This window comes from Polaromonas vacuolata (assembly GCF_012584515.1).
In the GTDB taxonomy this organism is placed as follows: Bacteria; Pseudomonadota; Gammaproteobacteria; order Burkholderiales; family Burkholderiaceae_C; genus Polaromonas; species Polaromonas vacuolata.
On the sequence record NZ_CP051461.1, the window covers coordinates 1 to 57,108 of the forward strand.

A 57,108-nucleotide genomic window follows, 5' to 3' on the forward strand; every position below is an offset into this window, starting at 1 on the left:
GGCATGGAGGCGAAAGGTCAGAACAAAAGCGTTTGTGGATAACTTGCTACCGGACTACAATTGCGGGTGTCAAAAATTCATAATATCCACAAGCATTCAACAACTTTTAAAGGCTTAGTCAGCACGACTTCAAGCCAAATCAAGCTCTTTTTCAAGCGTCGCCCGTCATGAGCGAGGTAAATAGCAATCTCGGTCAAAGCCTCTGGCAAACCTGCATCGAGCAGTTAGCCCAAGAGTTACCTGAACAGCAATTTAACACTTGGATTCGGCCATTGGCGGCTGAAGTCACCAGCGATTTGTCAAAAGTCACTATCCAAGTTGGCAACCGTTTCAAGCTGGACTGGATACGCGCGCAATACGCAGCCCGTATATCCGTTTTGTTGGAGAAAATTTCTGGTCAACATATTGTTCTTGAGTTAGCGCTTGCTCCGCGGGAGTCTGTTGTTAGACCTACAACTGTGTTGCGAAATTTTGAAGGCTCAGCTAATCCAGAACCAGTCGCAACAGGAATAGTTGAAGATCCTGCCAATATGCCGTTCAAAAGTCGCCTAAATACAGCGCTGACTTTCGACACACTCATTGAAGGAACGGCAAACCGCATGGGCAGAGCTGCGGCTCTACACGTATCAAGCAGTTTGGGTCAACTCTACAACCCATTATTTATCTATGGCGGCGTAGGTTTAGGGAAAACCCACTTAATGCACGCCATAGGCAACAAGTTACAGGGCGATAACCCAAACGCAAAAGTCCTTTACATACATGCAGAGCAATTTGTCTCTGATGTAGTCAAAGCCTATCAACGTAAAACCTTCGATGAATTCAAAGAGCGTTATCACTCTCTAGATCTGCTGCTGATAGATGACGTTCAGTTTTTTGCGAATAAAGATCGAACACAAGAAGAGTTTTTTAACGCTTTTGAAGCCTTACTCACTAAAAAATCGCACATTGTGATGACTAGCGATACCTATCCAAAGGGGCTGACGGATATACATGAGCGCTTGGTATCACGATTTGACTCAGGCCTAACAGTCGCGATAGAGCCGCCGGAATTAGAGATGCGCGTAGCCATACTGATTCGCAAAGCCGAAGTTGAAGGAACGCTGATGCCAGAAGAGGTCGCGTTCTTTGTAGCTAAGAACGTACGCTCTAACGTGCGTGAACTTGAAGGTGCGTTGCGCAAAATTCTGGCCTATTCACGTTTTAACCAAAAAGAAATCACTATCCAGCTGGCAAGAGACGCACTTCGAGACTTGTTATCTATCCAAAATAGACAAATTTCCGTCGAAAATATTCAGAAAACCGTCGCAGACTACTACAAGATCAAAGTAGCTGACATGTATTCAAAAAAACGTCCTGCGAGCATCGCAAGACCGAGACAAATTGCTATGTACCTAGCAAAAGAGCTAACGCAAAAGAGTTTGCCCGAGATTGGTGAACTTTTCGGCGGTCGAGATCACACAACGGTGCTGCACGCAGTGAGAAAAATGTCCGCTGAACGCCAGCTAATGACGGAATTAAATCAACAGTTGCATGTACTCGAGCAAACCTTAAAAGGTTGATCGCCACTAAAAATTACTGAAAAAACGATTTATTAATAAAAAAAGAAAAAAAATTTTGCCGTATAAGTCTGGGTATAAGTTTTTAATAACTAGGTACTTATCCACAGGCAAAGGCGGAAGTTAAAAGTTATTCATTTTGACGAGATTGGTTAAGAGTAGGCGCAGCACATAGTTAAACATCAGCTAAGCAACTGATTTAAAAGGGGAAAATGGCAATATCCACAGTTTGGTGCGACCCTTACTACTACTACTAATTTGAATTAAAGATATTAAAGAGAAATAAGAGGAAGACATGATCGTTCTGAAAGCCCCCCAAGATAAAGTTTTAGCAGTTCTCCAATCCGTCGCTGGTATAGTCGAACGCAGACACACACTGCCGATTCTTGCCAATGTATTGATCCGGAAAACCGGCTCACTTTTGCAATTAACTACCAGTGATCTTGAAATTCAAATTCGTAAAAGCGCCGAACTGGAAGGCGATATTGGAAATTTCACGACGACTGTTGGCGCACGAAAATTAATCGATATCTTGCGATCTATGCCCAGCGATCAAACGGTAACTTTGGAATCTGCACAGAATAAATTAATACTAAAAGGCGGAAAAAGCCGGTTTACTTTGCAAACAATGCCAGCAGAGGATTTTCCACTGGTGCAGGAAGCGGCCAGTTTTGGACCGGTTTTTTCGGTTCCACAAAAAACTTTAAAAGAGCTTTTAAATCAAGTCTCTTTTGCCATGGCAGTGCACGACATTCGTTACTACCTGAACGGTATTTTGTTTGTCGCAGAAGGAAAGCAACTGAGTTTGGTCGCCACTGACGGACATCGATTAGCTTATTCATCGGCTATTTTGGACGTTGAAGTACCAAAGCAAGAAGTCATATTGCCGCGTAAAACAGTGTTGGAAATGCAGCGCTTATTGAGCGATAAAGAGGGTGCAATCGAGATGCAATTTGCTGGAAATCAAGCTAAATTTAGCTTCGATGGCATGGAATTTGTAACTAAATTGGTTGAAGGTAAATTTCCTGATTACAACCGTGTGATTCCTAAAAATCACAAAAACATCATCACTTTAGGCCGCGTGCCTTTGCTCGCTAGCTTGCAGCGCACGGCTATTTTGACCAGTGAAAAATTTAAAGGCGTCAGACTCAATATCGATCCAGGTACTTTGCGTGTTGCCAGTAACAATGCGGAACAAGAAGAAGCGATCGATGAACTTGATATTGACTACGGTGGTGACTCCATCGAAATCGGCTTTAACGTCACTTATTTAATCGATGCTTTGTCAAATATGAATCAAGACATGGTCAAAATTGAATTGTCTGATTCCAACAGTTCAGCTTTGTTGACGATTCCTGATAACTCAACATTTAAGTACGTTGTTATGCCGATGCGGATTTAAAACATCCTGCTTTTGCCGCAATTGATTAGGCTCGCTATCCGCGTGGATTTAGCGGGTTTTTTCATTCTAGAGATTGAAAAAATCGAAGAAATTCGAAAGAAAAACCCCTTATGACCGATGTAAACAAAGATCAAGATCCCCCAGTGGGAGACCTATCACAGGTTCGCGACGGTGCTGCGCTTGAAGGGAGCTCTAATTTCCAGCCAACTATTGATGCGAATCAGGCTGGTGCGTCCGCTGCATATGGGGAGGAGTCGATTCAAATTTTAGAGGGCCTAGAAGCCGTGCGTAAGCGCCCTGGTATGTATATTGGCGATACATCAGACGGCTCTGGTTTGCACCACATGGTGTTTGAAGTCGTTGACAACTCTATTGATGAATCACTCGCTGGGCATTGCGATGAAATCACAGTCACGATTCACACGGATAACTCCGTCAGCGTGACAGACAATGGCCGCGGTATTCCGACCGGCATCAAAATGGATGACAAGCATGAACCCAAGCGTTCAGCTGCTGAAATCGCCTTGACCGAGTTGCATGCGGGTGGAAAATTTAATCAAAATAGCTATAAAGTTTCTGGCGGCTTGCATGGCGTCGGCGTGAGTTGCGTTAATGCGCTGAGCAAAATGCTGCGTTTGACGATTCGACGTGACGGCAAAGTGCACGTCATGGAGTTCTCCAAAGGTTTTGTACAAAACCGAATTATTCAGCAACTCGATGGTGCTGAAATCTCACCCATGAAGGTGTTGGGCGATACCGATAAGCGCGGCACTGAAGTGCACTTCTTGCCGGATACAGATATTTTTAAAGAAAATAACGATTTCCATTATGAAATCTTAAGTAAACGTCTGCGTGAACTGAGTTTTCTCAACAAAGGCGTAAAAATTCATCTTAAAGATGAGCGCAATGGTAAGGAAGATAATTTCGCTGGTGCTGGTGGTGTCAAAGGTTTTGTTGACTTCATTAACAAAGGTAAAACGGTTTTAAACCCGAACGTCTTCGCCGCAATGGGTGACAGGCAGAGCGACCAGGGAACCAATATCGGCGTTGAAGTAGCTATGCAGTGGAATAGTGGCTACAGCGAGCAAGTGCTTTGTTTTACCAACAATATTCCGCAACGAGATGGTGGTACGCACTTAACGGGTTTACGTGCGGCTATGACCAGAGTAATTAATAAGTATATTGATGATTCTGAAATAGCCAAAAAAGCCAAGGTTGAAGTCACTGGCGACGATATGCGAGAAGGCTTGTGCTGTGTTCTGAGTGTCAAAGTTCCTGAACCAAAATTTTCAAGTCAAACCAAAGACAAACTCGTCTCTAGCGAAGTGCGCGGCCCGGTCGAAGATATTGTTAGCAAACTTTTGCACGACTATCTACAAGAACGCCCTGCAGACGCCAAAATAATTGTGGGAAAGATTATTGAAGCTGCGCGCGCACGTGAGGCCGCGCGAAAAGCCAGAGACATGACTCGCCGCAAGGGTGTGCTTGACGGTATGGGCTTGCCAGGAAAGCTGGCAGATTGCCAAGAAAAAGATCCCGCCATGTGCGAGATTTACCTGGTCGAGGGAGATTCCGCTGGCGGTTCTGCGAAACAAGGACGCGACCGAAAATTTCAGGCAATTTTGCCTTTGCGCGGCAAGATACTGAATGTTGAAAAAGCCCGCTATGAAAAATTACTCACCAGTAACGAAATATTGACCTTGATCACCGCGCTGGGTACAGGTATCGGTAAAGCTGGCGGCAGCACTGGTAATGATGACTTTAATGTCGCGAAATTACGTTATCACCGCATCATCATCATGACCGATGCTGACGTTGACGGCGCCCACATTCGAACTTTGCTGTTGACATTCTTCTATCGTCAGATGCCTGAGTTAGTTGAGCGTGGTCATATCTATATTGCACAGCCACCGCTTTATAAAGTGAAAGCCGGCAAAGAAGAGCAATACCTAAAAGATTCTGGCGCCCTAGATAGTTTCTTGCTTCGTATCGCGCTGCGTGATGCGGCGGTTCACACAGGTGGTTCGGATAACACTCTGCTCAATGGAGAGGCCTTAGGCGAATTGGCGCGCAAGCATCAACTGGCTGAATCCGTTATCAACCGTTTGCGCGGCTTTATGGACGCAGAAGCCTTGAAAACCATTGCAGATGGCGTGAGTCTGAATTTGGAAACATTGGCTGAAGCGAAAGAATCAGCCGCCTTGTTGCAGCAATATTTACCGACCGCTGAAGTAGCAGGCGAGTTTGATGAGCGCACCGATAAGCCCATATTGCGTATCAGTCGTCGTCATCACGGCAACGTTAAAAGCAGTATTTTGACGCAGGATTTTGTGCGTGGTTTGGATTACGCGTCCTTAGCTGATGCTGCGGAAACCTTTCGCGGTTTGATTGGTGTGGGCGCTAAGGTGACACGCGGTGAGGGCGAGCGCCAGAAGGAAGAAAAAGTCACTGATTTCCGCCAAGCTATGCGTTGGTTAATTGCCCAAGCTGAAAACGTGACTTCTCGTCAACGCTACAAAGGTCTGGGTGAAATGAATCCAGAGCAACTTTGGGAAACGACTATGGATCCTCAAGTTAGGCGCTTGCTACGCGTGCAAATCGATGATGCGATAGAAGCCGATCACGTGTTCACTATGCTGATGGGTGACGACGTTGAACCGCGCCGTGAGTTCATTGAAAAAAATGCGCTCAGAGCTGGAAATATTGATATTTAATATTTGAAGTGACCTAGTTGATTGATAGTGATTTTGACAATCACTTTGCCTGCAAAAAATCCGTTGAAATAAACGGATTTTTTGTTGCTTTCAAAATTTAAATTTTATTTATCTAAGATAAATCAGACAGTTTTTCAATTTTTTTTGTTTTGTTAAAACGTTTTTATATTCAAGATTTTTAGGAGTCTGTTACTTGATAGCCGTCATTGATTTTGAAACTACTGGCTTATCGCCCGCTATGGGAGACAGAGCAACCGAAATTGCGATTGTGTTGCTTCAATCAGGTCAAGTGGTGGATAGGTTTCAAAGTCTTATGAATACGGGTAAACATATTCCTAGTTTTATTGAAACTTTTACTGGCATCAGCAACGCAATGTTGGCTTCTGCGCCTTCTGCACAAAGTGTTATGTGTGAGGCTAGTCGTTTTGTTGGTTCAATACCGATGGCGGCGCATAACGCGGCGTTTGACAGGCGTTTTTGGCAGGCTGAGATGAATCAAGCAGATCAGCCATCTACGCAAGACTTTATCTGTACTCTGCTGCTTTCTAGGCGCTTGTATCCGCAATCTCCCAGTCATCAATTGGGCCGTTTGGTGGAATTCCTCAATTTACCTAAAGCGGTTCGTGCGCACAGGGCTATGGCTGATGCTGAAATGGCTACGGCTTTACTGGTTCAAATGCAACATGACCTGCGTTTGACTCACGGTGTTAATCAGCCTGACCATGCATTTTTAAGGTCGGTTCAACGCTGCGCCAAATATGGTTTACCGGCTTTGTTTGCCAAGCAATTGGCACACAGTTGCTGATCTTATTTTACAAATTTAAACACGCCACATGTCATATCGACTTGTGAGAAACGCAAAATGATTTATTTCGAAAGGGGTAAGTCATGATTCAAAAAATTTTCTGGCATAGACGTTATCTGCGTGCGATTCCATCACTGGTGGTGTTAACAACCGCTATGGCTTGGGGTGTTTCTCCTGATGCAGAAATCATAGGCAGCGCACAAAAAAATATCAGTTGGCAACAGAGCAGAGTTTCTGATTCGCATCAAAACTTATTGGCTAATCAAAAATTAGACACGTAATTTGCATTTGTACAAATGCTTAAAACCAAAAACGCTGAATTTTTATTTCGCTATATTTTCCATCGGTATTTCTTAGCGAGAAATTTTTTTCCGATGTCGAATTTTATGAAATGTGATCGATTCAGCTTATTTTTATTTTGGCTAATTTACTTTTTGTCCGGTAGTTCTATCTTCACTTCAAGAACGTCAAGATTGTCCTGTCTGTCCACACTAACTTTGATATCGTCAAGGTTGATCGGGATATATTTAGCGATGACAGCCAACAGGTCTCTTTGTAGGTCGGCCATATATTCTGGTTTTGGGTGACGACCACTGCGCTCGTGTGCAAGAATTATCTGCAGTCGCTCTTTTGCGACGTTGGCAGTTTTCTTCTTCTCACCGAGCAAGAAAGATAAGAATGAGGCCATGGTGTTTTATTTCCCTCCAAACAAACGCTTGAAAAAGCTGTTTTTTTGTATATCGATAAATCGCATGGGTTTGTCGCTGTCGCCTAAAAAACGATCTATTACGTCCCTATAAGCTTCTGATACGTCGCTGCCTTCCATGTGTACGACAGGTACGCCTTGGTTGGAGGCTTGCAGTACGGATTCAGATTCAGGTATAACACCGATTAGCTTGATACGTAATATGTCTTGTATGTCTTCTATTGACAGCATCTGGCCTTGGTCAACACGATTTGGGTTGTAGCGTGTGATGAGCAGGTGCTCTTTAATAGGATCACCACCGTCTATTGCACGTTTGGTTTTGCTGGCAAGCATGCCTAATATACGGTCCGAATCGCGCACTGAAGAGACTTCTGGATTGGTCACTATCAACGCTTCGTCAGCAAAGTGCATGGCCATCATTGCGCCTGTTTCTATGCCAGCGGGTGAATCGCAAACGATGTATTCAAAGTCCATTGCCGCTAAGTCGGAAAGCACTTTTTCTACACCCTCTCGGGTCAACGCATCTTTGTCGCGAGTTTGTGAAGCGGCTAATACAAATAAATTATTGCACTGCTTGTCTTTGATGAGCGCTTGATTGAGAGTGGCTTCGCCTTGAATCACATTGATTAAATCGTAAACAACTCTGCGCTCGCAGCCCATGATTAAATCAAGATTGCGCAGACCCACATCAAAGTCAATCACTGCTGTTTTGTGACCTCTTAGTGCAAGGCCGGATGCAAAGCTGGCGCTGGTGGTAGTTTTACCGACGCCGCCTTTGCCTGATGTGACGACTATTATTTTTGCCATGAATTCTTTATTCCTTTAAACAAGGTGATCTGGGTTTTAACTACTCAGCGGGTCAAGGATTAGTTTGTCACCGTTAGCGCTGGTCATAAGGCGAATCTGTGTGGGTTTGCCAAAAACATTGGTGGGTAGCTTATGTTCACTGGTTCTGTAGACACCAGCGATGCTGAGAAGCTCGGCTTCCATGGAAAGCGCAAAGATGCGCGCATCTGTATTGCCGCGTGCACCTGCCATGGCTTTTCCACGCAGCGGGGCGTAAACATGAATATGACCGTCAGCGATGACCTCTGCACCTGCGTTAACCATTGCCATCACTACCAAGTCACGGCCACGTGCATAGACTTGTTGGCCTGAGCGCAATGGCTTGTCAATAATCATGGCGCTAAGTTGGCTGTCTGCAGAATTCACCGCGAGGGTGTGACTTTCTTTGGTTGAAACTGGAGTAGCTGTTTGAATTTCTTTAACCGTCACATCGCTTTTTTTAGCCGCTTTATTTTTAGCCGCGTTAGCGTTTAGGTAGGCGTCTGGGACGGCTATTAAACCGGCTGCTTGGCCGGCTGCCATTTGTGATTCGTTGCCACCGCGTATGGACATGGGTTGCAGCCGGTATTGGCGCAGCAGCGCTATAAGTGCGGTTATGTCGATGGGTGAAACGGCAGTGTCCGAGCTTTGCAGTGGTGTCAAATCAATCACTAGTGCATCTTGATCGAAAAAATCAGGTATGTCACCAAAGCGAAGTTTGAATTCACTGCCGAGTAAAGCTAAATCTGTTGACTTAAGCATCAGAGCAACTAGCGCAAGATTGGCGCTTTTTATTTCAAAGCTAAGAGGTGTAGTGGCAGTTGTGGCAACGGTCATGGTGCTGGTTATGTCTGCTTGCTAATTAGCCTTTTGCTTGCAACAGTAGGTATTAAAAATACAGTATCGCTGATACATAAGCGCATTTGATTTATTTTGCTGACTATCTGTTTTATAACTTTTTAGCGCGATATATTCAACGCAAAAAATCAATACCAAATATTTTTTTTAAACATTGTATCTGTCGCGTTTTACGTGAGCAGGTCTAGTGGCGGCACGCAAAACGTATTATTGACCACCGCGTAAACGTTCAATTAAACCGTTTAATTCATCCATGGATGAAAATGCAATTGCTAGCTCGCCCATGTCTTCTCGACGGCCATTGCGTTTGACTTGTTTTTTGATTCGCACCTCAACTTCAGCCATGAGTAAATCAGCCAATTCTTCTTCTACTCTTTTGGTATCACGTGACTTTTCCTTACTGGCTTTTTGCGGCTGTAAAGAAAATTCAGCACCCAGTTTTTTGACTAGATTCTCAGTCTCGCGTACTGACATTTTTTTCGCTGCGATCTGATTAGCCGCTGTAATTTGAGTCGCGCGGTCTAGGCTGAGCAAGGCTCTTGCATGACCCATATCGATATCACCCGCCATCAACATTGATTGCACTGGCTCGGCAAGATTGAGCAGGCGTAATAAGTTGGAGGCAGCACTGCGTGACCTGCCTACAGCTTGCGCCGCTAGCTCATGGGTGAGGCCAAATTCTTTCACCAGTCGCTGCAAACCTTGTGCTTCTTCAAGTGGGTTAAGGTCTTCGCGCTGAATATTTTCAATCAACGCCATGGCCGCCGCAGCTTCATCCGGCACGTCGCGCACCAGTACCGGAACGCTGTCTAAACCGGCAATTTTGGCAGCCCTAAAACGGCGCTCACCAGCAATGATTTCGTATTTCCCGTCATTCGGTCCACTGGTCAGCCGGCGCACCAGTATCGGCTGCATGATGCCTTGTGCTTTGATGGATTCAGCCAATTCATAAAGTGCGCCCTCGTCCATACGAGTGCGCGGTTGGTATTGGCCGGCCACCATATCTTGCAGCCTAAGAGACGCTGGCAGACCTGGGCTGCTTATGCTTCCGGGGTCGGCATTGCTGTAGTTAATGCTGTCTGGTCCCTCGGGCTCGTTAACTCTTGGACCGAGCAACGCTTCCAGTCCGCGACCCAGTCCCTTTGGTTTTTTTGTGGCCATGTGGCGAGTTCCTTTTATCGATGTTGTTGTGTAGCGTGCAGGTGGTTCAGGCTTGATTCATGAGGCGTTGCAACTGTGCTTGCGCCTCTGGCCAATCGCCTAAATTGCTTTGGCCGTTGAGGTGACCGCGCTCACCTGCTAATAGCAATGTTGCTCCCCAGTCTTTGGCAAAGCTGGTGCTGCGCTCTAGGCTGCAATAAGTGTCGTTGCTGCTGGCATAGACTAGGCTTTTAAAGCCCAAGCGTTGGCGCGCTATTGGTGCCCAGCTAGGCAGTATCTGGCGCATGTCTTCACGCTCCACATCTGCTGGTGCTACTAGTAGTGCTGCTTTGACGCGCTGCGTGTTGATTGAGTGTGCAGCCCAAGCGGCAACTTGAATGCAGCCTAAGCTGTGCGCTACTAGAACGGCATTATCTTGCTCAGGCAGATCCAGCAGTGTTTCTTCAAGCCGCGCTATCCAATCACCGCGCAAGGGTTTGATCCAGTCATGTTGCTCGACTCTGGTATAGCCCAAGCTTTTTTCCCAAAGACTTTGCCAGTGGGATGGGCCGCTATTTTGCCAGCCAGGAAGTATCAATACGTGGGTCGTCATAAGGCGGCTATATTGCTATTTTGCTATGATTTATATAGCAATTTATTGAGTGCGTAGGTGCTGAGACTGGTTGGTGATTACGGTTGGGCTGGTTTGTGGTTCATTGTTTTGACCCTCTCGACCATCTCTTGTGCAAAATTCACAAATGCCTGTGCACCTTTGGCGCTAGGGTCGAACACCACGCCTGGCAGGCCATAGCTAGGTGCCTCTGCTAATCTGACATTGCGTGGAATCACGGTGTTGAAAACCTTGTCCGAGAAATGCTCTTTTAGCTGCTCGCTTACCTGCTGTTGCAAGGTAATGCGCGGATCGAACATCACGCGTAGCAGGCCAATGATTTGCAAGTCCTTGTTCAAATTGGCATGTACCTGCTTGATGGTGTTGACCAGATCCGTCAGACCTTCGAGCGCGAAATATTCGCACTGCATGGGCACGATAACGCCGTGTGCGCAGCACAAACCATTCAGGGTCAACATGGACAGCGACGGTGGGCAATCTATCAGTACAAAGTCGTATTCAGTGTCGACTTGGGCTAGTGCGAGTTTGAGGCGTTTTTCGCGGCGTGTGACTTCAACCAGTTCTATCTCGGCGCCAGCCAACTCTCGGTTTGCGCCCAGAATGTCGTAGCTGCAACCGCTTTGCACCAGCTTGTCGCTTTTGACAATTGCTTCTGCAATCGTGGCCGATTCAAGCAAGACGTCGTAAACGGTAAGGGCGAGTTTGCGTTTATCAATCCCTGAACCCATGGTGGCATTGCCCTGTGGGTCTAAGTCAATCATGAGTACGCGCTGACCAAGCTTAGCCAGACCGGCGGCGAGATTAATGGCAGTTGTGGTTTTGCCGACGCCGCCTTTTTGGTTGGCGATGCAGAATATTTTGGCCATGTGGGTAGTTGTTGTTCTGTGAAAAGGGATGGCTAGGCTTTATCTCGTCAGTGCTAGCTTTAGGCCAAAGCCTATAAGAAAAACACCGGCAGCTTTCTCTAGCGCCATGACAATTTTTGGGTTGGCGCGCATACGTTCGGCTAGGTAATACGTCAGTATGACGACGATTAAGCCGTAGAGGAAAGTCAGTACGGCAATTGTTGCTGCCATCACGCCAAAAGTCGTGATGCCTTGATGCTGAGCAGGATCTACGAACAGCGGAAAAAAAGCCAAGTAAAAAACGATAGCTTTGGGGTTGAGCAGGGTGATGAAAAGCGATTGGCGCATATAGTGATGCGGCTTTATTTTCAAAATGGGTGCTGCGCCCGGTTTGGCCAGTAGCATCTTGCTGCCTAGCCAAGCTAAATAAGTCGCGCCCAGCCATTGCACGGCGTGAAAAGCATTTGGGTATGCGCTCATGAGGGCTGAGACGCCAGCCACTGCTGCCCAGAGTAATACTTGGTCACCTGCCATAACACCTAGCGTAGCGCCTAAACCACCGGAGACACCGCCCTTGCTAGTCGATGTGATGAGTGCCAAATTGCCGGGTCCTGGAACCAGTAGGAATAATATGATGGCAGCTACAAAAGTGCCGTAATCGGCGATTCCGGCAAAAGAACCCATTGCAAACCCTGAGAATATAGGAGGGCTTGAGTTTACGACAGACAAGTAGGCTGAAGTGTTGCTGTAAGCCCTGCTTTGCGCTTAGATTGGGTTTTTTTGTTGCATCCAGATGATGCAGCGCTCTGCGGCCAGTCCTGGTACCTGAAGTTGTTCCACGTGAAACACTTCAATGTTTGGCGCTAAGCCCGCCAGTTCTTCATTCGGATGTTTGCCTTTCATAGCAAGCCACACACCACCTGGAGCTAGTGCTTTTTCAGACCAATTGGTGAAATCGGGAAGGGACGCAAAAGCGCGGGAACAAATCACATCAAAGGCTTGGGTAATTGTTTCTACGCGTGCATGCAGTCCTGTGAGATTGGGAAGCTTAAGCTCTAGCGCGGCTTGGCGCATAAACGCAGTTTTCTTGGCAACAGCGTCGACGCAGCTCACCGCAATCGTGGGGCAGCAAATAGCAATCACAATTCCCGGTAATCCTGCGCCTGAACCAACATCAAGAAGACGACTGCTTTTTTCTTGTCCTGTTTTTCGTAAATGTTGCCTCAATGGTGTGATTGCTGCGAGGCTGTCTAGCAAATGGTGGGTCAACATTTCGGCAGGGTCACGCACGGCGGTAAGGTTGTAGACCTTGGTCCACTTGGCAATCATATTCAGGTAGCTCAGAAGCTGCGTGATTTGATGCTCACCTAATTCAAGCTTGAGTGTGGCCAAGCCCGCACGCAGGTCACTTTCAATGGCGGTCACAGGGCTGGTGCTTTCTCAGGGGCTTGGACTACAGTGTTTTTCCATAGATTCTTTTTCAGGTGAACCAGTAATAGTGAAACTGTTGCTGGTGTGATACCCGAAATGCGTGATGCCAGGCCCAAGGTTTCTGGCCGGTGTTTAGCCAGTGTTTGGCGTGCCTCAAAACTCAGTGCTGCAACTTGCAGATAGTCTAGGTCTACTGGCAACTTTAGATTCTCGTAATGCGCGGTGCGCTCTACTTCCTGTTTTTGCAGATCTATGTAACCCGCGTATTTGGCGCTAATTTCTATTTGTTCGACTACGCTTTTCGCCATGTCTGCATCTAGTGCTGTTTCACGTGAAACATTGGTTTCACCGCCTTGAATATCGGGGTTGATATATTTGCCGCCATCTAGCGACATTAGGCCTGCGTAGTTGACATCGGGCCGGCGCAATAAATCCGCAAAGTTGTGTTCGCGTTCCAAGGCTTTGCCAAATACCCGTTCAGCATCTGGCAGTGGCAGGTTGTTGGGATTGACCCAGATGGCTTTCAAACGCTGTGTTTCACGTGAAACAGCATCGCGCTTACGGTTAAAAGAGTCCCAGCGTGCATCGTCAACCAGACCCAGTTCGCGTCCCTTTTCAGTCAAGCGCATATCGGCGTTATCTTCGCGCAGCATTAGGCGGTACTCGGCTCGGCTGGTAAACATGCGGTAGGGCTCGGTCACACCTTTGGTGATCAGGTCGTCCACCAGCACGCCGAGATAGGCTTCATCTCGCTTAGGTAACCATGCTGGCTTGTCCTGACACTGCAGCGCTGCGTTGATACCGGCAAACATGCCTTGTGCCGCTGCTTCTTCGTATCCGGTTGTGCCGTTAATCTGGCCTGCGAAAAATAAGCCCTTGATAGCGCGCGTCTCAAAACTCGTTGTCAATGCACGTGGGTCAAAGTAATCGTACTCAATCGCGTAACCGGGACGAATGATGTGTGCGTTTTCCATACCCGCCATGGAACGCACCAGCTCGTACTGAATATCGAAAGGTAGACTGGTCGAAATACCGTTGGGGTAGATCTCATGCGTGTCCAAGCCTTCGGGCTCCAGGAAAATTTGGTGGCTGTCTTTGCCTGCAAAGCGATTGATTTTGTCTTCTACGCTGGGGCAGTAGCGCGGACCCACACCGTCTATCTTGCCGGTGAACATGGGGCTGCGGTCAAAGCCCGAGCGGATGATGTCGTGCGTGCGCTCGTTGGTATGGGTGATGTAGCACGGCACTTGTCTAGGGTGAGCAATGCCAGCACCCATAAAACTGAACACCGGTACTTGCCCGGCTATGCCGCCCGGCATGCCGTCGCCCGGCTGTGCGGTGCATTTGCTGAAGTCTATGGTGCGCCCATCTATGCGCGGCGGCGTGCCGGTTTTCAGGCGACCCTGCGGTAGTTTGAGTTCCTTGAGCCGGCTTGAAAGAGACACTGCTGGCGGATCCCCCGCCCGGCCTGCGGCGTAGTTGTTCAAGCCTACGTGGATTTTACCGTCTAAAAATGTACCCGCCGTCAGTACCACCGTGCGGGCGCGAAACTTAATGCCAACTTGCGTGATGGCACCAACCACTTTGTCACCTTCGACGATCAAATCATCGACAGCTTGCTGGAACAGCCACAGATTGGGTTGGTTCTCCAGCTTGCGGCGGATGGCCGCCTTATACAAAATGCGATCAGCTTGCGCCCGAGTAGCGCGTACAGCGGGGCCTTTTGAGCTGTTGAGTATGCGGAACTGTATGCCGCCTTCGTCGGTCGCCAAGGCCATGGCGCCGCCCATGGCATCGACTTCTTTGACTAAGTGACCTTTGCCTATGCCGCCTATGGAGGGGTTGCAACTCATCTGGCCTAAGGTCTCGATGTTGTGTGTCAGCAGCAAAGTCTTGCAGCCCATGCGGCTAGCAGCTAGCGCCGCTTCAGTGCCGGCATGGCCGCCGCCCACCACGATCACATCAAATTCTTGCGGATAAAACATGACAAATTCCAATTTCTATTGTGTGGCATTCCCCATGCCGCGAATCATCGTTACAGGTCTGGGTAATTGGCCAAATATGGCTGAGCGCTTGACTATGCTTAAGTCAAATGCGCTTAGCTAAGTACGCATCGCTAACTACGCTTAGGTTAACTTCACCTAGGTTAACTGCGCTGGTTTTAAAATTAAGCATTTTACCGGTCTGCCATCTAGCACACCTTGATCAGGACTTTGTCATGCGTGTGGTGAAATCACTGCATGAATAAATCTACTCTGCCCGTCAAACTTTTAGTCTTTGCCGGTAGCACCCGCAAGGCCTCTTTTAATCGCCAACTCGCCCATGTCGCTGCGACTATGGGCCGCGCCGCTGGCGCTGAAGTCACGCTATTGGATTTGGCTGACTTTGATATCCCCATGTATAACGCTGACCTTGAAAGCCACGGTACACCGGCTGATGTGATGAAGCTGAAAAAAATCATGTTCGCCCATTCCGCTTGGATTATTTGCTCGCCTGAGTACAACGGTAGTTACACAGCTCTGCTCAAAAACACGATTGACTGGGCTTCTAGCCCGGTGAAGTCAGACCCCGAATGGTCTAGTGGCAGCAAAGCTTTTGTGGGCAAAGTCGTCGGTTTGCTGAGTGCTTCTCCGGGTGCCTTGGGCGGGCTGCGTTCGCAAAGTCATCTAGTGCCCTTAATGCTCAACCTGCAATGCTGGGTTGCGCCCAAGGCTTTTGCGCTGGGCCGCGCCGGTGATGCTTTTGATGCACAGGATGATCTCAAGGACGAGGCCCAGCGCAAAATGGTTCAGGCCGTTGTTGAGCAAGTTTTAATGGCTAGTGGCCGACTTGCCGACTAATTACCGTGAGGCGCTGACTCAGCTAGAGAAGACTTTTGCAAAGACAAAGAGTGCTAGCTGCTTTTGATTTAATAGCTGGCGGATTCAAGCTTGAAGTGCAACAGCGTGTTAGTTGGACTTTAACTCTTCCATAAAAACCTGATGCGGTGTTCGATACCCCAAACATTTTCTAGGACGATGATTGAGCCTGTGCATCGCTAAAGCAATGTCATCGTCGGTGATGCAATTAAAGCGCATCCCCTTTGGGAAAAACTGGCGAATCAAACCGTTCATATTCTCGTTTGTCCCACGCTCCCACGAGGCGTATGGATGGGCGAAAAAGAAATCTGCACTCAGCGCAGAAGCTATTCGTTCATGCTGAGAAAATTCCTTGCCGTTATCTGTCGTGAGTGTGTGCACGCAATGAGCGAATGGTTTAAGTAAAGTGATTAACGCGTCCCCTACGGCTTGCGCTGTTTTGAATGGCACGTGGAAAATTATTGAATACCGAGAGACACGCTCGTTAATCGTCACTAGGGCTTGCTTCTGCCCGGCACCAATCACCAGATCAGCCTCCCAGTCGCCAAAGCGCGCACGCTCAAGCACGATGGCGGGTCGCAGTTCTATTGAGACCTGGCGAGAGATGGTGCCGCGCCGTTCACGGCCGCTGCTGCGTTTTTTTCGCGTCTTCTGGCAACGCAGTGTTTTATGCAAGCTGCCGCCCGCGCGTTTGTCAGCGTAGATGTACTGGTAAATGCTCTCATAGCTAACACCGGGTTGGCATCGAGCTTCGAGGTGGCCGCTGATTTGTTCGGGGCTCCAAGCCTCAGCCAACTTTTCCTCCACTACAGCCCATGTCGAGTCAGCAACTCTAGGACTATTGGCGCAGGCAAGTCTACGTTCTTGGGCTTTGTCATTTGCCTGCTTAGGGCGATAGCCTCGTAGACCGCGGTTACGACGCAACTCACGGCTGATGCTCGATTTATCACGGTCCATCATTTTTGCAATTTCACTTTGATTGAAGTTTGCTTTGACGAGGATTGCAATCTGGTAACGTTCGTCACGGGTGAGGTGTGTGTAAATCATTCTGGGCAACTTTGACTTGGTGGTCGGGAAGCTTGGATGCTCTCACATCTCACCCACCCGTCCGGTTAGTTTCAAAGTTGCACTTCAGACTTGAATCCGCGGCTTTTTAAAAACCAATGGAGACAAATATGAATATTCCCTTACTCAAAGAAACTGTTAATCCTGAAGAGTGGCAACTGCGCTGCGATTTGGCAGCTTGCTACCGCTTGGTTGCGTTGTATGGCTGGAGCGATTTGGTGTTCACGCATATCAGCGCCAAGCTGCCGACCTCTGTTAGCGGGCCAGATGCACACCATTTCCTGATCAATCCTTATGGGCTGATGTTTGACGAGATCACCGCTTCCAGCCTGGTTAAGGTCGACGAGAAGTGCAATAAAGTGATTGAATCCCCATTTCCGGTAAACCCGGCTGGCTTTGTGATCCATAACGCCGTGCATGAAGCCCGTGAGGACGCCGGCTGCGTCATCCATACCCATACCCGCGCAGGCGTCGCTGTGAGCGCTCAGAAGGCCGGTATCTTGCCTATTAGCCAGCAGTCAACCTTTGTGCTGGGCTCGCTGGCTTATCACGACTACGAGGGCGTGGCATTTCGGGATGATGAAAAGCCGCGTCTGCAAGCTGATCTGGGCCAAGCCAATTTTCTGATGCTGCGCAACCACGGCTTACTGGTAGTGGGTAAAACTATCGCTGATGCTTTTCTGTCCATGTACATCTTTGAATCAACTTGCAGCATACAGCTGGGCGCTCAAGCCGGTGGCGAGTTAACGCTGGTTAATCCGCTCATCGTTAAAGGTGTGGCCGAGGCCATGCGGGTGCAAACCAGCGGCATGGGTGGTGCATTCGCTTGGCCGGCGTTGATACGCAAGCTAGAGCGGCTTGACCAAAGTTACAAGACTTAATCGCCTAAAGTTTGAGTCAGCTTGCGGCATCGGTTTGGCCGATCGTGTTGAGCGATTGCTCAGCTTCATCGATGCGCAGCGTTTTTTGCAGCAATTGCACATTGCCAAAGGCTGTTGCAAACGCCACATCCTTGGTATCGCGTCCAGTGCCCACTCGTACAAGTTTGTCTATAGAGGCTTTTTGGGTCGGATCAAACACAACCCACTGCTGGTCTAACCAAGCTTCGTAAACCGCGTGGAAGTCTTGCGGCGGTGCGGCAAATTTGACGTAGCCTACAACCAGTCTTGCCGGAATATTCAGCGCCCGACACAGGGCGATGCCTAGGTGCGCAAAGTCACGACTGACGCCGGCGCGCTGCACAAACACTTCTTGCGCGCTGGTGTGGCCATCGTTATAGCCGGGCAGATATTCAATCGCAGTTTGCATCCAGTCGTTGATCGCAGTCACTCGCTGCACGCCGGTCGGTAGTTGACCAAACATTTGCTGGGCGGCGCGGCTCAGGCTGTCGGATTCGCAATACCGGCTAGGCATCAAGTAGCGCAAGACTTCGTCGGGTAAGTTGCTGACCGGACATTCCGGTAGGTTTAGCTGCTCCGGCAAAGGATTGATCTCAACTTTGGCGTGATAGTTGATAGACAAAATGCCGCGCGGCGCATCTAAACGCACGAAGCGATTACCGCTGCGGTCATCCGAAAAGTGCCGAACTTTCATACTCGGCGTGATGGTCAGGCGTTCCTCGAGAACGCGATGCCCCTCATGGAAAGCCGCTTCAATATGAAATATGAAATGTGCGGTTTGGGCAATTTCGTATTCAAGCAGCGAATCAACGGTGGTAATTTGCATATTTATTTGACTTCTTTGCGTTGGAATGCATAACTTAGTTTTATGACTTTTTTACCATGGCGCTGGCGTTGTAAATGGCGTACTAGCTCTTTGCAGCGTACGACCTGTCGGCGTTTAAAGCGGGTGATGTCGGCGATTTTTCGGTCGCACTAAACCAGTACTTGCAGGTGAGTTGAGTCATGAGAGTCGCTCGCTCTAGTACTTCGGCCGATAGATCACGCCGGTTTTTTGCCTTCAGCCGGCTAAGCAGCATGAACTCTGAAATTTTGGCTTGATACACCCTGCGCTGCTGGTTGTTCGCTGGCGTAAAGAGTCTGTTTTGTAACGGGGCTAAAGACTGGAGTGAAATGGGGCGGATTTTGAGCGCAGCCATTTATTTACAAACTGCGTTCACCGTTTTGCTGCTGCCGAGGGCGAGCAACGCAAAAAGCAGAGTCATTACTAAAAATAGAGCCGATGCGGTTTGGGCAATATCAGCAGTGTTTACAACACTAGAAATATCCATGGCTATGTCACCAAATCCCAAGCCTGCTGCGAATAAAGAGAGGAGGGAAAACAGTAAAGCGTACTTGAGCATAAAAAAATTTCGGTGTGACGAAGCAAGACCAGAGACGGTAGACAAAGCTGACATCGTCCAATCCTAAAAGTAGAGACGATTGCAGCGCATCAGATGCTTGCGCGTATACGTGTAGGACTGCGGCCACTAGCTTTGCTCGTTGCTATATTTTTTATAGCGATAACTTGTTTGCAGTCAACAAGTCCAGTCATATTACTAATTCCCTTTCAGAAAAAGTCTGATCTCTGCAGCCCTGCACCAATGAACAAAGACCGATAGCATCGGGGCAATGGTTATAAAAAACCGCTGACAAAGCAGTTTTTCTTCTCACTTTCCTTACTTTTTTCACTTTTCTTGATTAATTAAATCCTTATGACTACATCCTCCAGCGTCACCGCCCGTACTCTTTTTAATCCGGTTCAAATCGGCGACTTACAGTTGACGAATCGTATTGTTATGGCGCCGCTCACGCGCAACCGCTCACCGAACGCCGTACCGCCGCCTATGGTGGCCACGTACTATGCCCAGCGCGCCACTGCCGGTTTAATCATCAGCGAAGCGACTGCTATTACTCACCAAGCGCAGGGCTACTCTGATGTACCCGGCCTTTACGGTGCGGATCAGCTCGAAGCGTGGAAGCGCGTGACTGACGGTGTGCATGAGAAAGGCGGCAAGATGGTTGTCCAGCTTTGGCATGTGGGCCGCGTTTCCCACGTGGACTTACAACCCAACGGCGGCAAACCGGTAGCGCCTTCGGCGATCACGGCAAAAACCAAAACCGTTTTGATCCAGAATGGTGTGCCAACTTTTGTGGACACTTCTGAGCCGCGCGCATTGGAGACTGATGAGTTGCCTGACCTTGTGAACAGCTACAAGGTTGCTGCTCGCAATGCAGTAGACGTCGCCGGTTTTGATGGCGTTGAGGTACATGCAGCCAATGGTTATTTGTTAGACCAGTTTTTGCGCAGCGGCTCTAACAAACGCACCGACGAGTATGGCGGCAGCATTGAAAACCGCGCCCGTCTCATGCTTGAAATCATGCAAGCCATTACCGACGACATTGGCGGTGGCCGTACCGGTATTCGACTCTCACCAGTTACCCCGGCTAACGACTCACTTGACGCAGATCCACAGCCTTTGTTTGATTATGTGGTTCGTCAATTGGCGAGTATGAACCTTGCATACATCCATATAGTTGAAGGCTCTACTGGCGGTGCGCGCGAGCTCGAAGAGCATCCCTTTGACTACTCTGCATTGAAGGCGGCCTATCACGATGCTGGCGGTAATGGTGCATGGATGGTGAACAACGGCTACGACTTAGAGTTGGCTGAACATGCGGTTAGCAATGGCGCTGATCTGGTGGCCTTTGGTCGCCCGTTTATTGCCAATCCAGATCTGGTTGAACGCCTGCGCATCAAGGCGCCGCTCAATCCACAAGACCGTGCGACTTTCTACGGCGGCACGGATAAAGGCTATATCGATTACCCAGCGCTGTAAACACAACGCGGTTTGACGTTTTAGTCAAAACCCCCGGCCCTTTTAGGGTGCGGGGGTTTTTTTCTGCCCGTATTATTTTGTCGGGCGATGTCAATTGAGGTTTAGCGCAGTGCGCTGGCAGAACGAAAAATTGCCAAGCCTTGCAGCGCTGCATCCTGTGGTGACTGCGCCAATGTCACAGCGCTAACCACTGCTACACCCTGCACGCCGCAGGCCAGCACACCCGGCATGCGGTCTAGTGAAATTCCGCCTATCGCCACTACCGGATAGGGTGCGCCCAGTTTTGCCCACACCTGTAATTGTTCTAGTCCGACTGGTGCATAAGGCATGACTTTAAGCGTGGTGGGGTAGACCGGTCCTATGGCTAGATACGATGGCTGCACCGCATGGGCGCGTGCCAGCTCTGCTGGCGTATGAGTACTCAGTCCCAGACGCAGGCCAGCATGACGCAAGGCGGTTATGTCGGCGCTGTCCAAGTCTTCTTGGCCCAGATGCACGCCATAGGCGCCAGCGTCCAGCGCCAATTGCCAATGGTCGTTGATAAAAACTTGCGCACCTGCAATAGAGCGGCCAGCGGCAACTGCTGCTTGCACTTGGCGCACTATCTCCTCGGGGCTGTGGTCGGTTTCCTTGATGCGCAGCTGCACGGTGCGCACACCCCAGCTAAGCAGACGCTGTACCCAGTCAGCAGTTGGCACGACTGGGTAAAAACCGAGGGGGCCGCTTAAAGGGGCAAAAGACGGGTTGTGCATAAGCTTTATTTTTTCAGGGTGCATGCCAAAACGGCATGCCGACAGTTGAGGTCGAGGCTTGCGCTGCTGCGCGCTCTGGCATGGGCGTCGATTCATAAGCCGCCCGGCCGCCGGCAACGCCATCGGCAAAAGCCCGCGCCATACGCACTGGATCACCGGCTTGGGCCACCGCAGTATTGAGTAGTACGGCATCAAAGCCCAATTCCATGACTTGGGCGGCATGTGACGGCCGTCCTAGTCCTGCGTCAACTACTAGCACTGCATCTGGCAGGCTTTTGCGCATGGTCTCTAGCGCATAGGGGTTAAGCGGGCCACGGCCTGTACCAATAGGTGCTGCCCAAGGCATGACCGCGGCGCAGCCAGCGTCGTGCAGGCGTTTGGCGATGACTAAGTCGTCGGTGGTGTAGGCAAACACGGCAAAGCCATCGCGCGCTAATTCTGTGGCTGCCGCTAGCGTGGCATGGGTGTCGGGCTGCAAGGTGTAGTCATCGCCAATGACTTCGAGCTTGATCCATTGGGTGCCAAATATCTCGCGTGCCATTTGCGCCAGTGTGATGGCTTCTTGCGCGCTATGGCAGCCCGCTGTGTTGGGCAAAATATGGCAACCTAGCGCCGAGATACGCTGCCAAAAACTGTTTCCGCCACCGCTCTCAGGTTGCAGCCGGCGCATGCCGACGGTCAGCACTTGGGTGCCACTGGCGGCGACGGCGTCACTCAGTGTTTGCGGCGACGGGTAATGTGAGGTGCCCAGAAAAAAGCGGCTTTTTAGTGTGACACCGGCGACTTGCCAAGGCTGGCCGTGGGCAATGCCAGTGTCTGTTGTTGCGTTCATTTAGCGTTAGCCTCCAGCAATCGGTGTGATCACATCGACGCGGTCGTGTGCTTGTAGTGTCTGAGTCGGCCATTGCGGGCGCGGTACAAAACTGTTGTTCACGGCGCAGGCAAACGCGCCTTGCAGCGCGTAGCCTTGTTCGATCAACAAGGCTTGAAGTGCGTTTGCGCGGGTGTGCAGCGGCTTGCCGTTCAGGGTGATTTCAAATCCCGTTTGGGTTTGTGGTGCGGTCATGGCCATTAGTGAGTAGTCAGCAATTTAGCAAGCTGCTAGTTTATGCGCCAGCTGATCGACCAGTGCTGGCGTGCAGAGATAGCCGTGGCGATACAGGCCATTGATGTGCCAGACGCCGTCTTGCTGCACCACGACTGGCAGGTGGTCGTCTAGCGCCGGGCGCAGCGCCGCATTCATGCGCAGTATGCGGGCCTCGCCAAAAGCTGGGTGCAGGCTATACAGCGCACTGGCTAATTCCAACATCGATCGCACGGTGACTGCGCCGGTGTCTTCAGACTCCAACTCGGTAGCGCCGACCACAAACACATTGTTTGGCCGTGGCGCTACATACAGCTGGTAGCGCGGGTGCATGAGACGCACCGGCCGCAGCAGTTCTACGCCCGTGCACTGCACGCGTAAAACCTCGCCGCGTACACCGCGCAGTTTTGGCAAGGCCGATTTAGCACCCACGCCGCGTGCGTCAACTGTGGCGTCAAAGGTATAGCTTTGACCCGCGCTGGTGATTTCATGCGCGCTAATGCTTTGCACCGGCTGGCCTTCATGCCAATTCAGACCTAGCCTTTCAAGTTCGGTGGCCAGTGTTGTCATCCAGCCCTCGTTGTCAAGCTGACCTTCGCCATCTAGAAACAAGCCGCCATTAAAGCGGCCGGCTAGCGCCGGTTCACGATGGGCTAGTTGTGCTGCATTGAGCGTTTGGACTTGTGGTTTGCATTCTTCGGGCAGCTTGTGGCCTAACAGACGGGTAAAGTGTTCTAGTGATGCGCCGTCTTGTGCATGGGCCACGACCAAAGTGCCTTGGGCGCGAAAGTAAACCGGCGCTGCACCGCCTTCAGCTAACTCACCTATCCATTTGGGCCAGAGCTGCATAGAGCGCTGACCTAGTGCGAAGACTTCGTTATCGGACACCGCCAACTCGGCCATAGGCGCCAACATGGCCGCCGCTGTCATAGATGCGGTGTGCAGGTCACCGCGCTGGCGTGCGTCAAACAGGCTGACCCGAAAGCCAGCCCGCAGCAAACGCCAGGCCAAGGTGCGACCCGCTAAGCCAGCACCAGCGATGCCAATATGCGCTTTGGCTGGTTTCATGTTTGCGCCCTGGGTGCGGATAAATTAAGAATAAATTTCATTGCCACCTTTTCGGAACTCCTTGGCTTTTTCTTCAAAACTGTTATTGATATCCAGCGCCACCGGTTTGATGGCGATCACGCCGGACTGGCCAGCCAGCGTTGTGCTGGCCGGGTTTAAGCGCGCGAATTCGCGCACTTCTTGGGAGATTTTCATGGAGCAAAACTTTGGCCCACACATGGAGCAAAAATGCGCGACTTTGGCGTTTTCCTTGGGCAAAGTTTCATCGTGATAAGCCATGGCGGTGTCGGGATCAATCGCCAGACGGAACTGGTCTTCCCAGCGAAATTCAAATCGCGCTTTAGACACCGCGTTATCCCACATCTGCGCGCCCGGATAACCCTTGGCCAAGTCGCCTGCGTGGGCGGCAATTTTGTAAGCAATCAAGCCTTGCTTGACGTCATCACGGTTAGGTAGGCCTAAGTGTTCCTTGGGCGTGACGTAGCACAGCATGGCCGTGCCATACCAGCCAATATTGGCGGCACCCATGGCGGATGAAATGTGGTCGTAGCCGGGCGAGATATCGGTAATCAAGGGTCCCAAAGTGTAGAAAGGTGCTTCAAAGCAGGCTTCGAGTTGCTTGTCTACGTTCTCTTTGACCAACTGCAAGGGCACATGGCCTGGGCCTTCAATCATCACCTGTACATCGTGTTTCCAGGCGATTTGCGTCAGCTCGCCCAAGGTGTGCAGTTCGGCGAATTGGGCTTCGTCGTTGGCGTCGGCAATGGAGCCGGGACGCAGACCGTCGCCCAGCGAGAAGCAAACGTCATAAGCTTTCATGATCTCGCAAATGTCTTCAAAGTGCTCGTATAAAAAGCTCTCGCGGTGGTGCGACAAACACCACTTGGCCATGATGGAGCCACCACGCGAGACGATGCCCGTCAAGCGGTTGGCGGTCAGCGGCACATAGGCTAGGCGCACGCCGGCGTGAATCGTGAAGTAGTCCACGCCTTGCTCGGCTTGCTCTATGAGGGTGTCGCGAAACAATTCCCAAGTCAGGTCTTCGGCTTTGCCGTTGACTTTTTCTAGTGCTTGATAAAGCGGCACCGTGCCAATCGGCACTGGCGAATTGCGCAAAATCCATTCGCGAGTTTCGTGAATATTCTCGCCGGTTGATAAATCCATCACCGTGTCTGCGCCCCAGCGAATCGACCAAACTAGCTTGTCAACTTCTTCCTCAATCGAAGACGTCACGGCTGAGTTACCGATGTTGGAGTTGACCTTGATCAGGAAATTACGGCCAATAATCATCGGCTCGGATTCCGGATGATTGATGTTGTTGGGTATCACCGCACGACCGCGTGCGACTTCATCACGGACAAATTCGGCCGTCACGTTCTGGGGAATAGCGGCGTTAAACGAGTGACCAATTTTGGGCATGCGCTCGGTCGCCAAGCGCTCGGCGAGTTGCGCCCGCACCAAGTTTTCGCGCACGGCGATGTATTCCATTTCGGGTGTGATGATGCCTTTGCGGGCGTAATGCATTTGCGAGACGTTGGCGCCCACTTTCGCACGGCGCGGCACCGGCGAATGCGCCATGCGCAGCGCGCTCAAGCTGCTGTCGTTAAGACGCTGTTGGCCATAGGCGCTGCTAATGCCGGGCAATGCCTCGGTGTCATTGCGCTGGGCAATCCAGTCGGCGCGCAGCGCGCTCAGGCCGCGGGTGATGTCAATGCTGGCTGAGGGGTCGGTGTAGACGCCAGATGAGTCATACAAGCGCAACGGCGGGTTGGCTTCGCGCCGCTCGCCTAGGCCGTCTTGGACCAAGGTTTCGGTCAGTGTGACTTCGCGAAACGGTACTTGTATATCGGCGCGCGGGCCGGGCAGGTAGATCTTCGCGGAGCCGGCAAACGGCGTGCGCGTGATGCGGTTGGTCAGGTCTTGGGTATCAACGGTGAGGCGGGTTTTGGCCATGGCTTGGAATCTCCGGAACATCAGGCAAACACAAAAAGGACTGGTGCTTGTCTGGGAGCCGGAATGCTTCAAGGAGATTTTTCTTGAGGGAGTGCCGGGGCCAAAAAATTGCGTTGTTCCCTACGCGGGAATGACCCCGATCAGGTTCAGCGGGTCTCGCATAAAGCGATCTCAGCCTCAGACATTAAACATCTTTGGCACCCCGACAAGCTGGAATCATTGTACGCACAGTGCGCAAGAACAATTCGCTTAATGGTCATGCACGCAGGTCGTTGACGCGGCCAGAGCGTTTATGACTTTGCTAACTCGGCTATTGCCCGATTTCGTCCGTGTCATCCTTGGGCACAAACACCATGCCGGTTTTGGTATTGAAATCCATCAGTCCTGCATAGCGGCCCCAAGCAATCATGGTCTCAAAAACTTTTTCTGGACTGTCATAAGGTAAAGCGCTGGCGATGTCTTTGATCACGCGCTCGGCTTCGACTTCTTCGTGTTCATTGAGCAACGCAATGATGATGTGAAACAGCCGCAACTTAAAAACCTGCTCAGCAAAAATCGCCTGTTTGCCGGCCGCATCAGCGCCTACAAAGCGCTGGCCTAGCTCGGTAAAACGTACCTCGTCTTTTGGCGTATCTATGAACTCTAAGATTTCTGCGGCTTTGACCAGTGAGATGGTTTCGCCAAACTCTTTGCCAATCTCGTCCGAGATGTCGTAGATGTTGGAGAGCTCTGGCGAGTCGTGCAATATGCTCAATAAGCCCAAAATCTGACCGACGGGAACCAGCGGGATTGACTCCATGCGCTTTCTGCCGCGCGAGATCGGCTGGCCGGCTTGCGGCACGTCCAGCAGGTCGGCGGGATGATCCGGCAGCGTGGTGGTGGTAATGCATTCGTGGATGATGCTGACCAACCTTTGAAACTCTGTGCTACGGGTGTCACGCGGATAGGGCAGCGGGTTATCCAACACCAAGCCAAGCCGGCCCGGACGCGGAAACAGCACGACGATACGAGTCGCCATCTCAACCGCTTCTTCGATGTTGTGGGTGACCATGAAGATAGAACTCAAACCCGTGCCCGGCGTGCGCCACAGGCTGATTAATTCTTGGCGTAAATTTTCTGCCGTCAGCACATCTAGCGCGCTAAAGGCTTCGTCCAGACACAGCAGGCGCGGCTGGGACACCAACGCTCTGGCAATGCCGACGCGCTGGCGCATGCCGCCCGAGAGCTCGCGGGGATAGGCCGCATGGTAGTTACCCAGCCCAATCAGCTCAATCGCCCGGTCTACAGCGGCATCGCGATCGGCCCGGCTGAGTTGGCGCGACATCAGACCGACGGCCACGTTTTGCTCTACCGTTAGCCAGGGGTAAAGCGCAAAGGTTTGAAACACCACCGAGGCTTGGGTGTTCACGCCGTGCAGCGGTTGACCTTCCATCAGTGCGCGGCCAGAACTCGGCTCAATCAGGCCGGTGAGGCAACGCAAAATAGTCGATTTGCCTGAGCCGGATTGGCCTAGCAGCGCCAGCAACTCACCCTCGTGTACAGCGACGTCTATGTCTTGCAGTACTTTAAGTTCATGTCCACCGGCGGTGATGAAGGATTTGTTGACAGCGCACAGCTCGGCAATAGGCGGCTTGACGCTGCCGTGGGTGTCTAGGTTGAGAGTGTTCATGGACGGTGTGCTTTGGCAGTGAGCGCAGGTGTTACTTTAAAAAATCAATCCAAACGAAAGCGCCGCTCGGCAAACGCGTACAGACGGCGCCAGACCAGTTTGTTGAGCAGTACAACATAGAGCGACATCACGCCAATGCTGGCAATAATCATGGGCGTGTCGCCGCTCTTGGTGGCTTCGGCGATGAAGGCGCCCAAACCATCGGCTTTAAGTGTGGTCGTGCCCCAAGTGGCAATTTCGGCGACTATGCTGGCGTTCCAAGCGCCGCCCGCGGCGGTGCAAGCACCGGTTACCCAGAATGGGAAAATCGCTGGCAGTATCAGCGTGCGCCAGAGCTTCCATTTGCGCAGGCCGTAAATGCTGGCGACTTCCTTGAGTTCATTCGGGATGGCCATGGCACCGGCAATCACGTTAAACAAGATATACCACTGCGTGCCCATGGCGATGAGAAAAATACTGCCCCAGTTAATCGGTGTGCCAGTCGCTACAAACAAGCCGACTATGAGCGGGAAAGTCATATTCACCGGAAACGATGCGCCAATTTGCGCCAACGGTTGGGCAATGCGTGCCGCTTTGGGGTGAAAGCCTATCCAGACACCAATCGGCGTCCAGATCAAGGTAGCCAAAATCGTCATGGCCAGCACGCGTAAAAAGGTCAAAAACCCTAACCAAGCGATGTGAGCAAACTGACCTAAAGTGAGTGCGCCGTGCAGCGCCGCCAATGCGGCGAGACAGGCCATGACTACCTCGTAAATCGCCCATGTGGCCAGCAGCAGGCCTAGCGCGCGCAGCAGCCAGTTGGGACGGTTTCGCCGCAGCGCTTTTGGCCGCTGTTTAGTCCTGGCTTGTAATGCGCCCAGCATGTCGCCCAGTGGCTGCCAGACGCGTTGTTGTAGCCAGTCAAAAAGGTAGGCACCGCGCAGCAGTTTGTAGACCCATGAGGTCGGAGCTTGGCCGGAGTCGGTGAGCTCCATTTTGAATTTGTCGGCCCAAGCGATTAGCGGGCGCCAGACCAGTTGGTCGCTCACCAGTATCAAACTGAGCATGGCGATGACGGCCAGCAACGCCGCATGGTTGTCGCCGCGCTCAATCGCGCCGGCCATGTACGAGCCCAGTCCCGGTAGCTTGAGGTCTTTGTTCATCACGCTAATGGCTTCGCTTTGCGCCACAAAAAACCAACCGCCGCCAAATGACATCATGGAGTTCCAGATCAAGCTATGTGCCGAGGCGGGCAGCTCCAACGAGCGAAAGCGTTGCCAGCGAGTCAGGCCATAGGTGGATGCTGCCTCTTGCATGTCGGTGGGAATGGTGATCATGGAATGGTAAAAACCAAACGCCATATTCCAGACTTGACCGGTGAAAATAGCAAAAATAGCGGCGCATTCAACGCCCAGTAAACTACCCGGAAACAGCGCCATAAAACCGGCTACCGTGGCAGATAAAAATCCCAGTACCGGCACCGACTGCAGCACGTCGAGCGCTGGCAAAATCATGCTGCGCGCGAGTTTGTTTTTTGCCGCCAGATAACCCAGTGAGACGGCGAAAAATAGTGAAAAAGCAAATGCAATCCACATGCGCATCAGTGTGCGACCGGCGTAATAGGGGATTTGCGAAGTCGACATGTCGAGCTCTGGCAAACCCGCGCCATCAAACGCCACCAGCATGCCGCGGCCAAAATGTAGCGCGCTCCAAAACAAGCCAAAAAGTGTGATCAGCACCATGGCGTCTCGCCAGCTAAAGCCGGTCAGGTGCTTATCTGCAACCAGTTGTGGGGCATATCGTTTCATGCGGTGCAGGTGGTGAGAGGTGAGTAAATCAGGCCCAGCAAAGTAGTTGCGATGCAGCCTGTCGTTGCCATGCGGAGTGGGTGCAGCTGGGCAGAATAAGCCGCGATTGTGACGCAGGCGTGACCGTTTTGCGGGCTTTAAATCTGGGAATTACAAAATAATTATTTCTCTGGCTTTTGCCTTTCTTTTACCTTTCTTTTTAGGTACTTATTGCGCCGGACGTGTCGCTGGTTGGCTGTAGCGCAGGTCGGTGATGGAAAATAGTCGTTACTCAAGAAATTCAGGAAACTCATGCTCAGTCTTATCGACATTGAACAAGCCGCCCAGCGCTTGCACGGCCACCTGTTGAACACACCTTGTGTGGAGTCACGCACGCTCTCACAAGTGACTGGCGCGCAGATTTTTCTAAAGTTTGAAAACTTGCAATACACCGCCTCTTTTAAAGAGCGCGGCGCTTGCAACAAACTGGCTCAACTCACTGCGGCCGAGCGCGCGCGCGGTGTGATTGCCATGAGTGCCGGCAACCATGCCCAAGGCGTGGCCTATCACGCAGAGCGCCTCGGTGTGCGCGCCGTGATTGTGATGCCGCGCTTCACGCCCGGCGTGAAAGTCGAGCGCACCCGCGGCTTCGGTGCCGAGATCGTGCTGTTTGGCGACAGCCTTGACGAGTCGCGTTCGCATGCGTTGGAGCTCGCTGATCAACAAGGTTTACTTTTTGTCCACCCCTATGACGACGGAGCCATAGTTGCCGGTCAAGGAACCGTGGGCTTAGAGATGATGCAGGCCTTGCCCGAGTTAGATACGTTGGTCATTGCGGTGGGCGGTGGTGGACTGATTGCTGGCATAGCAACAGCGGCCAAGGCTATGAAACCGGAGATAGAAATCATAGGTGTGCAGACTTCGCGTTTTCCTGCCATGGTCAACGCCATCAAGGGCACGAATCACCCGCAGGGCAGTAGCACCATCGCTGACGGTATTGCGGTTGCTCGGCCCGGCGTGATTACCCAAGCCATCATTGCGCGGCTGGTTGACGACATGCTGCTGGTTGACGAGGGCGACATCGAGCAAGCCATGGTCATGCTGCTAGAAATCGAAAAAACCTTGGTTGAAGGCGCCGGCGCTGCGGGGCTGGCGGCGCTGCTGAAATACCCTGAACGCTTTGCCGGTAAGAAGGTTGGTTTGGTGCTGTGCGGCGGCAATATCGATCCGCTGCTGTTAGCCGCCATCATTGAGCGCGGCATGGTGCGTGCCGGCCGACTGGCGCGCATCATCGTCAGCGTGCGTGATGTGCCGGGCTCGTTGGCCAAAGTGACTGCTACGGTGGCCGACGCCGGTGCGAATATTGATGAGGTGCATCATCAACGCGCTTTTACTATGCTATCGGCCCAGAACGTAGAAATTGAGCTGGTGATTCAAACCCGTGGTCGGCCGCATATTGCGCTGGTGCTTCAAGCACTAAACAACGCTGGCTTTGAGGCTGTTGAGCAGCATTGATTTGATTGTTACGGCCCTCACTGTGGTCTAAGACGGGTTGTTGGATTTGCAACGGTAAAATGAATCAAGTTTTTCTACTTTTTAGGAGTCTGCATGTCCAAGCCCGTTGATCACGCCACTACAGCTATCCACGCCAGTCCTGCAACTGAGTCAGCTCATGCGCCGGACGTAGTCGAATCGATCGCGCATTCCGCGCCGGTGATTCTGCCGATTGTGGGCGCTGTGCTGATGTTTTTGCTGGCTTTTATTGCTGTTTCAATGGCTTGATACGCTGCGATTGAGCGTCAGTAGTGACGTTCAATCGCGAATCCTGAGTAATTCAGGCAACTGCTCAACTTGCAATCGCTAGACTTTACGCAGTAGCTTTACGCAGTAGCTTTACGCGCCAGCAGGTCGGAGTGCCTCAGACGTAAAAAAGCCGGCATATCTGCCGGCTTTTTGCATTGACTTGTTAATAAAGTAAAAAAACTACAACGCAAGTTTGGCGCTAGCTATTCCTAGTTGCCGCTATTTCATCACTGCTATTCGCCGCGACTCTGCGCTCTAACCAAGGTTTCAGACGCCGACAACGCTTGGCAAACACAGAGACAGCGCCGGCACATAAGTCACCAGTGCTGAAACGATTAAGAGTAAGCCAAAAATGGCATCAGAGCTTGTGTTGCGGTTTCAATCGGCAACTTAGTTTCAGCATAACCCCATGCTTATTTTGCATAATGATTGGGTGTAACCGCTATGTAACTCCCTAGTAATCTTCATAAAATAGTCCACTCATTCGCATGTGAAACTAGTTGCGTAAACGGCTAGCAAGCACCCCGTAAGCATCATTTCGACAGCCTTTATTTTTGTCCCATCCAAAGTCTGCAGGCCCTTGTCGAAATCGTGTTTTTTAACTTTGGAGTAATGCAATGAACTTACCCGTAATGCAGGGGCTGGCCCTCAATACACCTAGCTATGTCAAGAATGCCAAACTCATTGCTTGGGTCGCCGATATGGTCGCCTTGTGCAAACCCGAGAGCATTCATTGGTGCGACGGTAGCGATCAGGAATATCAAAACCTTTGCCAAAAACTGGTTGAGGCAGGTACCTTTAAAAAACTCGACGCGGTAAAACGTCCCAACAGCTTTCTCGCCCAAAGCGATCCTACTGATGTAGCGCGCGTTGAAGACCGCACCTACATCTGTTCGGCCAAAAAAGAAGATGCCGGCCCAACCAACAATTGGATGGCGCCGGCTGACATGCGTCAGACGCTACAGCCGCTGTTTGACGGCTGCATGGCTGGCCGCACGATGTATGTTGTGCCTTTCAGCATGGGCCCTTTGGGTTCCCCGATTGCCCACATCGGCATAGAACTGTCCGACAGCGCTTACGTCGCCGTGAATATGAAGATCATGACCCGCATGGGTAAAGCGGTTTTTGATGTGTTGGGCGACAACGGCGATTTTGTGCCTTGCGTACACACGGTAGGCGCACCATTGGCCGCAGGCGAGCACAGCAGCAAGTGGCCTTGCAACAAGACCAAGTACATAGTCCACTACCCTGAGACCCGCGAGATTTGGTCCTACGGCTCGGGCTATGGCGGCAATGCTTTGTTGGGCAAAAAATGCTTTGCGCTGCGCATTGCTTCGAATATGGGCCGCGACGAGGGCTGGTTGGCCGAGCACATGCTCATACTTGGTGTGACTACACCGCAGGGCAAAAAATACCATGTTGCCGCGGCTTTCCCGTCGGCCTGCGGTAAAACCAATTTTGCAATGCTGATTCCACCGGCCGGTCTTGACGGCTGGAGCGTCACCACGATTGGCGACGATATCGCTTGGATTAAGCCCGGCGCCGATGGCAAGCTTTACGCCATCAATCCTGAGGCTGGTTATTTTGGCGTGGCGCCTGGCACGAATACCTTGACCAATCCCAACTGCATGACCAGCTTGCGCAGTGACACCATCTTCACCAACGTCGCACTGACCGATGACGGCGATGTGTGGTGGGAAGGCATGGGCAATCCACCCGCCCACGCTATCGACTGGCAGGGCAATGAATGGTCGCCAGAAATCGCCAAGCTCACCGGCGCTAAAGCGGCGCACCCGAATGCACGCTTTACGGTTGCTGCCACCAATAACCCAGCCTTAGATCCGGCTTGGGATGATCCAAAGGGCGTGGTGATTGACGCCTTTATGTTTGGTGGCCGCCGTTCCACCACTGTGCCACTGGTGACCGAGGCTCGTAATTGGGTAGAAGGCGTTTACATGGCTGCGACCATGGGCTCGGAAACCACGGCAGCAGCGACCGGTCAAGCCGGTGTGGTCAGGCGCGATCCGTTTGCCATGCTGCCGTTTGCTGGCTACAACATGAGCGACTATTTCCAGCATTGGCTCAATATGGGCGAAAAAATTGCTGCGTCTGGCGCGAATCTGCCTAAGATTTACACCACCAACTGGTTCCGCAAGGGCGCAGACGGTAAGTTTGTCTGGCCTGGCTATGGCGAGAATATGCGCGTTCTCAAGTGGATGATTGAGCGTATTGAGGGCACGGCTCAAGGTCAAGACAACATCATGGGTGTGAGTCCTGCCTACACTGATTTGAGCTGGAATGGCTTGGACTTCAGCGCCGAAAAATACCATAGTGTGACCAGCATGGATAAAGCTGAATGGGTGCAAGAGCTGGCCTTGCATAGCGAGTTGTTTCAACAACTTGAACACCACTTACCGCAAGCTTTGACCGCCACTAAAGCGGCGATTGAAAAACGTTTAGCCGCATAAATTTCCGTTAAACGTAAAAAAGCCACCCTAGGGTGGCTTTTTTAATGCCTGCTAATTTGACTACTTAGACGTAGCTGTGGCGATATACGCGTGACAGTGTGCTGGCGGTGTCAAGATTAGGCTGCTCAGTAGCGGTTTTCGTGGCGGGTAGTGTGACGCTGAACTCGGACTCGTAACGCGTCTGTGCGCTACGCAAGTCAGCCATCACGCGGCTGTCGTTCTTGGCCGCTTCCCAAAGACGGGTGTCGGCGCGCTGACGGGCCAAGTTGGCAGACCAGTTGTCCATGCTGACTTTGAGCTTGGCTGCTAGGCCACGTGCGGTGCCCGCAATGATGGCTAGCAAGGCAAAGGCGACGGCCCACATTGCAACCCAAACCATGAGCAGATGACCTTCGGCCACGTTGTCCATCACTTGATAGGCCGCCACCATGATTGCCGCTGCCACAGATGACAGCAGTAAGGTAGTCAGGCTACGTGAACCCGAAAAACTGCGCCGTGCTTGGCCAATTGCACCAGCAGCCGATTCAAGGCGGTCAGCGCCGGCATGGGTTTTGGGGAAGTTGGTGTGAACAAAGCTAGTCATGGTGTGCGTCCGTTTCTGAAATAGTAGCCGGCAGGTTGGCGGCGAATAAAGTAATCATAGGGTTTCTACTGATGACGTTCAACTTTATATTAATGATGATGAACATTCATAGAATCAATGAATAGGTCATTCAGACCTCAAAAACCTCCAAAATTTCACTGATGAACGCAGCTGAAAGACACCATTGAAAAAGGCCAATTTCCGCACACTGGATTTGAATTTGTTGCGCGTTTTCGATGAGGTCATGGCCGAGCGCAGTCTGACCCGGGCGGCGCGCAACTTATCGCTAACGCAACCAGCCGTTAGCAACGCGCTGCGCCGCTTGCGTGAGACACTGGACGACGAATTGGTCAGGCGCAGTGGTCAAGGCATGGTGCCGACAGCGCGTGCGTTAGCGCTCTGGCCCAGCGTGCGCGAGGCCTTACAGCTGTTGCAGGAATCCATCACGCCCACCGGCTTTGTGCCTGCCCAAGCGCGCTCAACCTTTGTGCTGGCCATGGCTGATGCAACTGCCGCGGAGCTAATGCCCGGCTTAGTCGACATACTCGAGCAAGAGGCGCCTGGACTGTCGGTGCGGGTGTTGCCGCTGACGACACGCGATCCGCGTCTTTTGCTTGAAGAAGAAACGGTTGATCTTGCACTCGGCTATTTCCCTTCCGTCCTTGCCGACCTCACCGCGCGAGCCCAAGCCGCCGAAGCCGTGGCATTCGAACACCAACGTTTGTATGTCGGCGAGTATGTGTGTGTGATGCGTACCGGTCATCCGCTGGCCGAGCAAGACTTGACGCTGGATGTGTTTTGCGCCGCTCGCCACATGCTGGTGAGTTTTTCGGGTCGGCCCTTTGGGTTTATTGATGAAGCGCTTGCTACGTTGGGTCGTGAGCGACAGGTAGTGCTCACTGTTAATCAGTTTTTCACCGCTGGTCGGGTGGTCGCGAACTCAAATTTACTCACTGTGCTGCCGCGCCACTTTGTGGGCGTGACTGGAATCGCTGGGCAATTGCTGTTGCGGCCTTTGCCTTTTGATGTCTCACCGGTACACGTTGGTGCCATTTGGCATAGACGAAACCAACAAAGTTTGGCGCATATTTGGTTGCGCCAAGCGGTGGCTCGCGTAGCTGCTCAGGCCTTTGCTTCATGATGTCCTTAGCAGTTGGCGGCTTTTGGCTACGCGCCCACTAGTGAGATTTCGCCGACTCAAAGCCACTACCGTCATGCCCTCACGGGGATAGGCGCTATGCTTAGGCGATGCCATTTTCCCTCCGCTCGATACGGCTGCAAACATTGTTTTCGTTTGCGGCCACAAACCTTGCCTACGTGTCTTTAGTGAGTTTGTTTTGAAAATTCAGTTGCTATCCGATCTGCATTTGGAGTCAAATCCACATTTTTTTGCCAAACCGGTTCCTGGCGCTGACTTGCTAGTGCTGGCTGGCGATATCGGCTCCTACCAGTCGGGCTCCCAACTCAGTAGTCTGGGCGTTGCCGATTACGGCTTAGCGCGATTTTCCCCCTTGCCGGTCTCACAAGGCGGCGCGGCCTGGCCAACACCGGTTTTCTTTGTGCCTGGTAACCACGAGTATGACGGCCAAGATTTTGAGACCGCCCATCTGCGCTTGCGTGAGACTTGCCAGCGCTTGGGACTGGTCTGGCTAGAGCAGCAAAGCCTGACGCATCAAGGCGTGCGCTTTATCGGCAGCACCTTGTGGAGCGACTTTGATGCTTTGGCACAACCTGGAAAAGACAAGAACGGTCAGACCTCTCTGGACAAGGCTATTCGAGCAGCCAACTTTTATCTGAAGAAAAACCATTCAACCCGCGCTGGCCAGCCCTTGCTAGCCGCCGAGTTGCGTGAGCATGGATTGCAAAGCCAAGCTTGGTTAAGCCAAGCGCTGGCCGTGCCTTTTGCTGGCCCGACGGTGGTGGTTACCCACTTTGCGCCTAGCTTGCTCAGCGCTGATCCGCGCTACGGTATGTCGCCTGGCACGGCTGGTTTTTGTAACGCACTCGATAACTTGCTGCCGCAAGCGCAACTTTGGCTGCACGGCCATTTGCACTGCGCCAATGACTATCGCAGTCAGGGTTGCCGCGTTGTGGCTAATCCCTTGGGCTATGCGCGAAAAAACGAACAACTGGCCTTTCAGCCCGATTTGCTGATTGAGGTCTAGCTTTTGGCCGGTTGGCGTGCGCTCAGACCATCAAAGCAAGTTGCAATGACGATTTCAATGATTTCGTCGTCGGTATGCTGACCGCCAGCCTTCAAAAATTCAAGGACTGGATCGCATGCACGCGAATACAGTGTGTAGAGAACGACTATGGGCTGCGTTTGTTGGCACAGTGAGCCGTCTTTTTGCGCCTCCACAATCCACTCGCCAATTAGGTCACTGACTTGTATCAGTCCTTCAAGATAAACCTTGTTGGCGATTAAGTTGGCGCGCAAGCTGGAGTTTTGGCTTGGCAACGAGGGCATTTGCCCCGTCAGTTGTAGGCCCATCATCCAGCGCACCAACGACTTGAGTTTGTCTATCGGTTTAGCACTGATAGGCAGGTGATCCAGAAAATACCGGGCTCGGCTAATCATGTGAACCATGGCCGCTGCTGCCAAGTCTTCTTTGCTGGGAAAGTGCTTGTAAAGACTTGCCTTTGCAATGCCGACTTCTGCGGCAACCTCATCGACCGTCATCAGATCAAAGCCTTTTTCTGCCAGCAGCCGATTGACCGCTTGGATGATGGCGTCTTCTCGCGCCTGAAGCATCTGAGCTTTGAATGACGGCTTTAGCGCTGCGTTGGCTGCGCGCAGGCCTTTGGGAGGACTGGGGTTTAGGCTTATTGCATCCAAGGATGCTTTGGCTGGTGCGGGGGCGCTTTTACTGGGCATTGCTATATTTTAACTAGCTCGCCAGCCGCTTCTTACCTAGGCCTTAATACCTGACGTGATGCGTCGGACGGCGTCCGAGTTGCAATGCTTTAGTAGTGTCAAAGACGCTCGAGCATTCGGTGAAAAGCGTCTTCATTCAACGAAGCAATTGTCTGCAGTCATTGGTAAAAATTGATGGCTGATAGTCCCCTTTTTATCGGTAATTTGCGTACAGTAAAGCCATATGTTTTATGCAGAGCTTTTATGAAAAAAGCGGAGAAATATTATGAAAAGCACCTTGTCATATGCTTTTGTTTGGCTTGCCGCCGTTGCCATCGCAGGCGCATTGGCCACTTTTGCGCCTAACGACAGAGTTGTTATGGGCCGTGTGCCAGTTTTAACGCCGCATCCATTAGCGGCGGAACGCACACTGGTGCTGATTACTTTTTTACCCACCCACCGTGCCCAGGCAGATAACTGGATTGCCGGTCTTAGTCTTAGTGAAGAGTCATCCATTAACTGGGTACGCATGCCGGTACTCAATGATCCCGGTACTAACGAGGGCAGAACTGCGGCAGAGGAGCGCTTACGTCAGCGCTATCTGGCTGACGCAGAGCGCGCCAGATTATTCCCACTTTTCACTAATCGAGCTGATTTTGCTCGCAACGCTGGCTTAAACGGGACTGATCAATTTTACGCTTTGGTGCTGAACCAAGAAGGTGATGTGCTGGCCCGGGTTGCGGGTGACTTTGATGCTGAGAAAGCCCGCGTGCTGCGTGAAACTTTGAATGCGAGCAACACAATTAAAAGAATTTTTTAGTGAGAAAAAATTTCAAAAACAAAAAAATAGCTTTTTAAAAAGCCGTTTTTTTGTTGCCGGTTGCAGCCAGTTAAAGCACGTTTTTGACTACGCGCAGCGTGCTATTGTTTGCGTTGGACAAACAGATTTCTTTTTGCATCTTCCGGGTAAGCGAAGGTGATACTGCCGTTTTGAACCATGCCCATGACCAGCATATTTCGTGTCGCTGCGTCCTTGTCCTCTTTGCTAAACGGTTGCTCGTAGGTTGCTACAACTCCGTAATAAGTGCGCAATTTGCTCTCTAGTGCGTCTTTGATTGCGGGCCCGGTGATATTCCCGTTTTGGATGCCAAACAATGCGTAAATTAGTAAATAAACTGAGTCATAGCCTTGCGCGGCGGCCATCGGGACGGTGATTTTTTTGACCTTGAACTTGCGTGCATATGTGGCGAGAAAAGCTGCTCTGCGCTCGTTGCTGGGCTCGGCGATAAAGGTCTGAGACATCAGCGCGCCATCGGCGGATTCCTTACCTCCGTCTATGAAAAAGGGAAAGGACAACGGCCATCCACCGACTTGCGGTACTTTCCAGCCCAGTGCCTGACGACCGCGTGCAATCATTGCATTTTCGGGCCCGACGGTGTAGCTATAGACCACGTTAGCGCCAGCTGCTCGGGCGGTTTTTAGTTCTTTTGAGAGGTCTTTCACACCCAGCGGAAAACGCGCGACATACACCGGGGTTAGTTTTTTGGCTGCCAGCGCTTTTTCTACGTCTGCTAAGCCGGCCTCCCCATAAGCGGTTGTATCCGCAAAAATGGCTACCCGGGTCCAGTTGCGTTTAATGATGTCATCGACCACAAAAGGCGCTTGAATCGAGTCGCGCGGCGAGGTGCGAAAAATATAGCTTTCGGGCGCCGGGTATTTGGCGGTCAAAGGCGTTCCCGTGGCGCAGGGAATGATGAGCGGTATTTTCTCGGTTTGGAACACATCCAGCGATTTAGCTGCTACGCCGGTGTTGCAAAAACCAATAACCGCCACCGCTTTTTCAGCGGCTAATTCTTGCGCGGCCTTTCTACCAATGTCGGGAGTGGCCTGATCGTTTTTGTAAACAATATCGAGCTGGCGACCGAGATAGCCACCGACAGCGTTGATTTCTTGTACGGCCAGCTCTATGCCGTTACGCATGGGCACACCAAAGTCTGCGGAAGGCCCTGTGAACGGACCTATCACTCCTATTTTTAAAGTATTTTTTGGGGCAGAAGGTGTTGTTTCCCCCTGCGCTGGCATGTGATTTAGCGCTGCAACTAGCAGTATTTTTAGCATCAAACGTATTGCGCGTATTGAATTTGTGTAGCTTGCGTTTGAAGCCAGTATTTTCTTTAACGCTGGTATGGGCTTGCAGAGGTAAGTGGGTGTCGAATGCGTTTGTGCATTGGTGACCGGCATGATGAACATTTTGCTTTACCTCTGGTGAAGAGCTTTACTGAAATAAACTGTTTAATAACGATACATTTTTAGCTTAGCAAGTGGTGCAAAATGACAAAACTAGGATATTCCCTAGATAAAAAATGGCGCTTAGGCTGGGTTGGGTACTAAAAACGCGTTGGATGAGTGCTTTAATGCCAACGTTAATGCGTCCAGCACCTCGGACTCTAGGTTCCAGCAATGCCAGTAAAGCTGAATTGGCAACACGTGGTCTGGCGCTGCGTTAATCAGTAAACCTTGGTCTATCAAGCCCTGCGTGAGTAAACGCGGCACCACGCTAACGCCCCAGCCGGCCAGCACGGCACGTACTTGGCCTTCAGAGGACGGCACGAATAGTTGATTCAGACTCACGCTTTTCAGATTGAATGCTTTGCCGACAAACTCGCTTTGCATGTCATCTTTGCGATTGAAGGCCACAAATGGCACGTCGCGAAAATTGTGCGCCGTCAGACCAAATGCGCTTTGACCGCCGCCCACGCTGCCCAGACTGGAGAGTCGGCTCTGTGCGAATTGCGGCGTGGCAACGGCGATGTATTCCATGGCGCCTAGCGGCGTAATTTTGCAGCCACGCAAGGCTTGCTTTAAGGTGGTCACACAGCCCAGCACTTGGCCTTCGCGCAGCCACTCGTGGGTGAAGTCTTGGTCGTCGGTAATGATCTCCATGGGCAAACCTTGCTGCGCCAATGCGGTCAAAGCTTGCATCGCCCAAGTGGCAATGCTGTCAGCGTTAATGGCGATCGAGATACGCTCTTCTTCGCGTGTACTGCCCAGAGAACTGGGTGCCAACTCTTTAAGGTCGCGCTCTAGGTCGGCGCGCAATAGGCGCAGCATTTTGGTGTGTTTGAGCAGCAGCATCCCAGCCGATGTTGCTTTGAGTGGTCGGCTGCGCACTATTAGCACGGTGCCCACTTGAGCTTCTAGCGCGCGCAAGCGTTGAGAAACTGCCGACTGTGTGATGGACAGACGGCGAGCCGCGCGCTCAAAACCGCCTTCTTCAACAATGGCGGCCAAGCATTCAAGTGCATCTGGATCGTAGGTGTTCATACTCAAAGTCTTCTATTAGCTGTACTGATGATTTCTCAAAGAGTTTAATTTTTCTTTTAAAAGCACGCAAGCGCGATCACACTTATCTAATATATGTTTTGCATATGTAGTGGCATTGTTATTGCGTTGAGGAAAAACATGAAAGTATTAATTCTGGGCGCGGGCATTATTGGCGTGAGTACTGCTTGGCATTTACTCGAGCGTGGCCATGAGGTCACGATTGTCGAGCGTCAGCCAGACGCGGCGCTGGAGACCAGTTTTGCAAACGCAGCGCAAATTTCAGTCAGTTATTGCGAGCCGTGGGCCAACCGCGATGCGCCGCTAAAGGCGCTCAAGTGGATGTTTCGCAACGATGCGCCGCTGCTGTTTCGTCCTCAATTCGATATTCATCAATGGCGCTGGAGTTTGAAGTTTCTCGCCAACTGTAACGATCAAGCCTTTGCGAAGAACGTAGAGCAAATCGTCGCACTGGGCGCTTACAGCCATGTGGCTCTTAAAGAAGTGGTGGCGGCGACCGGCATTGAGTACAGCCGACTGGAGCGCGGCATTGCGCACTTTTATACCGACCAAAAAGCCTTTGATAGCGCCGGTGATGCGGCCGCTTTGATGCGCCAATATGGGGTAGACCGCCAATTGGTGAGTACGGCCGAGTTGCTGGCAATTGAGCCCGCATTTACCGCCTTTGCGCCTGAAATCGTAGGCGGTACATACACCGCCAGCGACGAGAGCGGTGATGCACGTGTTTTTACCCAATCCTTGGCCCAGCTTTGCGCCCAGCGCGGCGCCGTGTTTTTGTACCAGCACGACATGGAACGGCTAGAGAAAAAGGCCGGCGCTATTACCTCTGTCGTGGTTCGTGAACGCGCGTCGGCAGCGCTCGGCCCGCGCCAACCCATCCGTCTGACGGCCGACGCAGTAGTGGTCGCCTGCGGTTCTTACACCGCGCCCATGCTGCGCACAGTTGGCGTGAATCTGCCGATTTATCCCGGCAAGGGTTATAGCGCCAGTTTTCGATTGCTCAAACCCGAACTCGCGCCTTATGTCAGCAGCATTGACGACGAGGTTAAATGTGCGATGAGCCGGCTTGGCAGTGGCGAGGACAGTTTTCTGCGCGTGGCAGGCACCATAGAGCTGAGCGGCTACGACCTTTCACTGACCAGCGTGGTGGCCAAGGCGCGCTGCCAGATGCTAGCCGAGCGGGTTGAGCGAGTTCTTCCCGGTGTTTGCGACACCCGCAGCATTGAGCAAGGCGGTGAGCCGCGTTTTTGGACCGGTTTAAGGCCTGCGACGCCGACCAATATTCCCTATATCGGCCAGACCAGTGTTGCCAAGCTGTGGGTTAACGCTGGTCACGGCACGTTGGGTTGGACGCATGGCGCGGGCTCCGGCAAGGCCTTAGCTGAACTCATCAGCGGCGAGCAGCCTGCAATGGCGTTTCGCTTTTTGGATGGGCGACCTTTATAGGCGATAAAAAATGGCTTTAAAAGTGGTGTTAACTGTCAAAAAATCGCAATTACCTCTATTCATGTAGTTTTTCTACGGCCGCTGACTGGCATGTAACGCTAAAACAGCGTATTCTTTGTTGCACCGCAGCATTTCTTTGCGGCGAACTAGAAACGAATCATGAAACCGCAAAAAAATTTCAATCGAGCCATGATCAAGGCTACCTGCCTGGCTGGCATGGGCAGGCTGGTAGACGCGACCAAGCTGATCCAACGCAGCATGACAAATTTGTCCCAAAGTATGTTGCACGGCGCTAAGGTCGTCCCCAGTACGGATGCTGCCAATCAGTCGCAAGCTAAAGCGGAGTCCGATTCTTCAGCCAAACTGACCGCTAAATCGACAACCGAACCTGTAGCAAAACCACTGATTAAGTCCACGTCCTCAGCTTCTGGCAATTTTGTGGAAGACCAGTTCGAGTTCGAGGGCCAACTTTATCCCTACCGCCTGTTTGTGCCCGCATCAGCCAAAGTCGTGCCGCAACAAAAATTTCCGCTAGTTGTGCTGCTGCACGGCTGTAAGCAAGATGCACTGGATTTCTCACAGGGCACGGCTATGAATCAACTGGCCAGCGAACAGCATTGCCTAGTCCTTTACCCCGAGCAGATAACCGCGGCCAATAGCGGTCGCTGCTGGAACTGGTTTGAACCCGAGCACCAGCTGCGTGGTCAAGGCGAGCCCGGCATGATAGCCGCGTTGACCTTGCATGTATTGGCATCCCATGGCGGTAAAAAGGCTCAAATTCCGGAGCCTGATCCAGCTAGGGTATATATCGCTGGCCTGTCGGCGGGCGGGGCCATGGCCACTTTGGTGGCGGGTTTGTATCCCGATATTTATGCAGCGCTTGGCGTGCATTCAGGTCTGCCCGCCGGGTCGGCCAGTAGTTTGCTGACGGCACTTAACGCGATGCAAATCGCCTCACCGCAAACTTTGGCTGAGGTGTCTGCCATCCCCACAATTGTGTTTCACGGCAGCGCCGACGCGACGGTTCACCCAGACAATAGTGAACATATCGCGCGCGCTGCACAGGCCGCTTTTGCGCAAGCAGGGATAATCCTCACGGCTTGCGAGAGTCAAGGTGGAACAGACGCGCGGGCCGCTCTGCGCACGGTCTACAGCGACGCCAAAGGTGTGGCTCAAATTGAGCGCTGGTCGATCGCCGAGGGAGATCATGCTTGGTCTGGCGGCGACGCAGCTGGCAGTTATACCGATCCACAAGGCCCGTCTGCCTCTGCGGCGATGTTGGCATTTTTCCTTCAACACAGACTCAAGTCATGAGTTTGTTTTAGCTTTTGGCAGCTCTAGCCACCCGTTTTGTTCGTGCTTTGCGCGACCTTAACCAATGGTCATTGCCCACCTCACTGCGAAATAACTGCCCCTTAGCGCAAAATGGTCCGACCCAACTGTGGGCTGTTTGAAAAGTATTGATCTATGTTGACTTCCCTAATTCCCCTCCAAGCAACCGCTCCGGATTTCTCCCAAAAGGAATTTCGCAGCTCGCTGGCCATGTTCGCCACCGGCGTGACTATCATCACGGCGCGCAGCGCCAGTGGTGAGCTGGTTGGCCTGACCGCCAACTCCTTTAACTCAGTCTCCCTTAGCCCGCCTCTTGTGCTTTGGAGTTTGTCCAACACGGCCGGCTCTATGGACGCGCTGTCTAAGGGCTCACATTACGCGGTCAATATTTTGGCGGCCGACCAAAAAGAACTCGCTGAGCGTTTCGCAAGCAAACGTGAAGACCGCTGGAGTGGTGTTGAATTCAGCGAAGGCGCCAATGGCGCGCCACTACTAAAAGGTGCGGCAGCTAGTTTTGAGTGTTTTAATCGCAGCCGCTATGAGGAAGGCGATCATGTGATTTTTGTTGGCGAGGTTGAGCGTTGCAGCCACCGCGTTGGCGCTTCGCCGCTGCTGTTCCACGGTGGTCGTTTCTACACCGAGCATGCGCTCTGAGGCTGTGACTATTTAATCCAGACACCTGACTTCGGTGCTGGCTTAAATCTCTATTTCAGCCGCTAGCGGCGCATGGTCTGACAAGTGCGTCCAAGGCTTGCTAGGCAACACCACCGGCGTATGACCAATTGCATTGCGCACATATATTCGGTCTAGTCTTAGCAGCGGCAGGCGCGCTGGAAAAGTTCTGGCCGGTTTGCCGTAGGTTTCTATAAATACTTCACGCAGATTGGCGCCAACAGCTAGTTGACTATGGGCGCGCTGTCGCCAGTCGTTAAAGTCGCCGGCAACGACTAAAGCCGCCTGTGCCGGAACATCTTTTAAGATTAACTTGCACAACATCTGCATTTGACGATTTCGATGTGCCTCGGTCAGACTCAAATGCACACAAATCGCGTGCAGGTTCATGGCTTTGCCGGGTATTTCTATCTCGCAGTGCAGCAGACCACGGCGTTCGGGGCCGCTGATGGATACGTCATGGTTGTCAAAGCGCACGATGGGGAACTTTGACAAGATGGCATTGCCATGGTCGCCACTGGTGTAGACGGCGTTGCGCCCGTACGCGAATTCCGGCCAAATGCTGTCGGCTAAGAACTCGTAATGCGGCTCATCCGGGTAGTTGTCAAATTTCTCACTGTGCTTGGAATTACTGCCGGTGACTTCCTGTAGAAACACCACGTCTGCGCCCACCATGCGAACGGCTTCGCGTAATTCGGGCAAGATGAATTTGCGGTTGAAAAAGCTAAAGCCTTTATGGATGTTGACAGTCAGCACACGCAGCGAAAAGGTACTTTCAGCACTGGCCGCCGCCAGAGCCGCTTTGGTGTCGGCCTGTACTTGCGCCATGTCCGGACTGCCGGTCTCCACTACTATGCTGGCTGGCCGGTCCAGCTCGGTAGGCGGGGATTCGTGTAAATCCTTGGGTAATTCATTCATAAACAGTTGCTATACCTTCTTTGTCGGAGCCTGCAAGGCCCGGGTTCTCCACCATCCATTGTGAGCCCTGTGAGGGGCTGGTATGTGTAGGACAAGCTTGTTTTTGACTTTGAATTACTTGTAATGCATGACCGATTTGTAGACTTTTTGTTCCAACCTGGCGATCATCTTTTTTGATAATCAATGCGGGTGAGCGTCGACATTTAGCGCCAGTCAGTGGCAGTTTCTGGCTAGCAATTGCACCCTTATTGCCTGACAGACACCAGTCATAAATCGCTACCAGACCCTAGTTTTTAGCCAGTTGTTTGCGGCACTGGTAGTCACTGGTAACCGCTGGTTTTAGCCATTGTTCATTTCTTTGGGCATGTCTTTTTTCATGCCCTTGTCCATGCCTCTATGGCCATGACGACTCATTTTTCGGTGTTCAGCATCCATGACTTTTTGCTGCTCTGGGCTCAGGGCTGCGTACAGCGTTTTGGCGGCTTGTTCGCGCTTGTCCATTTGGGCGCTCAGCTCGTTCATACGCTCAGTGCGCATAGCCCGGGTTTTGTCTATGCGCTCGGGCAGTGTTAGCTTGTCCATTTCCGCACGTTGTGCTCTGCGCTGCTCGTGTGACATGCGCTGAGCCCCTGTATGCGCTGGTGGTTGCATGGCGGCGGTGAAATTCGTCCACGCGCCTTCTTGAGCCGGCGTGATCATGAGTTTGGTTTTAAATTCCCGCATGTGCCTGTCCATACGCGCTTGCATTTTGGCGGAATCATGGTGGTCCATTTTGTGGCCCATGGCTGGCTTGTCGGCTTGGCCCATGGGCTGATCAGCTTTGGCCTGCTCCGCTCTGTGCTTAGCAGCAGCCATGATGGCAGCTTGACTGTTGCCCTCTACTGAAACGTTGGGGGCAGTTTGCGCGATGGCGCTAGCGCCTGCTGCGGCCAGCAGACCGGCTAGAAATAGGCGGTTAAGAGTGGTGTTAATGCGGGCGAGGGGAGAGTGAGAAAATGACATGCACAATTTCCTTTCGGGGAATTAATGCCTGCGGCCAGAAATGGCTTTAGGTTGATGATCAGTGTGGCCCATTTTTGTGTCGTCGCGATAAGGTGAACATGATGGTTTGTAAAGATGACAAGGGCAGTAACCCTTTCTAATTCGTATTGTCCGCACTGGACCACCGCTATCCGTTCAATCAATATTCAAAGGTCTTTTTGTGTTTAAAAACGTGATGATGTATCGCATAGGACCGGTTTGGTCTATGTCCGTGGAGCAGCTTGAAGCGCAATTGCTCACCACTCCTTTTATCGCGTGCGGTATGACGCAAGAACGCTCAGTCGGTTGGATTTCACCGCGTGGTGAAGACAACGGCGCACTGGTTGAGTCCGTGGGCGGTCAGTGGATAGTCAAGTTGATGACGGAAAGTAAAGCCGTGCCAGCCGCCGTGATTAAGCGCAAAACTGACGAGCGCGTCGCGCAGATAGAAGCGACTACCGGCCGTAAGCCGGGGAAAAAAGAAGTCAGCAATCTCAAAGATGATGCCAAGCTTGAACTGCTGCCAATGGCCTTTAGCAAGCAGTCCTCGATTTTGGTGTGGATAGATCCTGCAGCGCGCATGCTGGTGATAGACGCAGCCAGTGCCAGCAAAGCTGACGAGGTTTTGACACTGCTGGCAAAAGCCATGGAGGGGCTGGCCGCGATGCCGTTGCAGACGACGCTATCGCCCGTCACCGCCATGGCCGGTTGGTTGTCCAGCCAAGAGCCGCCGGCTTATTTCAGTGTTGACCGTGAGTGCGAACTCAAAGCCGGTGATGACTCTAAGGCCGTGGTGCGCTACTCGCACCACGCGCTCGATATTGAGGAAGTGCAGCAGCACGTTGCGGCTGGCAAGCTGCCTACGCGGCTGGCAATGACTTGGCAGGGACGGGTATCTTTTGTGCTCACTGAGGCTTTGGTACTTAAGAAAATTGGTTTTGTTGACGGCGTTTTTCAAGACGACGGCAGCACCGCCAAGGACGACCGCTTTGACGCCGATGCCGCCATCGCGACTGGTGAGATACGCAAACTCATTCCTGATTTACTAGAAGCCTTGGGCGGCGAATTAGTCATAGGCGCTGCGCCCAGTACGCCAGTTAGCGCTTCAGTTGGCGCGGCTGGCAACGCAAGCGCCGCCGACTCGGCACCGTTTTAAACCCAAACCAGCAGTGGCTTGGCGAGGCCGCTGACTTAAAACTTCTCAATTAGACTCATTGCGCACCACTCTGGGTTTAGGATTAGCCCACTTTAAATACAAGGAGTGAGCCATGGGAATGTTGGATTGGAGAGTAAAAAGCAGTGATGTGCTGGCGCAAGGCGGTGTGATTGCGCCGGATGAGCGCCTGCCTTGGCCGCAAACCACGCTCATGGGTGTGCAGCATGTGATCGCCATGTTTGGCTCCACCGTTTTAGCGCCAATCCTGATGGGCTTTGATCCCAACATTGCCATTCTCATGAGCGGCATTGGCACCTTGATTTTTTTCGCCATGACCGGTGGCAAAGTGCCTAGTTACTTGGGTTCTAGCTTCGCCTTTATTGGCGTTGTGATTGCTGCGACTGCTTACGCTGGAAAAGGGCCAAACGCGAATCTCGGCTTGGCGCTGGGCGGCATTATTGCCTGCGGTCTGGTGTATTTTTTGGTCGGTTTATTGGTGCAGCTGATTGGCACGGGCTGGATTGAAAAGCGTATGCCGCCAGTGGTCACCGGCTCGGTAGTGGCGGTGATTGGTCTGAACTTGGCCAGTATTCCAGTGAAAAATATGGCCGCGAGTAATTTCGATTCTTGGATGCAGGTGCTCACCTTTGTCAGCGTCGCTTTGGTTGCGGTGATGACTCGCGGCATGTTGCAACGGTTATTGATTTTGGTTGGCTTAATTGTCTCTAGTTTGCTTTATGCGGTGTTGACCAATGGCCTGGGTTTTGGCAAACCGATGGATTTATCCGGTATTGCCAATGCCGCATGGCTGGGTTTGCCGGCGCTGCGTGCGCCTGAGTTCAGCGCTAACGCCATGCTACTCATAGTGCCAGTGGTGATTATTTTGGTCGCCGAAAACCTAGGCCATATCAAAGCCGTGACCGCCATGACGGGTAAAAATTTAGACCAATACATGGGCCGCGCGTTCATGGGTGACGGCATTGCCACCATGGTGTCTGGCGCTGCAGGCGGCACTGGTGTGACGACTTATGCTGAAAATATCGGTGTCATGGCAGCTACCAAAATTTATTCAACCGCGGTGTTTGCTGTCGCTGCCTTGATCGCCATCGTATTGGGCTTTAGTCCCAAGTTTGGCGCCTTGATTCAAGCCATTCCTCTGCCGGTTATGGGCGGCGTAAGTATTGTGGTGTTTGGCCTGATTGCAGTGGCTGGCGCCAAGATTTGGGTCGACAACAAGGTCGATTTTTCGGTGAATAAAAACCTGTTGGTAGCCGCCATCACGCTGGTCTTGGGTACGGCTGATTTCACGCTGCGCTTTGGGCAGTTTGCTTTAGGCGGTATTGGTACGGCGACTTTTGGCGCTATTTTGTTGTGGGCTTTGCTAGACCGTAAAACTTAAATTTTCAGTTTTTAGTTCAGGCCTGCGCTAGCTTGCTCACGACTTGCTTTGGGCTTGTTCTAACGCGGCTTTGGTTGCGGCTAGTTCTTGCTCAAGATCGGCGCGGTGCTTGACCTCTTCGCTCAAAGTCTGGTTGATCTGCGCTAGGTTTTGTGCGGTTTGCGTTAACTTGCCTTCCAGCGCATCGCTTTGCTGCAGCGCCTGTCCCACATCGCCGGTTTGAAATACTTTTGGAATTTCCTGCTTGAGAACAGTGTTGATGAGCAGCATTTCGCTCGCGGACTGGCTTACAGCTTCTTCAATAAAAGTGTTTCGTTCCAGAATTTTGTTCAAGCTAGCTACCTGTGTCGCTGTATCGCCTGTTGGAATGTGCATGTGCTTTGAAGGCATGATTAATGGTTAAAGGGCAATAGGCGAGGATAACGCATAGGCCATCTGGCTTTTCAAATATGTGTGGCGTGGCGATTTTGGCTATGGCAGTTGAGACCTCAAACCCGCTAATTTATTGGAATAATTTTAGCGTTTCAAGGCTTGGCCGGCGTTGCCTCTAAAACTTGACCCAGCGCCGCGCCTACGCGCGCGCCCAGAGCTGTGCCCACGCCGGGCAGCACCACACTACCCAATACGGCGCCAGCAACTGCAGCTTTTGGAACGCTAACTTTTATCTGATCTGTTGAGCCGCTGATTGCGAGCGGAACACCAATTAAGCCGTCGATCAGGTCAACAGTAAATTGCCCCTCGATTTGCTGACCTTTGAGACTTGCCTGACCAGACGCACTGAGCGCGTTTGAGCGGGCCTTGATCTGGCTAAAGTCAATTTGCGTTCCGGTCGATGTGTTTTGCGTGTCCAACCATACGCTCAGGCTGTCTAGCGCCGTCTTGCCGGCGTAGTTTTTGCCGTTGCTCTGTATCGCTTGGCTAATGTCAAACAGCGGCAGCGCACTTTGGTTGATGATTAACTCGCTGTGGCTGTGCAGTGAACTGGACAGCTCAGCCAAGTCTGCGCCGCTGGCGCTCATTGTGGTGGGACCTGAGGCTTTGCCGCTGACTATGCCTGGTCGACCAAAGGCTTTGAGCAGACCGGCGACGTCCATGTCGCGGCTTTGCAAACTGGCTTGTAATTGAAACGGCAGATCATTGGGCTTGGCGACGTTGGCTGTAGTTTTAAGGCTGATCTCGCCTTGCGTGCTGCCACTGCCTTGCGACAGCATAAGTTTCCAACGCTCTTGTTGCTCCAAGCGTGTCAGGTTTAAGCGCAAGGTCTCGCCGTTAATCGTGCTCTCTGGCCAGCTAATGTCGGCTAGGCGCGGTCGCCAGTTGTTGTCAAAGTCAACTTGACCCGCGTAATGCATCGCCAGGCCGCCTTGCGGGATCCAGGTGAGGTCTGAAAATACAAGCCGTGTCAGTGGTTTATCAGCACTCAACCAGTTGGCCGCTAAGCTGCTGGCATAAACTTTTTTGTTCAGATTGATCAGTCTGTGCACCGTTTTCTGCGGCAACACTGACCCTTCTACCTCCACGCGTTTAAATTCAAGCTGGCCTTGCAGCGCGGCGAGCACCGAGGGGTATAAATTGAGCCGGTTAATCCGCAAAGATGCTAGAGCACCAACGCTTATTTCTTGCAGCACAACTTTGGGCACTGGTAACAGTTGCCACTGTAGGTTGCCAACTTTCACGGGTGCGCTCAATGCCGATGTCAACTCTCTGGCAGCGCGTTCTGCCAGCACTAAATTGGACGGCAACCAAGCGATTAACGCTGCCCACACCAGCAACAGCGCACCGAGGACAGCCGCAAAGCTAGAAACAATTAACCAGAGTCGAGAAGGCTTGAGGCTGTTGTTTTTGGTCATAGCTCCCGAGCATAAGCGCATGACCCCTGAAACACTTGCGACAACCGGCTCAAATCTTGTAAGCATTTGGGCTGTAGCATGGGTGTTTCTACTAGGTAAGCCACTATGCGTATTTGGAAACAAGCCATTTCAGTCGAGTTGTTGACTGCGTCTAGCCTGAACACGGCGGTGTCCCATCTGGGCATAGAGTTCTTGGAAGTGGGCGATGACTTCATTCGCGCCCGTGTGCCGGTCGACAGCCGCACGATTCAGCCCTACGGTTTGCTGCATGGCGGCGTCTCGGTTGTGCTGGCCGAGACCTTGGGTTCTTGCGGCGCAGCCTATGCCGCACCACTTGGCCACCGCACGGTGGGGTTAGACATCAACGCCAATCACCTCAAGGGCACGACCAGCGGTTGGGTCAGCGGCATCACACGGCCGGTGCATATTGGCCGCAGCACGCAGGTTTGGGCGATAGAGCTGCGCAATGATGCGGGTGAGTTGACTTGTGTATCACGCATCACCATGGCTATGCTTTTGCCGCGCTAAGTTTGCGTGATTGGGAGAGGTCAATATGCGTTGTGGCACAAAACCGCTCAACAAGTCGAGACTCGCTAATACAGAATTCTTGCGTTCGGACGATTTTTGCGGCCTATTTTTTATCTAACTATGGCAAACTTTCAGTCACACTATATTTTTTGATGGTGTGTCCCCTGCCTAAATAGCTTTAGATGTCGACGTGCTAGCCTTATCAAACACAAACTGATTGCCTAAATTAAACCGGTTTAGCCTTATATAACCCAAGAAAAAATCATGCTTCCCGCTACAAAAGACCGAAAGTTAAATGCCTTGACGGCTCGCATGGCTAGCGGTCATCGTGTGCTCAATTACAGCCTAACGGATCCCGAGGTTGCTGCTGCTGCGGCTGCGTTTCGAGATGGCCTAGAGCGCTCTCCAGAAAAGCGAATTGAGCTTCTCAAAAAGGCTGGAATCTTTAACCAATCAGGAAAAACGGCAAAAAAATTTGGTGGCTGAACGGTGAAAAATGACAGCGCCTACCTATCCTCTTTATCAAAGGCTTCCGGGTTTGATTTTGGCTTTTCACGGCTGCGATAAAGCCATTGGTGAAAAACTCTTGCAAGGCAAGATGACGCATTTGCAGCCGAGTAAAAACAACTATGACTGGCTCGGTGGAGGTATTTATTTTTGGGAAAACGACCCTCTGCGCGCTTGGTCGTTCGCCGAAAAAGCCAGCCACAAACATCATCTGACCAAGGGCAGCATCAAGACGCCATTTGTTTTGGGCGCAATCATTGATTTGGGTTTGTGCCTTAACTTGATGGACTGCAGAGCTTTAGACGAAGTGCGTTATGCCCACGACATTCTTCAGCTGTCTTACGTCGGCAGCGAAGAAATTGTTCCTATGAATACTGGCGAGAATTTAGGTGCGCGTTTTCTAGACCGCGCCGTGATTGAAATGCTGCACACGTTGAGACTTCAATTTGAAGAAAAGGGCGGTATGCACCCGCCCTACGATACGGTTCGCAGCGCCTTTCCAGAAGGCAATGCGCTGTATGAGAATGCTGGCTTTCAGGCAGAAAATCACATTCAAATAGCGGTCAGAAATCACGATTGCATCAAAGGCTATTTCCGGCCGATTCAAGAATAGTTCTGGCCTTAACTTATTTTGAAGTTTTTCTCAGACGTTAATTTTTGTCTGTGATTGATTGAGAGTGATCTCAACATGCTGCTGCAAACGATTCGCGCTAAATCAAGGAATCACTCAGCAGCAGCACTCGCCAACCGCTGGCTTTTCCAATAAACATCGTCGCCGCCATCCATGCGGTTTAGTACGCGTGACAGCACAAATAGCAAGTCGCTCAAACGGTTTAAATATTGGCGCGGCGCATCTTTCAAGGCCTCTGCCATACCCAGTGCCACCACGGCGCGCTCAGCCCGACGCGCTACCGTACGGCAGACGTGGGCTTGGCTGGCTGCGCGTGAGCCGGCTGGCAAAATGAATTCGGCCAGTCTGGGCAGCACTGCGTTGTGCTCCTCTAGCGCCGCGTCGAGATGCGCCACAGCCTCGGGTTTGAGCAGCTCAAAACCGGGAATGCTCAGCTCGCCGCCCAGGTTGAACAACTGGTGCTGAACTTCAACTAGCAACTCGCGCACACCGACTGCCATTTCTTCGCAGAGCAACAGGCCAATGTGTGAATTGAGTTCGTCGACATCGCCCATGGCGTGTACCCGCAAGCTGTCTTTGGAGACCCGGGTGTTGTCGCCCAGTCCGGTGCTGCCGTTGTCCCCGGTACGGGTGGCGATTTGTGTCAGTCGGTTGCTCATGGCGGCCCTTGTCAAAATAAACCCCGAGCCACTATAGGCGCGGAACACGAAACTTTAGCAGAGCCCGCCGACTACCTGAGCGGCGAGTGGCCTTAAACCTTAAGACCTTGACTAGCCCATAATGATTCACCAAGGTCGCTCAAGTCGACTCACGCCCTGCAAATTCGGCAGGTGCAACACCCAAAATTTGGAGACACACATGAACGCGCCCCTGCCATCCCATTTGCTGCCCGAGATCAAGCAACGCGAGCTGCCGGTTGAACTCATAGACGCGCTCAAAGCCCGCTTTGCCGAGCGTTGCTCCACCGCCTTGGTGGTGCGCGAGCAGCATGGCCGCGACGAGTCTTCCTACGCCGTGCCACCACCTGCTGCCGTGGTGTTTGCGCAAAGCACACAAGATGTGGCGGATGTGGTCAAGCTCGCCGCCCAATACCGCGTGCCGGTGATTCCTTTTGGCGTTGGCACTTCGCTAGAAGGTCACTTACTGGCCGTGCAAGGCGGCATCAGCGTAGATGTGAGTCGCATGAATCAGGTCTTGTCTATCAACGCCGAAGATTTGACCGTGACAGTGCAACCCGGCGTGACGCGCAAGCAGCTCAACGAAGCAGTTAAAAGCACGGGTCTGTTTTTCCCCATTGATCCGGGCGCCGATGCCACCCTAGGCGGCATGAGCGCGACTCGCGCCAGCGGCACCAACGCAGTTCGCTACGGCACTATGCGCGAGAACGTACTGGCGTTAGAAGTGGTGACGGCCTCAGGCAAGGTGATACGCACCGGCACTCGCGCCAAAAAATCTTCTGCCGGCTACGACTTGACCCGCCTGATGGTGGGCAGCGAAGGCACCTTAGGCGTGATCACCGAAGTCACCGTGCGTTTGTATCCGCTGCCCGAGGCGATCTCGGCGGCGACCTGCTCCTTTCCCAGCATAGAAGCGGCGGTGCGCACCACCATAGCGTTAATTCAAATGGGTGTGCCGATTGCCCGCGTTGAACTAATTGATGGCAACACCGTGCGTATGGTGAACGCACATTCCAAGCTAGGCTTGCGCGAAGAAACGATGCTGCTGATGGAGTTTCACGGCTCACCGAGCAGCGTTAAAGAGCAGGCCGAGCTAGTCCAAGAACTCGCCAACGAGCACGGCGGCCAAGCCTTTGAATGGGCTAGCACACCAGAAGAGCGCACCCGACTCTGGACGGCGCGCCACAACGCCTACTTCGCCGCACTTCAGTCGCGCCCCGGCTGCCGCGCGATTTCTACCGACACCTGCGTGCCGATCTCGCGTCTGGCGGACTGCCTGCTCGAATCAATTGCCGAAGTCGATGCCAGCGGCATTCCTTACTTTTTAGTCGGCCACGTGGGCGACGGCAACTTTCATTTTGGCTATTTGATTGACCCCAATTTGCCGCACGAGCGAGAGGTCGCCGAGGCGCTAAACAACAAGCTGGTGAGCCGCGCACTGGCACTAGAAGGTACGTGTACCGGCGAGCATGGCATTGGTCTACACAAGATGGATTTTTTGGTGACTGAGACTGGCGACGGCGCGGTAGACATGATGCGCACCATCAAACATGCGCTTGACCCAGACAACATCATGAATCCGGGCAAGATTTTTAGTTGGTGAGTTTGTTGGCGTTCAATGCGGGTGTTGGTGCAAACACTCAGACGGTGTTTGACCAAACAGTTTGCGGTAATCGTTGGCAAACTGGCTTAAGTGCCCGAAGCCCCAGTCAGCGGCAACATCGCTCACCTTGCGGACTTTGCTGACAGGCTCGCGCAATTCTCGGCGCGCACCGTTGAGCCGAATGATGCGCAGGTACTGAATCGGGCTCATGCCCAGCACATCCTCAAAACAGTATTGCAGGGTTCGGCGGCTGACATGCAGGCACTCGCATAATTCGACAACGCTGGTCAGCCGGTCTTTGCGTTCCAGCACATAGTCGCGTGCTTGAGCCACTATGCGCCTGCGCCGCATAAAGCTGTTGCTAACTGCACAGTCTACTTCCCCGCTATCTAACATCGACAGAACGGTCAATATGACGCTTTCCTCGTCAGCGTTTGCACCGGCTACGGTCTGACTGGTATGGCTATCTAGAGGTTTGTTTTCTGATGAGCTTAGCTGTCCCAATAGCTGCAAACAGGCATGGCGGCTAGCGTCAGAGACATGTAGTACTTCGGTCTTGGCCAGCTTTTGCCAGTCAATGACACAGTGCATTCGATCAGCCGCAGCCTGCAAGCTGTCGGTTTTGACGACTATTCCGTAGACCGTGTAATGAGTGGGCGTTAGCAGTTCAAATTCGCAGTTTCCAGGGCGCACCATGATGGCGTCGCTATGACCTTGACGGCCATTGATGCGGACTTTATCCGTCACCGGCAAACTTTGCGTGCTGGCAAGGTTCGGTATGCCAAACCAAAATGCCTGCGGCCAAACACAACAGGATTGGCGCAGGGCTTGACTAGTGTGTTCGCGAAAAATCTGCATCTGCGGCATTTTCAATTCGGTCAGTACGCCGTGAAAAGCGCCCCGCGTGACTTGGTCATAACTTTGCTCCCAGTCCGTCAGATTGTGGGCATGCTCATCGGCATCATGTGCCTGCACGGTTGAAATTTGGGGCGTGCTGAAGGTGTCAGACATTTGTGAAAGTCGGTCAGCTGTATGGGTAGAAGACGTGGCTAGTATTACGGGTTATTTGGCATGAATCGAGGCCTGAGCGGACTAATAAAAACCCTATGCACAAAGCATGCCCAAAAAACGCGAGAAAAACAGAAAGCTTGCCGAATTTTGATAACGCTCAATTCGGTTCAGTCATTACATTGAGTCCATCGTTCAACACTTAAACCGGTAAACACGTATGACTCCTTTAGAAAACGTTCCTATCCCGCATGTGCTCAAACCGGTGCTCAGCACCTTGCAGCTGTGGGGCATCGCGGTTGGACTGGTGATTTCAGGTGAGTATTTCGGTTGGAGTTACGGCTGGGCTTCGGCCGGTACGCTGGGCTTTACCATCACCTCGATTTTTGTCGCGGCGATGTACACCACTTTCATTTTTAGCTTCACAGAGTTGACCACTTCTATTCCACAAGCCGGTGGCCCATTCGCCTACAGCAAGCGCGCTTACGGCCCGACTGCCGGCTATTTAGCCGGTGCCGCTACCTTGATTGAATTTGTTTTTGCGCCGCCGGCCATTGCGCTGGCGATTGGCGCTTACCTGAATGTTCAGTTTTCTACGCTAGACCCCAAGACGGCCGCTGTCTGTGCCTACTTGGTGTTTATGACTCTCAATATCGTGGGTGTGCGCATCGCCGCTACTTTTGAGCTGGCCGTCACCTTGCTGGCGATTTTTGAATTATTGGTATTTATGGGCGTGGTAGCGCCAAGTTTTTCTATGAGTAATTTCACCAAAGGTGGCTGGTCGGGCATGGACAGTTTTAGCTTGGCGTCTATTCCCGGCATGTTTGCGGCGATACCGTTTGCGATCTGGTTTTTCTTGGCTATCGAAGGGGTTGCCATGGCCGCAGAAGAGGCAAAAGACCCTAAGCGCTCAATCCCGATTGCCTACATCACCGGCATTTTGACCTTGGTGGTGCTGGCCATTGGCGTGATGGTGTTTGCCGGCGGCACCGGTGACTGGACCAAATTAGCCAACATCAATGATCCCTTGCCGCAAGCCATGAAGACGGTGGTGGGCGAGAGCAGCGGCTGGTTGCATATGCTGGTCTGGCTGGGCTTGTTCGGTTTGGTGGCTTCGTTTCACGGCATTATTTTGGGCTACTCGCGGCAGATTTTTGCTTTGGCTCGCGAAGCTTATTTGCCGGCTTATTTCGCCAAAATTCACCCCCGTTTTAAGACTCCGCACCGGGCTATTTTGGCCGGCGGCGTGGTTGGTATTGTTGCCATCTACAGCGATGAGTTGATCAAAATTGGGGGTCAAACGTTGACAGCAAACATCGTCACCATGGCTGTGTTCGGCGCAATTTTGATGTACATCATCAGCATGTTCAGCCTGTTTCGTCTACGCCGTACCGAGCCTGATATGGTGCGCCCTTTCCGCGCCCCGCTCTACCCTTACTTTCCCGCTTTCGCCTTATTTGGTGCCTGCGTTTGTATGATTACGATGATTTATTACAACCCCTTAATCTTCGGTATTTTTGTTGGCTTTATGGCACTGGGCTATGTTTACTTTTTGATGACGGCTAACAATCGCAGTCGCGCTATTGCGCAGATGGCGCAAGATTTGAATTGATCCTATGCGCATAAAAAGTTACCCCTACAGCCACACCACAGGCACGCAAAGCTACGGCTTTGTGGATTTAAAAGACCTCATGGCCAAGGCCACACCGGCTCGCTCGGGAGACCTGTTGTCTGGGGTCGCAGCGCGCAGCGCACAAGAACGCGCTGCGGCGCAAATGGCCTTGGCCGATTTGCCGCTACGCACTTTTTTAAATCAAGCCCTGATTGCCTATGAAGACGATGAAGTCACCCGCTTAATCATTGACACGCACGACGCCGCCGCCTTTGCACCAGTGAGTCATTTGACGGTGGGCGACTTTCGCAATTGGCTGCTGACAGACGCGGTGGACAGCGCTGTGCTGTCAGCGCTAGCACCCGGTATCACGCCCGAAATGGCGGCCGCGGTGAGCAAACTCATGCGCAATCAAGATTTGATTTTGGTGGCCAAAAAATGCCAAGTAATCACCCAGTTCCGCAACACTTTGGGCTTGTCTGGCCACATGGCGACTCGGCTGCAACCGAATCATCCAACTGACGACGCCAGCGGCATTGCAGCTAGCTTGCTCGACGGCTTGCTCTACGGCAGTGGCGATGCGGTAATTGGCATCAACCCTGCCACGGACAATCTGCCGCAAGTCATCAAACTGGTGACTTTGTTGGACGACATCATCCGCCAATACGCCATTCCTACCCAGTCTTGTGTGCTCACCCATGTGACGAATACGCTGCAAGCCATAGAGCGCGGTGCGCCGGTTGATTTGGTGTTTCAGTCGATTGCTGGTACCGAGGCCGCTAACAGCAGCTTT

General features: G+C 52.1%; 54 protein-coding genes and 1 riboswitch (1 of these 55 only partly in view). Of the genes, 25 read left to right on the plus strand and 29 right to left on the minus strand.

From position 1 onward, the window contains the following. Positions 1-167 precede the first annotated feature (167 nt). The 5 genes from dnaA to HC248_RS00025 all read left to right on the plus strand — a co-directional run bounded on the left by dnaA (position 168) and on the right by HC248_RS00025 (position 6,758). Positions 168-1,559 (plus strand): chromosomal replication initiator protein DnaA, encoded by a 1,392-nt coding sequence (gene dnaA / locus HC248_RS00005; RefSeq protein WP_168920685.1) that lies wholly within the window; start codon positions 168-170, stop codon positions 1,557-1,559. Positions 1,560-1,851: 292 nt separating this feature from the next. After that, positions 1,852-2,958: a DNA polymerase III subunit beta gene (dnaN, locus tag HC248_RS00010; protein WP_168920686.1), complete on the plus strand. Its 1,107-nt coding sequence runs from the start codon at positions 1,852-1,854 to the stop codon at positions 2,956-2,958. Between the two features lie 110 nt (positions 2,959-3,068). After that, entirely contained in the window at positions 3,069-5,672 is a 2,604-nt protein-coding gene (gene gyrB, locus HC248_RS00015) for a DNA topoisomerase (ATP-hydrolyzing) subunit B (protein ID WP_168920687.1), read from the plus strand. A gap of 193 nt (positions 5,673-5,865) precedes the next feature. Then, the gene (locus tag HC248_RS00020) at positions 5,866-6,477 is read left to right on the plus strand and encodes a 3'-5' exonuclease (protein WP_272953628.1); all 612 of its coding nucleotides are present in this window, start codon (positions 5,866-5,868) and stop codon (positions 6,475-6,477) included. An 83-nt stretch (positions 6,478-6,560) separates the two neighbouring features. Beyond that, on the plus strand, positions 6,561-6,758 hold the full coding sequence (locus HC248_RS00025; RefSeq protein WP_168920677.1) for a hypothetical protein: 198 nt from the start codon (positions 6,561-6,563) through the stop codon (positions 6,756-6,758). Between the two features lie 146 nt (positions 6,759-6,904). On the opposite strand, the gene minE is transcribed toward HC248_RS00025, so the two are convergent. The 9 genes from minE to mnmG form a co-directional block, all read right to left on the minus strand. Further along, positions 6,905-7,165, minus strand: a complete 261-nt coding sequence (gene minE / locus HC248_RS00030; protein WP_168920688.1) for a cell division topological specificity factor MinE — start codon at positions 7,163-7,165, stop codon at positions 6,905-6,907. Between the two features lie 6 nt (positions 7,166-7,171). After that, positions 7,172-7,990: a septum site-determining protein MinD gene (gene minD, locus HC248_RS00035; protein WP_168920689.1), complete on the minus strand. Its 819-nt coding sequence runs from the start codon at positions 7,988-7,990 to the stop codon at positions 7,172-7,174. Positions 7,991-8,026: 36 nt separating this feature from the next. Further along, entirely contained in the window at positions 8,027-8,845 is an 819-nt protein-coding gene (gene minC / locus HC248_RS00040; protein ID WP_168920690.1) for a septum site-determining protein MinC, read from the minus strand. A gap of 228 nt (positions 8,846-9,073) precedes the next feature. Beyond that, a complete protein-coding gene (locus tag HC248_RS00045) occupies positions 9,074-10,027 on the minus strand; it encodes a ParB/RepB/Spo0J family partition protein (RefSeq protein ID WP_168920691.1) in 954 nt (317 codons plus the stop codon). Between the two features lie 46 nt (positions 10,028-10,073). After that, on the minus strand, positions 10,074-10,619 hold the full coding sequence (locus HC248_RS00050; protein WP_168920692.1) for an RBBP9/YdeN family alpha/beta hydrolase: 546 nt from the start codon (positions 10,617-10,619) through the stop codon (positions 10,074-10,076). A gap of 77 nt (positions 10,620-10,696) precedes the next feature. Next, positions 10,697-11,503 (minus strand): ParA family protein, encoded by an 807-nt coding sequence (locus tag HC248_RS00055; RefSeq protein ID WP_168920693.1) that lies wholly within the window; start codon positions 11,501-11,503, stop codon positions 10,697-10,699. Between the two features lie 39 nt (positions 11,504-11,542). Then, positions 11,543-12,166, minus strand: a complete 624-nt coding sequence (locus tag HC248_RS00060; protein WP_168920694.1) for a LysE family transporter — start codon at positions 12,164-12,166, stop codon at positions 11,543-11,545. A gap of 81 nt (positions 12,167-12,247) precedes the next feature. After that, positions 12,248-12,907 (minus strand): 16S rRNA (guanine(527)-N(7))-methyltransferase RsmG, encoded by a 660-nt coding sequence (gene rsmG, locus HC248_RS00065; protein WP_168920695.1) that lies wholly within the window; start codon positions 12,905-12,907, stop codon positions 12,248-12,250. Beyond that, entirely contained in the window at positions 12,904-14,898 is a 1,995-nt protein-coding gene (gene mnmG / locus HC248_RS00070; protein ID WP_168920696.1) for a tRNA uridine-5-carboxymethylaminomethyl(34) synthesis enzyme MnmG, read from the minus strand. The genes rsmG and mnmG overlap by 4 nt, the downstream gene beginning before the upstream one ends. Positions 14,899-15,153: 255 nt before the next feature. On the opposite strand from mnmG, the gene HC248_RS00075 reads away from it, so the two are divergent. After that, entirely contained in the window at positions 15,154-15,753 is a 600-nt protein-coding gene (locus tag HC248_RS00075) for an NADPH-dependent FMN reductase (RefSeq protein ID WP_168920697.1), read from the plus strand. Positions 15,754-15,861: 108 nt separating this feature from the next. Here the strand turns inward: HC248_RS00075 and HC248_RS00080 are convergent, their stop codons facing one another. Further along, on the minus strand, positions 15,862-16,818 hold the full coding sequence (locus HC248_RS00080) for an IS30 family transposase (RefSeq protein ID WP_168920698.1): 957 nt from the start codon (positions 16,816-16,818) through the stop codon (positions 15,862-15,864). Positions 16,819-16,946: 128 nt separating this feature from the next. On the opposite strand from HC248_RS00080, the gene HC248_RS00085 reads away from it, so the two are divergent. Further along, positions 16,947-17,717, plus strand: a complete 771-nt coding sequence (locus tag HC248_RS00085) for a class II aldolase/adducin family protein (protein ID WP_168920699.1) — start codon at positions 16,947-16,949, stop codon at positions 17,715-17,717. 16 nt (positions 17,718-17,733) lie between these two features. On the opposite strand, the gene HC248_RS00090 is transcribed toward HC248_RS00085, so the two are convergent. Together HC248_RS00090 and HC248_RS00095 are read right to left on the minus strand one after the other, a co-directional pair. Beyond that, the gene (locus HC248_RS00090) at positions 17,734-18,561 is read right to left on the minus strand and encodes a transglutaminase-like domain-containing protein (protein ID WP_168920700.1); all 828 of its coding nucleotides are present in this window, start codon (positions 18,559-18,561) and stop codon (positions 17,734-17,736) included. A 373-nt stretch (positions 18,562-18,934) separates the two neighbouring features. Next, positions 18,935-19,138: a DUF1328 domain-containing protein gene (locus HC248_RS00095; protein ID WP_168920701.1), complete on the minus strand. Its 204-nt coding sequence runs from the start codon at positions 19,136-19,138 to the stop codon at positions 18,935-18,937. A gap of 351 nt (positions 19,139-19,489) precedes the next feature. Between HC248_RS00095 and HC248_RS00100 the strand changes: the two genes are divergently transcribed. Beyond that, positions 19,490-20,614, plus strand: a complete 1,125-nt coding sequence (locus HC248_RS00100; RefSeq protein ID WP_168920702.1) for an alkene reductase — start codon at positions 19,490-19,492, stop codon at positions 20,612-20,614. 101 nt (positions 20,615-20,715) lie between these two features. On the opposite strand, the gene thiE is transcribed toward HC248_RS00100, so the two are convergent. From thiE to HC248_RS00135, 7 genes are all read right to left on the minus strand, one after another. Then, the gene (thiE, locus tag HC248_RS00105) at positions 20,716-21,366 is read right to left on the minus strand and encodes a thiamine phosphate synthase (protein ID WP_168920703.1); all 651 of its coding nucleotides are present in this window, start codon (positions 21,364-21,366) and stop codon (positions 20,716-20,718) included. A gap of 13 nt (positions 21,367-21,379) precedes the next feature. Beyond that, positions 21,380-22,198 carry a thiazole synthase gene (locus HC248_RS00110; RefSeq protein ID WP_168920704.1) on the minus strand — a complete coding sequence of 273 codons (819 nt, stop codon included), beginning with the start codon at positions 22,196-22,198 and terminating at the stop codon, positions 21,380-21,382. A 6-nt stretch (positions 22,199-22,204) separates the two neighbouring features. Further along, positions 22,205-22,432 (minus strand): sulfur carrier protein ThiS, encoded by a 228-nt coding sequence (gene thiS / locus HC248_RS00115; RefSeq protein ID WP_168920705.1) that lies wholly within the window; start codon positions 22,430-22,432, stop codon positions 22,205-22,207. 24 nt (positions 22,433-22,456) lie between these two features. Beyond that, positions 22,457-23,518, minus strand: coding sequence for a glycine oxidase ThiO (thiO, locus tag HC248_RS00120; RefSeq protein WP_168920706.1), 1,062 nt, complete (start codon positions 23,516-23,518; stop codon positions 22,457-22,459). Positions 23,519-23,542: 24 nt separating this feature from the next. Further along, positions 23,543-25,471 (minus strand): phosphomethylpyrimidine synthase ThiC, encoded by a 1,929-nt coding sequence (thiC, locus tag HC248_RS00125; RefSeq protein WP_168920707.1) that lies wholly within the window; start codon positions 25,469-25,471, stop codon positions 23,543-23,545. Positions 25,472-25,571: 100 nt separating this feature from the next. After that, a riboswitch (TPP riboswitch) is annotated at positions 25,572-25,686 on the minus strand. A 95-nt stretch (positions 25,687-25,781) separates the two neighbouring features. After that, positions 25,782-27,140, minus strand: coding sequence for an ABC transporter ATP-binding protein (locus HC248_RS00130; protein ID WP_168920708.1), 1,359 nt, complete (start codon positions 27,138-27,140; stop codon positions 25,782-25,784). 44 nt (positions 27,141-27,184) lie between these two features. Next, the gene (locus tag HC248_RS00135) at positions 27,185-28,927 is read right to left on the minus strand and encodes an ABC transporter permease (protein ID WP_168920709.1); all 1,743 of its coding nucleotides are present in this window, start codon (positions 28,925-28,927) and stop codon (positions 27,185-27,187) included. 291 nt (positions 28,928-29,218) lie between these two features. Here HC248_RS00135 and HC248_RS00140 point away from each other — a divergent pair, with 291 nt between their 5' ends. The 3 genes from HC248_RS00140 (at position 29,219) to HC248_RS00150 (ending at position 33,177) form a co-directional block, all read left to right on the plus strand. Next, a complete protein-coding gene (locus HC248_RS00140) occupies positions 29,219-30,421 on the plus strand; it encodes a threonine ammonia-lyase (protein WP_168920710.1) in 1,203 nt (400 codons plus the stop codon). 93 nt (positions 30,422-30,514) lie between these two features. Then, entirely contained in the window at positions 30,515-30,688 is a 174-nt protein-coding gene (locus tag HC248_RS00145) for a hypothetical protein (protein WP_168920711.1), read from the plus strand. 638 nt (positions 30,689-31,326) lie between these two features. Continuing rightward, entirely contained in the window at positions 31,327-33,177 is a 1,851-nt protein-coding gene (locus tag HC248_RS00150; protein ID WP_168920712.1) for a phosphoenolpyruvate carboxykinase (GTP), read from the plus strand. A gap of 64 nt (positions 33,178-33,241) precedes the next feature. Here HC248_RS00150 and HC248_RS00155 read toward each other — a convergent pair whose 3' ends face one another. Next, positions 33,242-33,760: a hypothetical protein gene (locus HC248_RS00155; RefSeq protein ID WP_168920713.1), complete on the minus strand. Its 519-nt coding sequence runs from the start codon at positions 33,758-33,760 to the stop codon at positions 33,242-33,244. Positions 33,761-33,944: 184 nt separating this feature from the next. Here HC248_RS00155 and HC248_RS00160 point away from each other — a divergent pair, with 184 nt between their 5' ends. After that, positions 33,945-34,901: a LysR family transcriptional regulator gene (locus tag HC248_RS00160; RefSeq protein WP_168920714.1), complete on the plus strand. Its 957-nt coding sequence runs from the start codon at positions 33,945-33,947 to the stop codon at positions 34,899-34,901. 196 nt (positions 34,902-35,097) lie between these two features. Beyond that, positions 35,098-35,925, plus strand: coding sequence for a metallophosphoesterase (locus tag HC248_RS00165; RefSeq protein ID WP_168920715.1), 828 nt, complete (start codon positions 35,098-35,100; stop codon positions 35,923-35,925). Here HC248_RS00165 and HC248_RS00170 read toward each other — a convergent pair. After that, positions 35,922-36,512, minus strand: a complete 591-nt coding sequence (locus HC248_RS00170) for a TetR/AcrR family transcriptional regulator (protein WP_168923592.1) — start codon at positions 36,510-36,512, stop codon at positions 35,922-35,924. The genes HC248_RS00165 and HC248_RS00170 overlap by 4 nt on opposite strands. A 388-nt stretch (positions 36,513-36,900) precedes the next feature. Between HC248_RS00170 and HC248_RS00175 the strand changes: the two genes are divergently transcribed. Further along, on the plus strand, positions 36,901-37,434 hold the full coding sequence (locus tag HC248_RS00175; protein ID WP_168920716.1) for a hypothetical protein: 534 nt from the start codon (positions 36,901-36,903) through the stop codon (positions 37,432-37,434). A gap of 101 nt (positions 37,435-37,535) precedes the next feature. On the opposite strand, the gene HC248_RS00180 is transcribed toward HC248_RS00175, so the two are convergent. Together HC248_RS00180 and HC248_RS00185 are read right to left on the minus strand one after the other, a co-directional pair. After that, a complete protein-coding gene (locus HC248_RS00180; RefSeq protein WP_168923593.1) occupies positions 37,536-38,696 on the minus strand; it encodes an ABC transporter substrate-binding protein in 1,161 nt (386 codons plus the stop codon). Positions 38,697-38,984: 288 nt separating this feature from the next. Further along, entirely contained in the window at positions 38,985-39,938 is a 954-nt protein-coding gene (locus HC248_RS00185; RefSeq protein ID WP_168920717.1) for a LysR family transcriptional regulator ArgP, read from the minus strand. A gap of 138 nt (positions 39,939-40,076) precedes the next feature. On the opposite strand from HC248_RS00185, the gene HC248_RS00190 reads away from it, so the two are divergent. The 3 genes from HC248_RS00190 to HC248_RS00200 all read left to right on the plus strand — a co-directional run bounded on the left by HC248_RS00190 (position 40,077) and on the right by HC248_RS00200 (position 43,388). After that, positions 40,077-41,402 carry a D-amino acid dehydrogenase gene (locus tag HC248_RS00190; protein WP_168920718.1) on the plus strand — a complete coding sequence of 442 codons (1,326 nt, stop codon included), beginning with the start codon at positions 40,077-40,079 and terminating at the stop codon, positions 41,400-41,402. A 159-nt stretch (positions 41,403-41,561) separates the two neighbouring features. Further along, positions 41,562-42,716, plus strand: coding sequence for an extracellular catalytic domain type 1 short-chain-length polyhydroxyalkanoate depolymerase (locus tag HC248_RS00195; RefSeq protein WP_168920719.1), 1,155 nt, complete (start codon positions 41,562-41,564; stop codon positions 42,714-42,716). Between the two features lie 153 nt (positions 42,717-42,869). Further along, positions 42,870-43,388 (plus strand): flavin reductase family protein, encoded by a 519-nt coding sequence (locus HC248_RS00200; protein WP_168920720.1) that lies wholly within the window; start codon positions 42,870-42,872, stop codon positions 43,386-43,388. Positions 43,389-43,430: 42 nt separating this feature from the next. Here HC248_RS00200 and HC248_RS00205 read toward each other — a convergent pair whose 3' ends face one another. Both HC248_RS00205 and HC248_RS00210 read right to left on the minus strand, forming a co-directional pair. Beyond that, on the minus strand, positions 43,431-44,234 hold the full coding sequence (locus HC248_RS00205) for an endonuclease/exonuclease/phosphatase family protein (protein WP_168923594.1): 804 nt from the start codon (positions 44,232-44,234) through the stop codon (positions 43,431-43,433). 429 nt (positions 44,235-44,663) lie between these two features. Then, positions 44,664-45,326: a Spy/CpxP family protein refolding chaperone gene (locus HC248_RS00210; protein ID WP_168920721.1), complete on the minus strand. Its 663-nt coding sequence runs from the start codon at positions 45,324-45,326 to the stop codon at positions 44,664-44,666. A 199-nt stretch (positions 45,327-45,525) separates the two neighbouring features. On the opposite strand from HC248_RS00210, the gene HC248_RS00215 reads away from it, so the two are divergent. Together HC248_RS00215 and HC248_RS00220 are read left to right on the plus strand one after the other, a co-directional pair. After that, positions 45,526-46,500, plus strand: a complete 975-nt coding sequence (locus HC248_RS00215; protein WP_168920722.1) for a recombination-associated protein RdgC — start codon at positions 45,526-45,528, stop codon at positions 46,498-46,500. 112 nt (positions 46,501-46,612) lie between these two features. Beyond that, positions 46,613-47,899, plus strand: coding sequence for a solute carrier family 23 protein (locus tag HC248_RS00220; protein WP_168920723.1), 1,287 nt, complete (start codon positions 46,613-46,615; stop codon positions 47,897-47,899). Positions 47,900-47,935: 36 nt separating this feature from the next. Here HC248_RS00220 and HC248_RS00225 read toward each other — a convergent pair whose 3' ends face one another. Together HC248_RS00225 and HC248_RS00230 are read right to left on the minus strand one after the other, a co-directional pair. After that, positions 47,936-48,232: a hypothetical protein gene (locus HC248_RS00225; protein ID WP_238342673.1), complete on the minus strand. Its 297-nt coding sequence runs from the start codon at positions 48,230-48,232 to the stop codon at positions 47,936-47,938. Between the two features lie 191 nt (positions 48,233-48,423). Further along, a complete protein-coding gene (locus tag HC248_RS00230; RefSeq protein WP_168920725.1) occupies positions 48,424-49,749 on the minus strand; it encodes a hypothetical protein in 1,326 nt (441 codons plus the stop codon). 105 nt (positions 49,750-49,854) lie between these two features. Here HC248_RS00230 and HC248_RS00235 point away from each other — a divergent pair, with 105 nt between their 5' ends. From HC248_RS00235 to HC248_RS00245, 3 genes are all read left to right on the plus strand, one after another. After that, the gene (locus tag HC248_RS00235) at positions 49,855-50,277 is read left to right on the plus strand and encodes a hotdog fold thioesterase (protein WP_168920726.1); all 423 of its coding nucleotides are present in this window, start codon (positions 49,855-49,857) and stop codon (positions 50,275-50,277) included. A gap of 264 nt (positions 50,278-50,541) precedes the next feature. Then, the gene (locus HC248_RS00240) at positions 50,542-50,763 is read left to right on the plus strand and encodes a hypothetical protein (RefSeq protein ID WP_168920727.1); all 222 of its coding nucleotides are present in this window, start codon (positions 50,542-50,544) and stop codon (positions 50,761-50,763) included. Between the two features lie 10 nt (positions 50,764-50,773). Beyond that, positions 50,774-51,397, plus strand: coding sequence for a hypothetical protein (locus HC248_RS00245; protein ID WP_168920728.1), 624 nt, complete (start codon positions 50,774-50,776; stop codon positions 51,395-51,397). Between the two features lie 110 nt (positions 51,398-51,507). Here the strand turns inward: HC248_RS00245 and HC248_RS00250 are convergent, their stop codons facing one another. After that, on the minus strand, positions 51,508-52,074 hold the full coding sequence (locus HC248_RS00250; RefSeq protein ID WP_168920729.1) for a cob(I)yrinic acid a,c-diamide adenosyltransferase: 567 nt from the start codon (positions 52,072-52,074) through the stop codon (positions 51,508-51,510). A gap of 199 nt (positions 52,075-52,273) precedes the next feature. Between HC248_RS00250 and HC248_RS00255 the strand changes: the two genes are divergently transcribed. Then, positions 52,274-53,695 carry an FAD-binding oxidoreductase gene (locus HC248_RS00255; RefSeq protein ID WP_168920730.1) on the plus strand — a complete coding sequence of 474 codons (1,422 nt, stop codon included), beginning with the start codon at positions 52,274-52,276 and terminating at the stop codon, positions 53,693-53,695. Positions 53,696-53,707: 12 nt separating this feature from the next. On the opposite strand, the gene HC248_RS00260 is transcribed toward HC248_RS00255, so the two are convergent. Further along, positions 53,708-54,706, minus strand: a complete 999-nt coding sequence (locus HC248_RS00260) for a helix-turn-helix domain-containing protein (RefSeq protein ID WP_168920731.1) — start codon at positions 54,704-54,706, stop codon at positions 53,708-53,710. A gap of 217 nt (positions 54,707-54,923) precedes the next feature. Here HC248_RS00260 and eat point away from each other — a divergent pair, with 217 nt between their 5' ends. Together eat and HC248_RS00270 are read left to right on the plus strand one after the other, a co-directional pair. Further along, a complete protein-coding gene (gene eat, locus HC248_RS00265) occupies positions 54,924-56,315 on the plus strand; it encodes an ethanolamine permease (RefSeq protein WP_168920732.1) in 1,392 nt (463 codons plus the stop codon). A 4-nt stretch (positions 56,316-56,319) separates the two neighbouring features. After that, a protein-coding gene (locus HC248_RS00270) for an ethanolamine ammonia-lyase subunit EutB (protein WP_420371993.1) crosses the window boundary here: on the plus strand, positions 56,320-57,108 show its 5' portion. 621 nt of this gene lie beyond the right edge of the window; only the first 789 of its 1,410 coding nucleotides appear in the window; it begins with the start codon at positions 56,320-56,322; its stop codon lies off the right edge, out of view.

Excerpts from the sequence above, each read along its gene's own strand:
- dnaA (WP_168920685.1), top strand. The coding sequence starts at position 168 with ATGAGCGAGGTAAATAGCAATCTCGGTCAAAGCCTCTGGCAAACCTGC.
- dnaN (WP_168920686.1), top strand. The coding sequence starts at position 1,852 with ATGATCGTTCTGAAAGCCCCCCAAGATAAAGTTTTAGCAGTTCTCCAA.
- gyrB (WP_168920687.1), top strand. The coding sequence starts at position 3,069 with ATGACCGATGTAAACAAAGATCAAGATCCCCCAGTGGGAGACCTATCA.
- HC248_RS00025 (WP_168920677.1), top strand. The coding sequence starts at position 6,561 with ATGATTCAAAAAATTTTCTGGCATAGACGTTATCTGCGTGCGATTCCA.
- minE (WP_168920688.1), bottom strand. The coding sequence starts at position 7,165 with ATGGCCTCATTCTTATCTTTCTTGCTCGGTGAGAAGAAGAAAACTGCC.
- minD (WP_168920689.1), bottom strand. The coding sequence starts at position 7,990 with ATGGCAAAAATAATAGTCGTCACATCAGGCAAAGGCGGCGTCGGTAAA.
- minC (WP_168920690.1), bottom strand. The coding sequence starts at position 8,845 with ATGACCGTTGCCACAACTGCCACTACACCTCTTAGCTTTGAAATAAAA.
- HC248_RS00045 (WP_168920691.1), bottom strand. The coding sequence starts at position 10,027 with ATGGCCACAAAAAAACCAAAGGGACTGGGTCGCGGACTGGAAGCGTTG.
- HC248_RS00050 (WP_168920692.1), bottom strand. The coding sequence starts at position 10,619 with ATGACGACCCACGTATTGATACTTCCTGGCTGGCAAAATAGCGGCCCA.
- HC248_RS00055 (WP_168920693.1), bottom strand. The coding sequence starts at position 11,503 with ATGGCCAAAATATTCTGCATCGCCAACCAAAAAGGCGGCGTCGGCAAA.
- HC248_RS00060 (WP_168920694.1), bottom strand. The coding sequence starts at position 12,166 with ATGGGTTCTTTTGCCGGAATCGCCGATTACGGCACTTTTGTAGCTGCC.
- mnmG (WP_168920696.1), bottom strand. The coding sequence starts at position 14,898 with ATGTTTTATCCGCAAGAATTTGATGTGATCGTGGTGGGCGGCGGCCAT.
- HC248_RS00075 (WP_168920697.1), top strand. The coding sequence starts at position 15,154 with ATGAATAAATCTACTCTGCCCGTCAAACTTTTAGTCTTTGCCGGTAGC.
- HC248_RS00080 (WP_168920698.1), bottom strand. The coding sequence starts at position 16,818 with ATGATTTACACACACCTCACCCGTGACGAACGTTACCAGATTGCAATC.
- HC248_RS00085 (WP_168920699.1), top strand. The coding sequence starts at position 16,947 with ATGAATATTCCCTTACTCAAAGAAACTGTTAATCCTGAAGAGTGGCAA.
- HC248_RS00090 (WP_168920700.1), bottom strand. The coding sequence starts at position 18,561 with ATGCAAATTACCACCGTTGATTCGCTGCTTGAATACGAAATTGCCCAA.
- HC248_RS00095 (WP_168920701.1), bottom strand. The coding sequence starts at position 19,138 with ATGCTCAAGTACGCTTTACTGTTTTCCCTCCTCTCTTTATTCGCAGCA.
- HC248_RS00100 (WP_168920702.1), top strand. The coding sequence starts at position 19,490 with ATGACTACATCCTCCAGCGTCACCGCCCGTACTCTTTTTAATCCGGTT.
- thiE (WP_168920703.1), bottom strand. The coding sequence starts at position 21,366 with ATGCACAACCCGTCTTTTGCCCCTTTAAGCGGCCCCCTCGGTTTTTAC.
- HC248_RS00110 (WP_168920704.1), bottom strand. The coding sequence starts at position 22,198 with ATGAACGCAACAACAGACACTGGCATTGCCCACGGCCAGCCTTGGCAA.
- thiS (WP_168920705.1), bottom strand. The coding sequence starts at position 22,432 with ATGACCGCACCACAAACCCAAACGGGATTTGAAATCACCCTGAACGGC.
- thiO (WP_168920706.1), bottom strand. The coding sequence starts at position 23,518 with ATGAAACCAGCCAAAGCGCATATTGGCATCGCTGGTGCTGGCTTAGCG.
- thiC (WP_168920707.1), bottom strand. The coding sequence starts at position 25,471 with ATGGCCAAAACCCGCCTCACCGTTGATACCCAAGACCTGACCAACCGC.
- HC248_RS00130 (WP_168920708.1), bottom strand. The coding sequence starts at position 27,140 with ATGAACACTCTCAACCTAGACACCCACGGCAGCGTCAAGCCGCCTATT.
- HC248_RS00135 (WP_168920709.1), bottom strand. The coding sequence starts at position 28,927 with ATGAAACGATATGCCCCACAACTGGTTGCAGATAAGCACCTGACCGGC.
- HC248_RS00140 (WP_168920710.1), top strand. The coding sequence starts at position 29,219 with ATGCTCAGTCTTATCGACATTGAACAAGCCGCCCAGCGCTTGCACGGC.
- HC248_RS00145 (WP_168920711.1), top strand. The coding sequence starts at position 30,515 with ATGTCCAAGCCCGTTGATCACGCCACTACAGCTATCCACGCCAGTCCT.
- HC248_RS00150 (WP_168920712.1), top strand. The coding sequence starts at position 31,327 with ATGAACTTACCCGTAATGCAGGGGCTGGCCCTCAATACACCTAGCTAT.
- HC248_RS00155 (WP_168920713.1), bottom strand. The coding sequence starts at position 33,760 with ATGACTAGCTTTGTTCACACCAACTTCCCCAAAACCCATGCCGGCGCT.
- HC248_RS00170 (WP_168923592.1), bottom strand. The coding sequence starts at position 36,512 with ATGCTTCAGGCGCGAGAAGACGCCATCATCCAAGCGGTCAATCGGCTG.
- HC248_RS00175 (WP_168920716.1), top strand. The coding sequence starts at position 36,901 with ATGAAAAGCACCTTGTCATATGCTTTTGTTTGGCTTGCCGCCGTTGCC.
- HC248_RS00180 (WP_168923593.1), bottom strand. The coding sequence starts at position 38,696 with ATGCCAGCGCAGGGGGAAACAACACCTTCTGCCCCAAAAAATACTTTA.
- HC248_RS00185 (WP_168920717.1), bottom strand. The coding sequence starts at position 39,938 with ATGAACACCTACGATCCAGATGCACTTGAATGCTTGGCCGCCATTGTT.
- HC248_RS00190 (WP_168920718.1), top strand. The coding sequence starts at position 40,077 with ATGAAAGTATTAATTCTGGGCGCGGGCATTATTGGCGTGAGTACTGCT.
- HC248_RS00195 (WP_168920719.1), top strand. The coding sequence starts at position 41,562 with ATGAAACCGCAAAAAAATTTCAATCGAGCCATGATCAAGGCTACCTGC.
- HC248_RS00200 (WP_168920720.1), top strand. The coding sequence starts at position 42,870 with ATGTTGACTTCCCTAATTCCCCTCCAAGCAACCGCTCCGGATTTCTCC.
- HC248_RS00205 (WP_168923594.1), bottom strand. The coding sequence starts at position 44,234 with ATGGCGCAAGTACAGGCCGACACCAAAGCGGCTCTGGCGGCGGCCAGT.
- HC248_RS00210 (WP_168920721.1), bottom strand. The coding sequence starts at position 45,326 with ATGTCATTTTCTCACTCTCCCCTCGCCCGCATTAACACCACTCTTAAC.
- HC248_RS00220 (WP_168920723.1), top strand. The coding sequence starts at position 46,613 with ATGGGAATGTTGGATTGGAGAGTAAAAAGCAGTGATGTGCTGGCGCAA.
- HC248_RS00230 (WP_168920725.1), bottom strand. The coding sequence starts at position 49,749 with ATGACCAAAAACAACAGCCTCAAGCCTTCTCGACTCTGGTTAATTGTT.
- HC248_RS00235 (WP_168920726.1), top strand. The coding sequence starts at position 49,855 with ATGCGTATTTGGAAACAAGCCATTTCAGTCGAGTTGTTGACTGCGTCT.
- HC248_RS00240 (WP_168920727.1), top strand. The coding sequence starts at position 50,542 with ATGCTTCCCGCTACAAAAGACCGAAAGTTAAATGCCTTGACGGCTCGC.
- HC248_RS00245 (WP_168920728.1), top strand. The coding sequence starts at position 50,774 with ATGACAGCGCCTACCTATCCTCTTTATCAAAGGCTTCCGGGTTTGATT.
- HC248_RS00250 (WP_168920729.1), bottom strand. The coding sequence starts at position 52,074 with ATGAGCAACCGACTGACACAAATCGCCACCCGTACCGGGGACAACGGC.
- HC248_RS00255 (WP_168920730.1), top strand. The coding sequence starts at position 52,274 with ATGAACGCGCCCCTGCCATCCCATTTGCTGCCCGAGATCAAGCAACGC.
- HC248_RS00260 (WP_168920731.1), bottom strand. The coding sequence starts at position 54,706 with ATGTCTGACACCTTCAGCACGCCCCAAATTTCAACCGTGCAGGCACAT.
- eat (WP_168920732.1), top strand. The coding sequence starts at position 54,924 with ATGACTCCTTTAGAAAACGTTCCTATCCCGCATGTGCTCAAACCGGTG.